Consider the following 54853-nt stretch of genomic DNA (forward strand, 5'->3'; position numbering starts at 1 on the left):
TCTTGGTAATACAACTTTTCAGTGCTACGCAGGACTTCGTTATTGAGCAATGTATTCATGGTTCCACTACCATTTGCAGGGAAGTTCTGACCTGCACCCGGGCGCGCGCAGGGACGTCTTTGCTAATGATGCAATTGGGGCCGATGAACACGTCATCGCCAATGTTCACTGGGCCTAGCACACTGGAAAACGCACCGATCTGAACACGGTTGCCGATGCGTGGATGCCTGGCGCCCGATGGGTTGTGGCCGATGCCGCGGGCGCCCAGAGTGACGCCGCCGAGGATGTAGCAATCGTCGCCGATGACGCTGGTTTCACCGATGACCGTGCCCACACCGTGGTCGATGATGAAGCGCTCGCCAATGCGGCTGCGAAAGTGGATTTCCGCACCCGAGAGCATCTTGCCGCGGCGCGACAGCATGCCGGCGAGGCACTGCGCATCTGTGATGCGCGCGCCAACGTGCAGATGCACTTGGTGCGCGAGGCGATAATGCAGGACGGCCGCGTAAGACGTGTAACTTCTAGCGATGAAAATCGGATCGAAGCCCGAGGCTGGATCTTTAGAGGCGAAGGCGAGCAAGTCTTCGTGGCATGTTTCGGCAACTTCCTGAATCAACGAAGTGTCGTTGAGTATGGAAAATTCCTGTGTCGAACAGCACTCCAGCAGCGCCGCGGTCAGTAAGTTTTTAATGGTGCAGAACGACGCCGATTCATAATGAACGGGCAGCCGAACGGGTGCATGAGGTTGCATGTCCATGTTGGCCATCGATGCGCTTTCCAGTTATCTGGTCTTGGGTATTGGCGTTGACAGGGCATTAATCGAGAGACGCCGCTGAAGTGATAGTCGCACTATTCGAACTGCCGCAAACGAACAGTCGACAACCTTTTCAGTTAACTGTTAGCATTTATTTCCTAACGGTTTGGCGATGGCCCATGAGCAACAGCGCGCTGTACGACGACTTGAAGCAGCGGCTGGCGAATGGCGAGTGGCTGGCCGGGCAACGCATGCCGTCGATCCGTAAGTTGGCGGGGGGCGGGCATAGCTACCACGATGCCGTTTCGGCCTACGCGCGGCTGGTCAGCGAAGGCGAGCTGACCGCGTTTCCGGGCCGCGGTTACTTCGTCACCAGCAGGGCTGCGCAGATCGCCGTCAGCCATGACCCGCTCAGCATGGACAGCGACCCGCTGTTCCGGCTCCTGCAAGGCGGCCAGCACTACATCAAACTGGGCTGCGGTTGGTTGCCGCCGCAATGGCGCGACACCGAATCGCTGGCCAAGGCGATTCGCCGCACTGCGCGCCTGGAGCAGAGTTCGTTGGCCGAATACGGCGATATCCTTGGGCACCTGCCCATGCGCAAGCAGCTGTGCGTGCACATGAAGCGTCAGACCCGCGTGGACGCCAGGCCCAACCAGGTCATCACCACCCTTGGTGCGACCCAGGCGCTGGACCTGCTGGCGCGCCTGCTGATCAAACCGGGCGACCATGTGTTCGTCGATGAGCCGGGCAACGGCAACCTGATCCGTCTGATCCAGCTCGCCGGCGGGCATGTAGTAGGCATTCCGAGGGCAGCGGACGGGCCGGACATCGCTGAGATGCAAGCCTACTTGAGTAACCACAAGGTGCGCGCCTTCTTCTGCAATAGCACCCTGCACAATCCCACCGGTGGCAACATCAGCCCGCACAATGCCTTCAAGGTGCTGCGCCTGGCCATCGAACACGAGTTCTATGTCGTGGAAGACGACGTCTACGGCGATTTCAGTCCAGGCGTGCGGCAGACTTTCGCCGAGCTCGACAACCTGGAACGGGTCATCTATATCGGCAGCTTTTCCAAATGCCTTTCGGCCTCGCTGAGGGTCGGTTACATCGCCTGTGCGCAGGAACTGATCGAGCCGTTGACTCGCCTGAAACTGCTGACCTGCGTGGCTGTGCCGGCGTTCTGCGAACGCTTCGTCAACACGATCCTGTCCGACGGCACCTATGCGCGGCACATGAAGGACGTACAGCAACGCCTGATCAGTCAGCAGGTGCAGACCCAGCAACTGCTGCTGGCACGGGGCTGGCGCTTCGATATCGAACCACAAGGCGGCATGTTCATCTGGGCCTATCACCCGGACTTACCGAACCTGCAACCGCTGATCACCACCCTCGAAGCGCAGAAGATCCTGCTGATGCCAGGCTCTGCGTTTGCCGTCACGCGCGACTACCAGCGCTATGCACGGATAAACTGCACGCATTTTTCCCAGGAGGTCGCGCGACATTTCACTGTGAAGGCGTTTTGAAGACGCCCATTGGCCCGGCCACCAAAGGGGTCGGAGCCGCCGTAGTAATGTGCTGTAGGTGCTGAACCCTCAGCAGACCCGCTGGACTAATCTGAATATCTTCATTCTCTTTTCATCTCATTAAGTAGGAGCACCGGCACATGCAATTAGGAATCGTCGGTCTTGGCCGCATGGGCGGCAACATTGCACGACGCTTGATGCGTGCGGGCCACCAGATCGTGGCCCATGACCGTGACCTTCAAGCCGTACAAACGCTGGCTGGCGAGGGCGCCACGGGCGTTCACGATCTGGCCGAAATGGTCAAGGCACTGCAAGCGCCGCGGGCCGTCTGGGTCATGCTGCCGGCTGGCGCCCCCACCGAGCAGACCATCGCGCAATTGGCCGATTTGCTCGAACCCGGCGACTCGATCATCGACGGTGGCAACACCTTCTACAAAGACGACATGCGCCGCGCCGTCGAGCTGGCGAGCCGGGGCATGCATTATCTGGATGTCGGCACGTCCGGCGGCGTATGGGGCCTGGACCGTGGCTACTGCATGATGATCGGCGGCGAGAAGGACGTCTTCGAGCGCCTCGAGCCCCTGTTCAGCGCCCTGGCCCCAGGTGTCGGCGAGATTCCTCGCACCCATGGCCTGCAAGGCGAGCACCAGCGTGCCGAACATGGCTATCTGCACGCCGGCCCACCCGGTGCCGGCCACTACGTGAAGATGGTACACAATGGCATCGAGTACGGCTTGATGCAGGCCTACGCCGAAGGCTTCGACCTGCTGCGCAGCAAAGGCAGCGACGAGTTGCCCGAGGCCCAGCGTTTCGACCTCAACCTGCCGGAGATCGCCGAAGTGTGGCGCCGTGGCAGCGTCATCACGTCCTGGCTGCTGGACCTGACCGCCGACGCCATGGTCGCCGACCCGCAGCTGTCGCAGTTCAGCGGCTCGGTGTCCGACAGTGGCGAAGGACGTTGGACCATCGATGCCGCCGTCGAGCAGGCCACGCCTGTGCCGGTGCTGTCCAGCGCGCTGTTCGCCCGCTTCCGTTCGCGCCAGCAGCAGGGCACCTTCGGTGACAAAGTGCTCTCGGCCATGCGTCTGGGCTTTGGTGGCCACGTCGAGAACAAACGCCCATGACCGCACAGAAGACGCCTGCCGCACCGCCCTGCACGCTGTTCCTCTTCGGCGCCAGCGGCGACCTGGTCAAGCGCCTGCTGATGCCGGCGCTGTACAACCTCAGCCGCGACGGTCTGCTGGACCGCAACCTGCGTATCGTCGGTGTGGACCACAACGCGTCCACGGCCGAAGCGTTCGGCGAGCGCCTGCATGACTTCCTCGCCGAGCGTGACGCCGGCGGCGAAGGTGCGCCCAAGAGCGTCGACGAGAAGCTCTGGGCAAGTCTTGCCAAACGCTTGGACTACCAGACCGGCGATTTCCTCGACATGGCCACCTACCAGGCCATCGGCGAGCGCATCGCCAAGACCGACCACGGCAACGCGATCTTCTACCTGGCTACTTCGCCGCGCTTCTTCCCGGAAGTGGCGCAGCGTCTGGGCGAGGCCGGCCTGCTGGACGAATCCGCGGGCGGCTTTCGCCGCGTCGTGATCGAAAAGCCGTTCGGCACCGACCTTGCCAGCGCCCAAGCGCTGAACGCTTGCCTGCTCAAGGTGATGAGCGAGCGGCAGATCTACCGCATCGACCATTACCTGGGTAAGGAAACGGTGCAGAACATTCTGGTCAGCCGCTTCTCCAACGGCCTGTTCGAGTCGTTCTGGAACAACCACTACATCGACCACGTGCAGATCACCGCAGCGGAAACCGTGGGGGTCGAAACCCGCGGTGCGTTCTACGACGGCACCGGCGCCTTGCGCGACATGGTGCCCAACCACCTGTTCCAGCTGCTGGCGATGGTTGCCATGGAGCCGCCCGCTGCCTTCGGCGCCGACGCCGTACGCGGCGAGAAGGCCAAGGTCATTGGCGCCATCCGCCCATGGTCGAGCAAGCTGGCGTTGAAGAACTCGGTACGCGGCCAGTACGCGGCGGGCAAGCGCGGTGACAATGACTTGCCTGGCTATCGCCAGGAAGGCAACGTCGACCCCGCCAGCCAGACCGAAACCTACGTGGCGTTGAAGGTGATGATCGACAACTGGCGCTGGGCCGGCGTGCCGTTCTACCTGCGTACGGGCAAGCGCATGAGCGTGCGCGACACCGAAATCGCCATCTGCTTCAAGCCGGCGCCCTACGCACAGTTCCGCGATTCGGCTCTGGCGCGGCCCAAACCCAACTATTTGAAGATCCAGATCCAGCCGAACGAAGGCATGTGGTTCGACCTGCAGGCCAAGCGCCCCGGCCCGGAACTGATCACGCAGAACGTCGAGCTGGGGTTCGCCTACAAGGACTTCTTCAACATGACCCCGGCTACGGGCTACGAAACGCTCATCTACGACTGCCTGACCGGTGACCAGACGCTGTTCCAGCGCGCGGACAACATCGAGAACGGCTGGCGCGCGGTGCAGCCGTTCCTCGATGCCTGGGTCAGCGGCGGCGAGGTACACGAGTACCCAGCCGGTGAGGACGGCCCCGAAGCGGGCAACGAACTGCTGACCCGTGACAAGCGCGAATGGCATGGGCTCGGCTGACGGCCGAGCCAAACCCTGGGTACCGGCCTGCAGCGACTTCCACCCGTATTGTTGAGGACACCCGATGCCCGCACTGATCGAAGACTACGCCTTGCTCGGTAACTGCCGCAGCGCCGCGCTGGTCAACCGCAACGGCTCGCTAGACTGGTTGTGCCTGCCGCGCTTCGATGCGCCGGCCGTGTTCGCCAGCCTGCTGGGCAACGAAGAGAACGGTCGCTGGCGCGTTGCGCCGACAGATACCGTCGAGCATAGCGAGCGTCGTTACCTGGAAGACACCCTGGTGCTGGAGACGCTCTACGTCACCGCCACAGGGCGCGCACGGGTCCTCGACCTGATGCCGCTCAACGATACCCATTCGGTGGTGCGCATCGTCGAAGGCCTCAGCGGCGAGGTCAATTTCGAGATGGACCTGGTGTTGCGCTTCGACTATGGCCGCAGCGTGCCTTGGGTCGAGAAACTCGACCCCTTGACCTTGAGCGCCGTGGCCGGACCGGACCGGGTGATCCTCAGCAGTACGGTCGCGACCCACGCCATGGACCATCACACGGTCGCACGCTTCCGGGTCGGCAAAGGCACGCGGGAAGTGTTCAGCTTGCGCCACCAGCGCTCGCACCTGCCGGTGCAGCCAGGGTTCGATGCCGACGAGGCGCTCAAGGACACCATCGATCAGTGGCAGGCCTTCGCGGGCCGTTGCCCGGAAGTGGGTGCCTACAGCGCGCAGGTTCGTCGTTCGCTGATCACCCTCAAGGCCATGACCTACGCCCCTACAGGCGGCATCGTCGCGGCCGTGACCACCTCGTTGCCCGAACGCATCGGTGGCGAACGCAATTGGGACTATCGCTTCTGCTGGCTGCGCGACGCCACCATGACGCTGCTCGCCTTCATGAACCTGGGCTACGTCGACGAAGCCCAGGCCTGGCGCGAATGGCTGATGCGCTCGGTGGCCGGCAACCCCGAGCAGATGCAGATCATGTACGGCCTGGCGGGCGAGCGTGACTTGCAGGAATACACGCTGCCATGGCTGGCCGGTTACGAGCACTCGCAGCCCGTACGGGTAGGCAACGCTGCGGCCGATCAGCGCCAGCTCGACATCTATGGCGAAGTGGCCGACGCCATGAGCCAGGCGCTCAAGGCCGGTTTGCCGCGTCATCCGCGCAGCGCAGCCATCGCGCGCTTGATCCTGCCGTACGTTGAGAGCATCTGGCGCGAGCCGGACGAGGGCATCTGGGAGGTGCGCGGTGGGCGTCAACACTTCGTGCATTCCAAGGTCATGGCCTGGGTGGCTTTCGACCGTGCTGCGAGCCTGGCCGAAACGCGCGAGGACAGCGGCCAGAGCCAGCATTACCGGCAGGTCGCCGAGCAGATACACCGTGAGGTGTGCGAGCAAGGGCTGGACCCAAGCGGGCAGTATTTCGTCCAGGCTTATGGATCCAGGGAGATGGACGCCAGTCTGTTGCAAATCGCTCTGACCGGGTTCCTGCCGGCCGATGATCCGCGCTTCCTGCGTACCCTCGAACAAATCGAGCAACGCTTGCTGCACGAAGGTCTGGTGCTGCGCTACGACAGCGACAACTGCACCGACGGCCTGACGGCGGGCGAGGGGACATTCCTGGTCTGCACGTTCTGGCTGTGCGACGTTTATGTGCTGGTCGGGCGCCAAGCCGAGGCCGAGGCGTTGTACCAGCGCTTGCTGGACTTGACCAACGACGTGGGCCTGTTGGCCGAGCAATACGATCCGCAAAGCCAGCGCATGTTGGGCAACTTCCCACAGGCGTTCAGCCACATCGGGGTGATCAACACTGCGCTGAACCTGTACCGGGCGCAATGCCCGGTGCGCGACCGCGCCAGCGGCGGCGAGTAGTCGCTCGCAGATGGGGAGGGATGGCTATAGTGAAGCCATTCCCTCCTTTGGAGCTTGCCGATGCGTTTGATCAGTCGCGAACCTTGGTGGCACGTGCCGCCCAAGCCCGGTCAGCAAGAACGGGACCTGCACTGGGGTTATCTGGAAATCTATGCCGATGGCAGCACGGTCTTCGTCGACCAGCGCCCGACCGCGCGTGAGCTGGCCGAGCGCAAGAGTTGCCGCCACTTTCCCGATGCCGACACGCCAGCGGGCTCAGTCTTCCAGCGCTGACAAGCGCGCTTCCAATGCGGCAATGCGTGCTTCCAAGGCTGCAAGGCGATCTTCGGAAGCGCTGCCGGCGTCACGCGGCTGATCGCTCGTGCCGTGCTGGCGGGCGGCGAGGGTGGCTTCGATGTGTGCGGGGTCGCCCAGCGCATGGGTGTAGCGGTCTTCACGCTGGCCCGACTGGCGCGGTAGGTGCAGAGCGAGTTCGCGGGTCACCAGGCGCTCGAGCTGATGCTGGACCTGGTCCAGGTCTTCGAAGGCGTGCAAACGCTGGCTGCGGGTCAGCAACTCGCTCAACGTCTGCGGGCCGCGCAGGAACAACAAACCGAGCAGCACACGCTGTGCTGGGACCAGTTCCAGCGCCTTGTCCAGACGATGCTCCCAGCGGTCGGCGCGGTTGCCCATCTGCAAGCGGGCCATGTCCTGCGCTTCCAGCGCGCGCAGCGCTTGCCCGACCTGACCGGCCGAGAGGTTCATCACCGGTTCTCGGCTGGTCTTCTGGTTGCAGGCGACGACCAGCGCGTTGAGCGTCAAGGGGTAGCTTTCCGGGCTGGTGGCCTGCTTTTCGATCAAGGCGCCGAGGATGCGCACCTCGACGTCGTTCAAACGTGCTTCGCCAGCGCTTTGCTGTTCTGACATGGCCTTGTCTCGATGCAATGAAAAGGCCATTAGCGTAGGGGGTGTGAGGGGCTGAGGCAATCGTTCCCCAGGGGCGGCCAACATGGGCTGGCCGCAATGGGTCAGGCGCTGCGTCGCTCCATGGCTTCGCATGCGGCGGCGGTGAACAGCACGTCGGTCGAGGAGTTCAGCGCGGTTTCCGCCGAATCCTGCACCACACCGATGATGAAGCCGACGGCAACCACCTGCATGGCGACTTCGCTGGGAATGCCGAACAGCCCGCAGGCCAGCGGAATCAACAGCAACGAACCGCCGGCCACGCCCGATGCGCCACAGGCGCAGATCGACGCCACCACGCTGAGCAGCAGCGCCGTGGGCAGGTCCACCGTGATGCCCAGGGTGTGTACGGCGGCCAAGGTCAACACGGTGATGGTGATCGCTGCGCCGGCCATGTTGATGGTCGCGCCCAGCGGGATCGACACCGAATAGGTGTCTTCATGCAGGCCGAGCTTTTCCGACAACGCCAGGTTGACCGGGATGTTCGCCGCCGAACTGCGGGTGAAGAACGCGGTGATGCCACTTTCGCGCAGGCACATCAATACCAGGGGGTAGGGGTTGCGGCGGATCATGCAGAACACGATCAGTGGGTTGATCACCAGCGCGATCGCGAGCATGCAGCCTATCAGTACCGCCAGCAGGTGCAGGTAGCCCAGCAAGGCTTGCAGACCAGCCTGGGCCAAGGTCGAGGCGACCAGGCCGAAGATCCCCAGGGGCGCAAAGCGGATGACCACGCGCACCAGGTCGGTCACCGCCGTGGCCAGGTCTTCGGTCAACCCCCGGGTCGCTTTGCCAGCCTTGCGCAGCAGCATGCCCAAGCCGATCGCCCAGGTGAGGATGCCGATGAAGTTGGCTTCGGCCAGCGCCTTGACCGGGTTCTGGACCGCGCTCAATACCAGCCCCTGCAGGACTTCGCCGATGCCACCGGGCGGGCTCATGTCGATTTGCGCGGTATCGAGCACCAACGTCGATGGGAACTGCATGCTCGCCACCACGGCCAGCGCGGCGGCAGCGAAGGTGCCGAACAAATAGAGCCAGAGGATCGGGCGGATGTGCGTCTGCTGCCCCTGCTGATGGTTGGCGATCGATGCGATCACCAGCACGAAGACCAGGATCGGCGCCACGGCCTTGAGCGCCGTCACGAACAGGCTACCCAGCAGCGTCAGGCTGGTCGCGACGCTGGGCGCCAGGACAGCCAGGAGAATACCGGCGACCAGGCCGATGACGATCTGGATGACCAGGCTGGTACGGGTGAGCAGGCGAAGAACGGCGGACATATACAGCGAAGCCTCGGAAAGTGAGCGGCGGACTCTACCATAGACGTTCTCGTCCCGGTCAGACCTCCGGGCACCCGTTGAACAGCTCGCGCCGCGCGCCTTGGGTGATCGCCACAATGCCCGGATGCTTGACCTTGCGCTCGACGGAAATGGCATAGAACGCCTCGGTCACCGCGTCGGTGTGGCCGATCTGCTCCACGGCGCATTGCCGGCAGACCTCTTCTGCGATCACGCTGGGCGCGACGAACAGGCCACTGCCGGACTGGCCGAAGGCCTGCATCAGGGCGCTGTCGTCGAACTCGCCGACGATCCTGGGGTGCACCCGTTGCTCGGCGAGCCAGCGCAGCAAGCGGCTGCGCAGCATGCTGTCCTGCCCGGGGATCAGCAACGGAGCGTTGTCCAGGCAGGCGGGGAAAGGCCAGGCAAGCTGGCCGGCGAGGGCTGGCGTCGCGAAGAAGCTCAGGCCCGACTCCCCTAGTTTCTGGCTGTGGCCCTTAATATCGAGATGGTTGGGCATGGGGCGGTCGGAAATCACCAAGTCCAGCCGTTGGACGGCAAGGTCGGCGAGCAAGCGTTCGAGCTTGTCTTCGCGGCAACTGATGCGCAGCGCCCGATCCCGTTCCATGGCTGGTGCCAGCAGGCGGTAGACGATGGACTTGGGCACCACGTCGGCCACGCCCACGCGAAACAGCACTTGTTGCCGGTCGGGCGCGGCTCGCAGCACACCTTCCAGTTCGCTGGCGATCTGAAACATCTGCTCGGCGTACTCGAGCGTGCGACGGCCGCTTTCGGTCAGTTCGAGTTGGCGACCCACACGCTGGAACAGTTCGATGCCATGGGTCTGCTCGAACAGGCCGATTTGTCCGCTGACGGTCTGGGGCGTGAGGTTCAGCTGTTCGCTGGCGCGAGCGATGCTGCCGGTCTTGGCAGTGACCCAGAAATAGTGCAATTGGCGATAGTTGAGCATCTGAAACATTTGGTTCGAGAAAAGCGAAGTATACCTGGTGAAAAAACGAATTTTCCTGATGTTTCGCCTTGTCTACTCTGTGCGCGATCCCGCGCCTAGCGCGCCTCAACGACCTTCGCAGAGATTCGACCCATGGACTACCTATTGCAACTCGCTTCGAACCCTACTGCCTGGGTGGCGCTGGCCACGCTGGTGGCGATGGAAGTCGTCCTGGGTATCGACAACCTGATCTTCATTTCGATTCTCACCAACAAGCTGCCGGAGCAGCACCGTTCCAAAGCCCGGCGCATCGGGATCAGCATGGCATTGGTCATGCGCTTGGCGCTGCTCAGCACCGTCGCCTGGATCGTGCAGTTGACCGAACCGGTGTTCGAAGTGTTCGGCCATGCGTTCTCCTGGAAGGACATGATCCTGATCGCCGGTGGCCTGTTCCTGTTGTGGAAGGCGACCAAGGAGATCCACGAAAGCGTCGATCCGCATGGCTCCAAGGAAGAGGCCAAGGCCGGCGCTACCGTGACGCTGGGCTTTTCGGCGGCGATCGTGCAGATCTTGATCCTCGACATCGTCTTTTCCATCGACAGCATCATCACTGCCGTGGGCATGACCGAGCACTTGCCGATCATGATCATCGCCGTGATCAGTGCCGTGGTGGTGATGCTGGTGGCGGCCGATCCGCTGGCCAAGTTCATCAACGACAACCCGACCGTGGTCATGCTGGCGCTGGGCTTCCTGATCATGATCGGCATGACCCTGATCGCCGAAGGCTTCGGTGCGCATGTGCCTAAAGGCTATGTGTATGCGGCGATGGCGTTCTCGACCTTGATCGAGGTGCTGAACATCCTCTCGCGTCGTGCCCGGACCAAGCGCAACGCGACTGGGGACTGACGGACAAGCCAAACCCTCGGGCCGAGAGGCTCTGGTGGTCAGTGCGGGGAAGCTTTGCGCAAGTTGCCGCGCGGTTTCCTGGGGGGTGGCAGGGAAGCGTGGCGGCGCAGAATGCGCATCACCCCCCATAACATTGCCAGGGCCACGCTGGCCCACATGGCTATCAGCATGAGTATCGCCATCGTCAGACTCATGATCGGCTCCTTCCCCAGGCACGCATGATTGGGTGGTGGATACGAACTCAAGTCTAGCTGCAAGTCGATAGGGCTCAATGCCCTTCGGTCCAGCTTCGACGACTCGCGCCGCGCTGTACCGCGTGCAATACGCGGCCTATGATCGTGGGTCATGCCAGGCGTCGTCCGCTTGGCCACGACAAGCGAGAACCCATGTCGCAGCATTCTTCCCCTTTGCGCAGTTCCATTGGACGCCGTTGGCTGGTCGCGGGTGCGTTGCTGATCGGTCTGAGCGGCTGCGCCGGAACGCCGGAGGCCCTGCCCAAAGACCTGGCGCAGCGGGTCGAAATCAGCAGCGTGCCGTTTTTTCGCGGCAATGCCCACCATGGCGGAGCGTTGGCGCTGGCGGCCATGCTTTCGCAACAAGGGGTGAACATCACCCCGGGCCTGCTCGACGGCCCGCTGCGCTTGCCCCAAGATGCGGATCGGTTGGAGACCTCGATTCCGCGTGTTGCCCATGAGTACGGCATGGTCGTGTACCCTCTGGACAAGCGCTTGGACGCTTTGCTGCGACAGGTGGCAGCGGGCGATCCGGTGCTGCTGCGCTACCAGGAGGGTTCGAGCTTCTGGGCCGAGCCGCGCTATGCGGTGCTGGTCGGCTACGATCGCTACAAACGACAGGTGCTGTTGCGCGCAGGCATGAGCCGGCGGCTGCCGATGGACTTCAAAGCGTTCGAGCAGGCTTGGGCGGAGCAGGGTAGTTGGGCCGTGCTGATTCAGCCGCCGCAGCGGTTGCCTGCCCAGGTCGACCGCGAGCGTTGGCTACGGGCGGCTGAAGCCTTGGCACGCGATGGCCAGGAAGTGGCGGCGCGTCAGGCGGTCGGCCGTTTGCAGGAATGAGGCGTGTGAAGGGGGGCGGGCGAGGGGCCCGCACCTGTCTCAGAAGCCGAGCTTGTCGCGCAGGCTGTAATACCAGGCGCCCAAGGCGCTGAACGGCACGCGCAGCAACTGCCCGCCAGGGAAGGGGTAGTGCGGCAGGCCGGCAAAGGCATCGAAACGCTCGGCCTGACCACGCAATGCCTCGGCCAGCACCTTGCCGGCCAGATGGGTATAGGTGACGCCGTGGCCGGAGCAGCCTTGCGAGTAATAGATGCTGTCGCCAATGCGGCCCACCTGCGGCAAGCGCGACAGCGTCAGCAGGAAATTGCCGGTCCAGGCGTAATCGATCTTCACATCCTTGAGTTGCGGAAATGCCTTGAGCAGCTTGGGACGGATGATCGCTTCGATATTCTCGGGGTCGCGGGCACCGTACACCACGCCACCGCCGAAGATCAGGCGCTTGTCTTCGGTAAGACGGTAGTAGTCGAGCAGGTAGTTGCAGTCTTCCACGCAGTAGTCTTGCGGCAGCAGGCTACGGGCCAGTTCGTCGCTCAGCGGCTCGGTGGCGATGACCTGAGTGCCGCATGGCATGGACTTGGCGGCAAGCTCCGGGACCAGGTTGCCCAGATAGGCGTTGCCGGCAACGATGATGAATTTGCTGCGAACCTTGCCTTGCGGGGTGTGCACCACCGGATTGGCACCGCGCTCGATGCGGATTGCTGGTGATTGCTCGTAAATGACGCCGCCGAGCGATTCCACGGCCGCCGCTTCGCCCAAAGCCAGATTGAGGGGATGGATATGGCCGCCGCTCATGTCGAGCAAACCGCCGATATAGTTTTCGCAGCCCACCACTTCGCGGATGCGCGTCTGGTCCAGCAATTCGAGCTGGGTATGGCCGTAACGTTCCCAGAGGCGCTTCTGTGACTCCAGGTGATCCATCTGCTTGGGCTTGAGGGCTGCGAACACGCCGCCGTCCTTGAGCGCACAGTCGATGCCATAAGTGGCCACGCGTTCACGAATGATACGGCCGCCTTCGAATGCCATCTGCCCCAGCAACTGTGCCTGTTGCTGGCCAACGCTGCGCTCGATCACGTCGATGTCGCGGCTATAGCTGTTGACGATTTGCCCACCGTTGCGCCCAGAAGCGCCGAAGCCTACTTTAGCAGCCTCGACGATACTGACCTTGAAACCGTTCTCGAGCAGGAACAGGGCACTGGAAAGCCCGGTGTAACCGGCTCCGATGATGCAGACGTCGGTTTCCACTTCACCCTGTAGCGCCGGACGCTGCGGTACCGCGTTGGCCGAGGCGGCATAGTAGGACTGCGGGTAGGGAGTGTTAGCCATGACGGGATAAACCTCGTGTTTTATATTTTTAACGGTTGGGCGCATGCTATCAATAATAATAAACACCCGCTAGCTGCAGCCGAAAAAACACTTGCCCGCGCACGCACCGTGCAAAGCCATAAACTGATTAGGATTCAGGAAGTTAGCGCAAAAAATAGTTGACAGTGGTTTGCGATCACGTAGAATGCGCCCCACACGACAGGCACATAGCTCAGTTGGTTAGAGCACCACCTTGACATGGTGGGGGTCGTTGGTTCGAATCCAATTGTGCCTACCAAATCGACGAAAAGGGCGACCCTCAGGGGTCGCCCTTTTTGCATTCAGGTTCTGCGCGAAAGCCTTTTGGGGCACACCCAAGGTATCGAAGGCGAGCCACGCAAATTTTTGATTAATTTGAAGAAAAGCGCTTTACAGGGGAGCAACTGCCCTCTATTATGCGCCCCACACGACAGGCACATAGCTCAGTTGGTTAGAGCACCACCTTGACATGGTGGGGGTCGTTGGTTCGAATCCAATTGTGCCTACCAAATAAAGTCCCGCTCTGCGGGCAGCAAGAAGGGCGACCCGCAAGGGTCGCCCTTTTTTCGTTCCAGCTATTCAACGTGTTCGAGCCGCGGCATTGTGTCGCGCGATGTCGCAAGCCGCGTCCCCGGCGGCTCCCCGACCCTGCCCATGTATCCGGCGGCCAAGGTTCCCCATGCTAGAATCGAACCCTTCGAAACGGGAGATAGACGCGTGCGCAAACTGGCAGTGGTAATGGCGGCGATGGCCTTGGTCGGCTGTGACAATGAAGTCGAAGGCGTGCACAAGCAAGTGGCCGAACACCTCAGCAATCCCAAGACGGCCAAATTCGCCAACGTGCGAATCGATACCCAAGGCACCATCTGCGGGCAGTTCCGCGGCAAGGACGACCAAGGCCAGTACGAGGCCTACCGCAGTTACGTCGCCATCAAGCAAGACGGACAGTACCGGATCATCGTCGACGACTCGGGTGACAACCTGCAAATCCGTGAAGTGTGTGGCGGTGCGCAACTGCAGCGGCGTGCCGAAGCCGTGGCCGACCAGCCGGCCCCCGATGGCTGGGATGTGGAGGTGGTGCAGGGCGCGAACATGGGCGCGGTCAGCGACATGACGGCGCGGCTGCTGGAAAAAAGCATTCCTTCATCCGTCGAGTACCGCGAGGGTAAGCCGGTGGTGCTGATGGGGCCGTTCCCGAGCAAGGCCGAGGCAGAGGCGCGCAAGGCAGACGTCATGGCGCGGCTGGGAACCGACTCGGTGGTCATCCAGCACGGTATCGACCGCTGAAAGATTGGCGAGGGGTGTGTGAGGCTCGCGCGCGGGCTGTCCTCCCGGCTATGCTTGAACATGCACAGCCACATGCAAGGGAGGCCTGATGTCTACAGTGGAAAAGGCCATCGTCATCGCGGCCATTGCCCACGCCGGGCAGGTCGACAAGGGCGGTGCCGCGTATATTCTGCATCCGCTACGGGTCATGATGAAGGTGCATACGCCCGAGGAGCGCATCGTCGCCGTGTTGCACGATGTGCTCGAGGATACGACAGTGAGCCTGGTCGATCTTGTCCGCGACGGTTTCAACCTCAAGACCTTGGCCGCGCTGCTCGCGCTCAGTCGGCGAATTGGCGAGCCCTACGAAGACTTTGTCGTGCGCCTGGGCAGTGATCCTCTGGCGCGGACGGTCAAGCTGGCCGATCTTGCCGACAACAGCGATATGACGCGCATTTCCGAGCCTACCCCAGCCGACTTGCAGCGGCTGCATCGCTACCATCGGGCCAGTGCCTATCTGCAAGCGCTGACGTAGCGCGAGCGCATTGGGATTCAGTCGTCCTTGGGTACCGTCCAGAATACCTGCACGCCACCGTCGTCGCGGTGGGCGAGGGTGACATTGTCGTTTTCCGCGATTTCCTCGAGCAGGGTTTCCCAGTCCTTTGACGATTCGTCGGGCAGCCGGTAGATCAAAGCCGCCTTGCTGCGCTGTGCGGTCGGGCCGTTGATGATCTTTTGAATGCGAGTGCCCAGTTGGACGTAGCTGCTGGGCGTCTGCGGCGCGGTGCTGGCCATGGAAGGCTTCCTAGGTGGCTGGATGTGCGTACAGTATTTGAGCCCACGAGGTTGCGCAAGCCTACAGATGGGCCGGTTCGCGGTTTTTCGCGTTGGTTGTGTTGAAAAACAAGACAGGTCTTTGCCGATGGGGCGGAATGTCGTCGCCGCCCTCAACGCATGAAATGCACTTTGCCGCTGTCGTCGTTACCCATGTACATGCCATACACCCCCGCTTGGCGCTCGAGAATGTAGCGTTCCAGAATCTGCCGGATAGCGGGGTAGTAGATCTCGTCCCAAGGAATTTCACTTGGCTCGAAGAAACGGTAATCGAGCGTTTCCGGCCCATACCGTCCAGTTTCCTCGGCGGCCATCGCACGGAAGATGATGTACACCTCGCTGATTTTCGGCACGCTGAAGATCGAATAGGGCGAGACGATCTCGGCCCGTACGCCCGTCTCTTCCCAGACCTCGCGCAAGGCAGCTTCTTCGGTGGTCTCACCCGCTTCCATGAACCCGGCCGGCAATGTCCAGGTGCCCGGTCGCGGCGGGATGGCGCGCTGGCAGAGCAGGTACTTGCCATCGCGCTCGATGATGCAGCCGGCGATGATCTTGGGGTTCACGTAATGGATGTAGCCGCAAGCGCAGTACAGCCGCTCGTGCGTGTCGCCGGGCGGCATGCCCTGGGTGAGCGCCTGGGTGCAAAGAGGGCAGAAACGCAGCGCGTTGGGCATGTCAGCGGCCTATGCGAGGGTCCTTGACGGTCAAGGGTTCGGCGATCGCGCGCAGTGGGGTTGCGTCGTCCTGTTTCTGCCGCAGGTAGTCCAGGGCGACCTTGGCGGCGGCGCGCACATGGTCGACCGACGCCTGGTGGGCGGCCTGCGGATCGCCGCTCTTGATCGCCTCGACGATTTTTTCCATCTCGTGGTTACTGGCGCCGCGGCGGTTCTTTTGCGAAACAGAGGTAGCGCGCAAGTAGCTGATGCGCGCCTGCAACTGACGCAGTTGCTGGGCGGCAACACGGTTGCCGGAGCCCTCCAGAAGTACGTCGTAGAAGCCTTGCACCGAGTCGAGCACCTGCTGCAGCTCGCCCTGTTCCAGCGATTCGCGGTTCTCTTCCAGGGCGCGCTCCAGCGCACGGATGTCCTTGCTCTTGGCGTTGAGGGTGAACAGCTGCACGATCAGCCCTTCGAGTACGCAGCGCAGCTCGTAGATGTCGCGCGCGTCTTCCAGGGTGATGATGGCAACGCGCGGCCCCTTGGCATCGGCGAACTCCACCAGCCCTTCGGACTCCAGGTGTCGCAGCGCCTCACGCACCGAAGTGCGGCTGACGCCAAGGCGGTCGCAGAGGTCGCGTTCGACCAGGCGGTCGCCGGGCAGCAGGTGGAAGTTCATGATCGCGCCGCGCAGCTTGTCGAGCACGATTTCGCGTAGGGTGACGGGATTGCGGTTGACCTTGAAGCTGTCGTCGAGGGGCTGGCGTTTCATCAGGTGCGCTCTAATAGAGGCTGTGCGCCAACATCGCGAGAGCACCCAGGCACCGAGTGCTTCCCGCAGTGGTTCAAACAGCCCGTTGTTATCGGGTTGACTCCGCGTCGGCTTCGGCGAACGCCTCACGGGCCAGGCGGAAGCTGTCTACCGCTGCCGGGACGCCACAGTAGATGCCGACCTGCAGCAGGATCTCGCGAATCTGTTCACGGCTCAGGCCGTTGCGCAGCGCGCCACGGATGTGCAGCTTGAGTTCGTGAGGGCGATTGAGCGCGGAAATCATGGCCAAGTTTATCATGCTGCGCTCTTTGAGCGACAAACCATCCCGGCCCCACACATGACCCCAGCAGTATTCGGTCACCAGTTCCTGCAAGGGCTTGGTGAACTCGTCGGCGTTCTGGATCGAGCGGTTGACGTAGTCTTCGCCCAAGACCTGGGTACGGATTTCCAAGCCTTTTTCGTACTTTTCGTTGCTCATGCAGCGCTCCGAAATAAAAACGGGGGCCACGACCGAGGGTGAGTCGCGTAGCCCCCTAAACAGTGTGCGGTCGGCCGAGCCACCGCGACCAGTCGATCAGCCCAGTGCCGGCAGCGCGCCGAGCTTGCCGCGGTGGTACACCATCGGCGTCAGCGGTTCGGCCGGCAGAATGAGGTTCTTCACCGCACCAACGATGATGGCGTGGTCGCCACCGTCGTATTCGCGCCACAACTCGCACTCGATCACTGCGGTGGCCCTGGGCAGCAATGGGTTGCCCAGTTCGCTCAGGTGCCATTCGATGTCTTTGGCTTTGTCCTTGCCCTTGCTGGCAAAAGCATAGGCCGCCGCAGTCTGCTCGGCCGACAGCAGATGGATCGCGAATTTCTTGCTGTCGCGCAGAATCGGATAGGTGTCCGACGCATAGTTGGGGCAGAACAGCACCAGCGCCGGATCGATCGACAGCGCGCTGAACGCGCTGGCGGTGATGCCGACGATGCCGCCTTCGGCATCCAGGGTGGTGACCACCGTGACACCGGACGGGAAGGAGCCCATCACCTCTTTATAGATGCCAGGTTCGATCATCTTGGCGTTACCTCTTAGCGCATCACGAAGGGATCGGGCATCGGCGCGGTGGACAAGTTGATCCACACGGTCTTCAGCTCGGTATAGGCCAGCACCGAATCGATGCCGCTTTCACGGCCGTAGCCGCTGTTCTTGAAGCCGCCGATCGGCGCCATGGCCGATACTGCCCGATAAGTGTTGACCCAGATGATGCCCGAGCGCACGTCGCGGGCCAAGCGGTGGGCACGGCCCAGGTCGCGGGTCCAGATGCCGGCGGCCAGGCCGAACTGCGAATCGTTGGCCATGGCCAGCGCCTCTTCCTCGGTTTTGAAGCGAATCACCGCAGCTACGGGGCCGAAGACTTCTTCTTGCATGATGGTCATCGAGTTGCTGTCGCATTCGAACAGGGTCGGCTCGTAGAACCAGCCTTCGCCTTCCACCTCGGCGCGTTTGCCGCCCAGGTGCAGCTTGGCGCCTTCGGCTTTGGCCGCCGCGACCAGGCCCTCGACCACGGCTAGCTGTTGCGCGGTGGCCATGGGGCCCATCTCGCTGGCGTCGTCTTGCGGGTTACCGATGCGGATGCGTTTGGCGCGCTCGATCAGGCGGCCGACGAATTCGTCGAAGATCTCGTCCTGCACCAGCAGGCGCGAGCCGGCTACGCAGCTCTGCCCGGACGCGGCGTAGATGCCGGCCACGGCGCCGTTGATGGCGCTGTCCAGATCGGCGTCGGCGAAGATGATGTTCGGCGACTTGCCGCCCAGCTCCAGCGACAGCTTGGCGAAGTTCTCGGCGCTGCTGCGCACCACGTGGCGGGCGGTCGCCGCACCGCCGGTGAAGGCGATCTTGCGCACCAGCGGGTGGCGGGTGAGGGCGGCCCCAGTGGTCGGGCCGTAGCCGGTGACCACGTTGACCACACCGGCCGGGAAGCCCGCCTCGAGGGCCAGGCGGGCCAGTTCGAGAATGGTCGCCGAGGCATGTTCAGAAGGCTTGAGCACGATGGTGTTACCGGCGGCCAAGGCAGGCGCCAGCTTGATCGCGGTCAGGTACAGCGGGCTGTTCCACGGAATGATGCCGGCCACGACGCCGATCGGCTCATGCACCGTGTAGGCGAACAGGTCGGGCTTGTCCAACGGCAGGGTGCCGCCTTCGAGCTTGTCGGCCAAGCCTGCGGTGTAGTGGAAGAACTCGGGCAGATAACCGACCTGGCCACGGGTTTCGCGGATCAGCTTGCCGTTGTCTCGGCTTTCCAGCTGCGCCAGGTGCTCTTTGTTTTCGGTGATCAGGTCGCCCAGACGGCGCAGCAGCTTGCCGCGCGCCGTAGCGGTCAGGCCGCGCCACGCGCTGCCGTCGAACGCACGCTGGGCGGCCTGTACGGCCAGTTCCACGTCGCTTTCATCGGCGTCGGGCAGTTGCGACCAGGCTTGCGCCGTGGCCGGGTTGAGGCTGTCGAAGGTCTTGCCGTTCTGCGCATCGACCCATTGGCCGTCGATGCACATCTGGAAACGTACGAGGGTCATGCCACTATCCCCTTGGCGGATTCGTTGAGGGTGCGCGCGTGCGTGAGGAAGTCCAGCAGCATCCTGTTGACTTCGCGTGGCGCTTCGACCGGCATCATGTGCCGCTGTTCGGCCAGCACCACGCTCTGCGCATTGGGGATGCGCGCGGCCAGTTGGCGCGCCATGGTCGGCGTGGAGCCTGCGTCCAGCTCGCCGGTGGCGATCAGCGTGGGCGCCTGGATGCTGCCCAGGTCGTCGGCACGGTACATGTCCTGGGTCGCGAACAGCGAATAGGTGGTGTGGTAGCCCGACGGGTCGTTCTGCGCCAGGGTCTGGCGGATGGCGGCGACCTGCGCCGGGTTGGCGGCCTTGTACTCGCGGCTGAACCAGCGGTCCAGCGCCGCATCGACGTTGGCGTCCGGGCCCAGTTCGGCGGCTTGGGCCGCGCGCGCGATCACGCCGGCACGCTGTTCGGTGGAGCGGTTGAAGACGCTGTTGAGCACCACCAGTGCCGACAGGCGCTGCGGGTAGTGCAGGGCGAAGGCGCGTGCCACCAGGCCGCCCATGGAGAAGCCGATGACGGTGGCCTGGGGAATTTGCAGGTGGTCGAGCAGCTCGGCCAACTGGTCGGCATAGGCTTGCAACGAGGTGTCGGCAGCGGGTAGGCGGCTTTGGCCGTGGCCAAGCATGTCGTAGCAGATGACGCGGTGGTCGTTGGCCAGGCCCACGACCTGCCCGCCCCACATTTCCTTGTTCAGGCCCACGCCGTGGATCAGCACCACGGGATGCCCCTGGCCTTGGCTCAGGTAGCTGGTCCCGGCCGGCGTACGTTCAGCGACAGGCTGAATCATGGATGACGCTCCTTGAAAGCCGGCACGCTGAAAAGTCGCCCCGGCTTGTCTGGTTATTGTTATTGAGCGTTGGCTTTCTCGGCAGCCAGTTCTTCCAGATCGATGTAGCGGTTGCCGATGCGCGGGTGCAGGCGGCCGCCGTCGGCTGCGCCGAGCACGATGACGATTTCATCGGCACGCGGCGCGTCTTCGATCTGCATTTCCAGGGTGATGTAGTGCGAGCGCAGGCCTTCGTCGTCCTTCTGCATCATCGGGATCTGGATCGAGGTGCCCGGGCCGCCGCGCTTGTTGGTGAAGCTCAAGTAGCTCTTGGCTTGCACCGCTTCGCGGTAGTGGTTGCCGAAGCGCAGGGTATGGATCACGGCCGAAGCGTGTTCGATCTCGCCATCGGCACCGACCACGGCGGCTTTGCCGTAGGCTTCGATCTTGTCCGCGCCACCGATGGCGGCGGTCAGACGCTCGACCATCAACGCACCCAGCTCGGAGCAATTGGCACGGATTTCCGGCTTCAGGTCTTCGACGAAACCACGGCCTGCCCATGGGTTCTTGATCACGACGGCCAGGCCGACCATGGTCACGGGCTTGTCGGCGGCCTTGAAACCTTCGATGCGGGTCTCTTCGGAGTAGGTGACGATCTTGCGGATTTCGAAACTCATGAGCGGCTCCAGGGGAGGTTATCGGGTCTTGTTGTCTGATGGTATACCATAATATTTGTTGTGCAAGTGCCTGCGGCAAATTTCCCGTGCGCCGTGCAGCCGAGGGGAGCTGGTCCGGTATTCATGACGCGTTCCGTGTCGCTCACCGAGCGAAGACTTAAAAAAAAGCCCGCGCCGGGACCGTCGGTCACCAGGGCGGGCGCGTCCTGCACTGAGTCAGGCAATGGGAATTCAGGCGAAGGCGGGCACCACTTCCTTGATGAACAGCTCGAGGGATTTCTTCTTCTCGGCATGCGGCAGGCTGTTGTCACACCAGAAGCTGAATTCGTCGACGCCCAGTTCCTGGTAGTACTTGATGCGCGCGATGATCTCTTCGGGGGTGCCGATCATGGTGTTCTTGCGGATGTTGTCCAGGGCGAAAGCCGGCACTTCGGCGAACTTGGATTCCGGGCTCGGCTCGAGGAAGCCATTCACCGGAGTGGTCTTGTTGCCGAACCAGGCATCGAAGGTGCGGTAGAAGCGCGAGATCGCCTCGGCACCGACCTTCCAGCCCTCGGGTTCTTCGGGGCTGTGCACGTGGGTGTGGCGCAGCACCATCAGTTGCGGGCGTGGCACATCCGGATTGTTGTCGAGCGCGGCCTGGAACTTGTTCTTCAGGTCCAGCACTTCTTCGTCGCCCTTCATCAATGGGGTGACCATGACGTTGCAGCCGTTGGCCACTGCGAAATTGTGCGAATCCGGGTCGCGCGCCGCGATCCACATCGGCGGCATGCCGGTCTGCACGGGCTTGGGCACGCTGGTGGAGGTCGGGAACTTGTACACCTCGCCTTCGAAGGCGTAGTCGCCTTCCCACAGCTTGCGTACCACCGGGACCATTTCGCGCAGTGCCTTGCCGCCGTCGGTGGCCGGCATGCCGTTGGCCATGCGGTCGAATTCGAACTGGTAGGCGCCGCGGGCCAGGCCCACTTCCATGCGGCCGTTGCTGATCACGTCGAGCAGGGCGCATTCGCCGGCCACGCGGATCGGGTTCCAGAACGGCGCGATGATGGTGCCGGCGCCCAGGTGGATGGTCTCGGTGCGCGCGGCCAGGTAGGCCAGCAGCGGCATGGGGCTGGGCGAGATGGTGTATTCCATGGCGTGGTGTTCGCCGATCCATACCGTGCTGAAACCGCCTTTTTCGGCCATCAGGGTCAGTTCGGTGAGGTCTTCGAACAGCTGGCGGTGGCTGACCTGGTCATCCCAACGTTCCATGTGCACGAACAGCGAAAATTTCATGGGGTATTCCTCGACGCGTGAAAGGTGTCGTCTGCCGGGCAGACGCCGTGTAGCTCGACGGGCGCGTCGGCGCCCGTGCGTTAATCAGGAAGTCAGGCCAGGGACGGCAGGCTGGCCATCTTGCCGCGGCAATACACCATCGGCTGGGCGGCCTGCTCGGGCACGATCAGGTTCAGCACCTTGCCGACCATGATGGCGTGGTCGCCACCTTCGTACTCCCGCCACAGTTCGCATTCGATGACGGCGGTGGCGCCGGCCAGGATCGGGTTGCCCAGGGCGCTCAAGGTCCACTCGATGCCGGCGGCCTTGTCCTTGCCCTTGCGGGCGAAGGCATAGGCTTCGGCCTGCTGCTCGCCGGAGAGCAGGTGGATGGCGAAGCGCTTCTGCTGGATCAGGACCGGGTAGGACTCGGAGGTGTAGTTGGGGCAGAACAGCACCAGCGGCGGCTCCATCGACAGGGAGGAGAACGCGCTGGCGGTCAGGCCGACGATCGCGCCTTCGTCATCGAGGGTAGTGATGACGGTGACGCCGGAGGGGAAGGAACCCATGACGTTTTTGTACAGGGTGGCGTCGATCATGACGGAGTCCTCAAAGGGGTAGCGGTGGGCCGCTTTTTATCGTTGATGTGTCTGATGGTATACCGTAATACCTAATTTGCAAGCATAAATTTCTTGGCTCGAAAAAATCATGATGGGCGGCTGGAGACCAGGTTTCATAAGGCCTCGGGCCAATCCAGTTCAAGCCAAGAGGCGGGCTGAAACGTATCAGTTGCGGAATTCATCAGCGGATCAGAGTTGTCAAAAAGTTGGAATACCATAATATGGTCTTCAGCTGAGAGGCCGCCCCGATGCGGTTTCCTACAACGATAAAAACGACCTCCGAGCTCAAATCCTATGTCCCAGCCGTCTTCGCAAAAGCAGTTTGTCGAAAACCACACGGTCGATTACGTTCCGCCCGCCGAACGCCATGGGAAGGCGCGCGATCTGTTCACACTCTGGTTCAGCACCAACATCGCGCCACTGCCCATCGTCACCGGGGCGATGGTCGTGCAGGTGTTCCACCTGAACCTGCTCTGGGGGCTGATCGCCATCGCCTTGGGCCACCTGCTCGGCGGGATCGTGATCGCTTTGGCCTCGGCCCAGGGGCCGCAGCTGGGCATTCCGCAGATGGTGCAAAGCCGCGGTCAGTTCGGACGCTACGGCGCGTTGCTGATCGTGTTCTTCACCGCCCTCATCTACATTGGCTTCTTCATTTCCAACATCGTGCTGGCCGGCAAGTCGATCCACGGCATCGCCCCGAGCGTGCCCATGCCGACCGCCATCGTCATCGGCGCCCTGAGCGCCACCGCCATCGGTGTCATCGGCTACCGCTTCATCCATAGCCTGAACCGCATCGGCACCTGGGTAATGGGTTCGGCGCTGTTGGCCGGCTTCATCATGATGTTCGTTCAGGACCTGCCTGCCGACTTCTTCAGCCGCGGTGCCTTCAACCTGTCGGGCTTCATCGCCACCGTGTCGCTGGGCACCATCTGGCAGATCAGCTTCTCGCCCTATACCTCCGACTATTCGCGCTACCTGCCGCGTGAAGTGGGTATCGCCAAACCATTCTGGGCCACTTACTTCGGCGCCACCCTCGGCACCATCCTGTGCTTCAGCTTCGGCGCGGTCGCCGTGCTGTGCGTGCCGGAAGGCACCGACGCCATGGACGCGGTGAAGCAGGCCACCGGCTGGCTGGGCCCGATCCTGATGGTGCTGTTCCTGCTCAACATCATCAGCCACAACGCCCTCAACCTGTACGGTGCTGTACTGTCGATCGTGACCGCGATCCAGACCTTCTTCGCCAACTGGACGCCGAGCGTGAAACTGCGCGTGGTCCTGGCCTCGGTGATCCTGCTGGGCTGCGGCACCGTGGCGCTGAATGCGTCGGCCGACTTCATCGGCCAGTTCATCGGCTTGATCCTGGCGCTGTTGCTGGTGCTGGTGCCCTGGGCCTCGATCAACCTGATCGACTTCTATCTGATCAAGAAGGGCCAGTACGACATCGCCTCGATCTTCAGCGCCGACGGCGGCATCTACGGCCGCTTCAACCACCATGCGATCATCGCCTACGCCTGCGGCATCCTCGTGCAGCTGCCGTTCGCCAACACCTCGCTGTATGTCGGCCCGTATTCGAACATCGTCGAGGGGGCCGACTTGTCGTGGGTCTTTGGCCTGCTGGTGACGGCGCCGCTGTACTACTGCCTGGCGACCCGCCGCAAGCATGGCAAAGGCGTCAAGACTGCCCGAGTGGTGCCGGCCAACCACTAAGTGAAGCGATGACGCCGTGCGAAGAAGGGCCGCTGATGCGGCCCTTCGTCGTTGTTGCAGCACCATTAGGAAGGTCGTTGTCGCCATGGATGACGCTTGCTTTCATCGCCGCACTCAGCGTTGCAATCGTTCGGCGAACGGTGTGTGTTCATGGCGATGTGGGCTTCAGAGCTTGAACTGCGCCACCAGACCGTTGAGGTCCACCGCCAGGCGCGACAAATCTTGGGCCGCCGCGCTGGTCTGATTGGCGCCGGCCGAGGTCTGCATGGCCAGATCGCGGATGTTGACCAGGTTGCGATCCACCTCGCGCGCCACCTGCGCCTGTTCCTCCGAGGCGCTGGCGATCACCAGGTTGCGCTGGTTGATCGAGGCGATGGCTTCAGCGATGACTTCCAATGCCTGGCCGGCGCCCTGGGCCACACTCAAGGTGCCGTTGGCGCGGCCCTGGCTGCTCTGCATGGCGCTGACCGCGCGGCCAGTGCCGGTCTGGATGCCGGCGATCATTTCTTCGATCTCTTCGGTCGACTGCTGGGTGCGGTGGGCCAGGGCCCGGACCTCGTCGGCCACCACGGCGAAACCGCGCCCGGCTTCCCCGGCACGCGCCGCTTCGATGGCAGCGTTGAGTGCTAGCAGATTGGTTTGCCCAGCGATCGCGCCGATCACGTCCAGTACCCGGCTGATGTCGTTGGCATGGCTGGCCAACTGCTCGATCTCCTGGGCAGTGCTGGCTACGTCGCTGACCAGATGCTCGATGGAAACCAGCGCCTGGTTGACCTGCTGGCGGCCGTCACGGGTGTTCTGGTCGGCACCCTTGGAGGCATCGGCGGTGCTCACGGCGTTGCTCGCCACTTCCTCGACCGCAGCGGTCATCTGATTCACCGCGGTGGCAGCCTGGTCGATCTCGGCGCTTTGCTGGTGCAGCCCGCGGCTGGTGTCCTCGGTGACCGTGTGCAGCTCTTCGGAGGCAGACGCCAGTTGGTCGGAAGAGGCAGCGATCCTGCGCAAGGTGTCGCGCAGGTTCTGCTGCATGCCTGCCAAGGCGCGCAGCAGCAAGGCCGGCTCGTCTCGGCCCTTGATGGCAATGGTGTGAGTCAGGTCGCCGGTCGCCACACGTTCGGCCACGGTCACGGCCTCGGCCAAGGGCACGACGATGCTGCGGGTGAGGAGGGTAGCGATGGCGGCCAGCGCCAGCATGATGACCACCAGGGCTGCGACGATCACTGTAAACGCTTCGTCGGCCACATCACTGGACGCTTGCGACGCGTCCCGCGCGCCGTTGTTGTTGAAGGTCATCAGTGCACCAAGTGCAGTCATCATCGCGTCGGCATCGGCCGCCAAGGGGCCGGTGACTCGGGCCCTTGCTTCGGCGACCTGACCCTGGGTCATTTGCTCGAACACCTGCGCCTGCCCTTCGCGATAGCGCTGCCAGGCGCTGTTGAACGCGGCGAAGAGTACCCGGTCCTGTTCTTCGACGATGGTTTGGCGATAGTCCTCGATACGCGTCAGCAGTTGCTTGTCGAGCGTTTGCGTCGTGGCCAGGTTGCGCTGGCGCAGCTCGGCATCCTCGTCGAGCAGTGTGCGCAAGGTCATGGCGCGGGCGCGGCCGATATCGGTGCCGACGTCGCTCAGGGCGGAAATCGCCGGTAGCCAGGTGATGCGAATGTCGTCGGTGGCGGTGTCCATCTGCCGGGTTTCGTACAGTGCGAGCAGGCCCATGGTCAGCACCAGCACGCCCAGTAGGGCGAACATGCTGGCGGCCCGTCTACCGATCTTCATATTACGAAACTGCATGGGTTGCTCCTGAACGTTGGCGGCACGTCGCCAAAGCGTGGTGTGAGCGGCTACCCAAGGGCCAGGCTCCGGAGACAATGCGCAGTGGGGCAAGGCGATCCTTACCTTCCGGGTGTTGCGGCAAAAATGATTACATAACGCCACTACCCTGAACAGCGCTAGACCGCGGGTTCCAGGGCTTTCGGCGGGTTTTGCAGAGTGGTTGGCAATTAACTTTCGCCGAGGCGCCAGGCAGGGTTGCGCCATGGCTTGTAGCGGATGCAAAGCCCGTCGTACCCATCCGTCCCGGGCTTAGGTAGGATGGGCCCCTTCATTTCAGCATTTCCGAGGACACCGTGGATTTTCTTGCCGAGTACGCAAGCTTTCTCGCTAAGACCGCGACCGTGGTCATTGCGCTGCTGGTCGTGTTGTCAGCCTTCGTGGGCCTGCGGGGCAAAGGCCGGCGCAGTGCCGGTGGGCAGTTGCAGGTCACACGCCTGAACGACTTCTACAAGGCGCTGCGCGAGCGGCTCGAATCCGGGCTGCTGGACAAAGCCCAGCTCAAGACGCTGCGCAAACAGCAGGCCAAGGCCAAGAAACGTTCGCGCAAGGACAAAGCCGCCGACAAGCAGCGCGTGTTCGTGCTGGATTTCGACGGCGACATCAAGGCCTCCGCCACGCAAAGCCTGCGCAACGAAATCACCGCCTTGCTCACCCTGGCCACGCCCCAGGACGAAGTGGTGCTGCGTCTGGAAAGCGGGGGCGGGCTGGTGCACAGCTACGGCTTGGCCGCCTCGCAGTTGGCGCGCATTCGCCAAGCCGGGATTCCCTTGACCGTGTGCATCGACAAAGTGGCCGCCAGCGGTGGTTACATGATGGCCTGCATTGGCGAGAAGATCGTCAGCGCGCCGTTCGCCGTGATCGGCTCGATCGGCGTGGTGGCGCAGGTGCCCAACGTCAACCGCCTGCTGAAGAAGCACGACATCGATGTCGAAGTGCTCACCGCCGGCGAATACAAGCGCACCTTGACGGTACTGGGCGAAAACACCGAGAAGGGCCGGGAGAAATTCCAGGAAGACCTCGACATCACCCATGAGCTGTTCAAGAACTTCGTGACCCAATACCGTCCGCAGCTGCACATCGACGAAGTGGCCACCGGCGAAGTGTGGCTGGGTGTGGCAGCGTTGAATCGGCAGTTGGTCGATGAACTGGGCACAAGTGACGAATACCTGAGTACCCGGGCGCGTCAGGCACAGCTGTTCCATCTGCACTTCGCCGAGCGCAAGAGCCTGTCCGAGCGCATCGGTATGACGGCGAGCGGAGCGGTCGAAAGCGGTTTCGTCAGCCTCTGGAGCAAGCTGGGCCGGTGGCGTTAACACCTTGAGTGGCTTGGAAATTTTTTCACGGGTGGGGTTGCAAGGTCTGGGGAATGCGGACATAATGGCCCCCATCGAAACGCAAACAGCTTGAAAAAGTCGTTTAGTTTCAAGGAGATAGCGAAGTTGGATGCTAACTCCGAACTTTGAGGCCGAGTAGCAAAGTGGTTATGCTCCGGATTGCAAATCCGTCTACGCCGGTTCGATTCCGACCTCGGCCTCCATATTCGAAAGCCCCGCAGATTCTGGTCTGCGGGGTTTTTCTTTGTCTGTAGGAAAGGCAAAATTTTCCGCAACTTCTGACATCGTTTCCGCAACCCAGGTCATTCCGTGGGCTGACTTCATCGGGATGGCGATAGGCTCCAAAGCCCTCAAAGAGTCCTATATACGGGCTTTTGTTCATAGACAAAAACTCTCGATCCTTACTCAACGCTCGTAATAGACCTTCACCGGCATCCGATAGCTTCGCCCTCGTTTGCAGCACCATTCGGTAAAACTGCCTTCAGGCGCTTGCACATAGGCTTTCCAATCCGCAACGAGACACTCGAAGTACCGGACCTCATCGTTCAGGTAGGCCAGCGCTTCGGGCTCGGGTGCCTGCGCTATCAAGGCTTTGGCCCGCTCCAGCGCCGAGGTCGCCTTTTCGGGGCTGCCCAAGAACACGGACTCGTCCAAATGATGGGTAGCGTGGTCAACCCACCCCAGTGAGAAATCGATCAGAATTTTGCGTACGGGCATATCTTCGGGGCAGGCGGCGAGCGCTCGGTTGAGCAGTTCGGCATCGCGTTCGAGCATCCCGAGCCAGCGTACCGGAAGGCTTGCCTCGGTATCCTCTTCCATCCAGGCCTTCAACGTGGGCACCAGAAAACGAGCGATCAGTGGCTGGGTCATGAACTGGTGTGCTCCCAAGGTGCGCATGTTGGCCTCGAGCACTTCGACGGCGGCGCTGCGTGCGGTTGCGCTATCGAAACGACGCGATGCAGCCAGGAAGGCCTCAAGTTCGGCGAAGGCCGCGCGGCGTAGCCCTCGTTCACGGTACCGGCAGTAGTTCGCCAGCGGTTTGAGTTCAGGGCGGGCCTCCAAACTGTCCGCGACCGCCAGCAGTCCTTGAAAGTTAGCTTTATTCCAGTAATGCATGCCTATCCGCCTCGCGAGCCCCAATGATCTGTATGGCGCCATCCCGCACTTGAACTTGCATGGGCTGGCGGGCCTTAGCGTGGCTTACGCAATGGTCAATGTCACCAGGTGACACCCACGGCATTCATCCACTATGGGCAAGAAGGGTTGTTCAATGCCTCAGGATCTTGGGGCGCCGGACGCATGTCTTGGCGGCCCTGCTTCCAACTGTACCCGGAGGCTTTTTGCGCCTGGACACACGCACCTCAAAGCACTACGCCAGACACCCCCGCGTCGAACTTGCCGCACCGCTCCCCAGTCACATCATTAACCTTATCGCGGAGGCACTTATGAGCAGCGAATTGAAGCTGGAGCCTCAGCGGCTGACACCAGCGCGTGATGAGGGGGGCTGGTTGCCCTTGGAGGAGTACGGTGCTTTGGGTGACGGGCGATCCGTCGCGTTGGTGGGCAGCGACGGTTCCATCGACTGGTGGTGCGTACCGCACATGGATTCGCCGCCTTTGTTCGACAAGCTGCTGGCGCCCGATACGGGCGGCTTTTTTGCGCTGAGGCCGACGAGCCCCTATTCGATCGAGCGGCGTTATCTCACCGACAGCAACGTACTGGAAACGCTGTTTCTCACCGAACAGGGTCAAGTGCGCCTGCTCGAGTCGCTCAACAGCGGCCCGGCCGGGCGCTTGCCTTGGGGAGAGCTGGCCAGGCGTCTGGAAGGGTTGAGCGGAGAGGTCACCTTCGAGCTGAGCATCGACTTCGGCACCCAGGCCGACACGGTCAGCAGCTACCTCACGCCCACCGGCAATGGTCACGTGTTCCACGCCGGCGACATCCTCGGCATGTTTCTGCACGACGAACACCTGCATATCGAGCGCGAAGACGACCTTGGCGTGCGCGCCACCCTGACCATCAAAGCCGGCGAGCGCAGCACGGTAGCCTTGATCGCCGGCCGCGACGAGCCTTTGATCGTGCCGCCCATGAAGCTGATCGACGCCCGTATCGATGGCTCGGACCGCGAATGGCGCCAGTGGACCGAGGGCCTGGACTACGACGGCCCGTACCAGTCGCTGGTGGTGCGCAGCGCGTTGGCGTTGAAGCTGCTGTTGTCGTCGCCCAGCGGCTCGATCATGGCCGCTGCCACGACTTCGCTCCCGGAGCGCATCGGCGGCGACAAGAACTACGACTACCGGTTCGCCTGGATCCGCGATGCCGGTTACACCATCGAGGCGTTTCTCGGCATCGGCGCGCAGTTGGAGGCCAAGGCAGGCTTCACATGGCTGCTCAACCGTCTGCAGGAGCATGGCGCCAAAGTGTTCTACACCCTCGATGGCGCAGTGGGGCAGGGCACGCGGCCTATCGACCTGCCTGGCTACAAGCATTCGCCGCCTCAGGTAGGCAACGATGCCACCGACCAACTGCAGCACGGTGTGTACGGCGACATTTTCGAAACGGCGCGCTGCTTCATCGACTGCGGCGGCGTGCTGGATTCGGGTAATGCCGTCATGCTGTCGAGGCTGGCCGACGAATGTGCGGACCTGTGGCGCCAAGCCGACTCCGGCATCTGGGAGTTACCGGAAACGCAGCACTACACGCAATCGAAGATCAGTTGCTGGCAGGCCCTGAGCCGTGCCATCGAGCTGGCCGACCGCGGCCATTTGCCGACCACGTGCCGCGACCGTTGGGACCGCGAGCGGCAACGCATCGAACAGTGGATCGAAACCCACTGCTGGAACGAGCAGAAGCAGGCATACAGCTTCTATGCCGGCAGTGACCGGCTGGACGCGTCGATCGCCTTGGCCGTGCGTTTCGGTTACCCCCATCAGGATCGCCTGGCCTCTACCCTGGCGGCGGTGCACCGCGAGCTGGGCTGCGGTGCGTTCCACTACCGCTACAGCGGTGCCGATCAGGAGGAGGGCTGTTTCCTGGCGTGTACCTTCTGGCTGGTCGAAGCTTGGGCGCTGCATGATGAGTGCACGCAAGCCGAGGAGACGTTCCGTGCCGCCGTCAGGGGCTTGGGGGCGGGCGTGGGGATCTACTCGGAGATGGTCGATCCGCACAGCGGCGCCTTCCTGGGCAACCTGCCGCAAGGGCTGACACATCTGGCCTTGCTGCGCGCAGCTCGCTCATTGGGGGGGGCCAAACCGGACCGCTGAAACGATCGGCAAGCGAATGCCCGCGCAGGAGGTGACGGCTCCTGCGCGGATCCTGATGGCTTGTAGGCAGCGGGTGGCCAGCGATCACTTGCGAGCCCAACGACTACACCCGGTCGAAACGTACAAGCCATGACCGTCGCATCGAGTTGGCAGCACGCAATCCATGGCGCTCTATTTACCTGCCTCAGCTCCCTACGGCTCTCAATCTTTCCCAAATGGTGTCGATAGCGTGATTACTCCTATTGAGTTTTCCGAGAAACGCTATGTTGCTAAAAAATGCTCGTCTTTCCACCAAGTTGCTGACGGCCTTCGGTGCTTGCGCCGTCATTACCTTGGGTGTGGGTCTGTTGGGCAGTCGTGGCGTAAGCCAGATGTCGCAAGGCCTGGGGTTGGTCTTTTCCAATAACCTGGTCTCTGTGGCCAAAACCGCTGAGGCGCGCTCGGAAGCGATTGCCCAGCAGCGCGATCTCTATGCGCTGATCACTGCCAACGCCGAAGGGGCTCCCCAGGCGACCAAGGACGGCATCCTCAAGAGCATGGCGGCCAACCAGGCCGCGAGCGAGCGGGCGTTCGCGCTCTATCGACAAACACCGTTGGCCGATGACGAAAGGGCCGCTGGCGACCAGCTCGAACGTGACTGGCCGCTCTACCAACAGCAGCTCCAAAACGTCATAGCTGCGACGAATGCCGGCGATCTGGCGACTGCGCGCAAGCTCATCAGCGGCGACTTGGCCGCGCTCTACGCCAAAATCATGGATGAGTTCTCGATCATGGTCGAGTCCAACAACCGGCAGATCAAGGAAGGCGGGGAAGACGCGGTCGAGCAGGAGCGGCAGGTGTCCTTCACCCTTTACATCGGTATTGCGCTGGCCTTCATCGCCGCCTTCGCCCTGGGCCTGCTCATAAGCCGCATGGTCGCGCGCCCCATAGGCTCGGCCGTGAAATCGGCGCAGCGCATCGCCGAGGGCGACCTGACCCAAACCATCTCCAGCGACTCGGGCGATGAGGTAGGCCAGTTGGTCAATGCTCTGGGCGACATGCAAAACAGCCTCAAACGCACCTTGAACCAGATCTCCGATGCATCCAATCAACTGGCCTCGGCCGCCGAAGAGTTGAACAGCGTCACCGAAGATGGCAGTCGCGGGCTGGTCAAACAGAACGACGAAATTCGCCAGGCCGCCACGGCGGTCAATCAGATGACTTCTTCGGTGGATGAGGTCGCCCGCAACGCCGTTTCCACCTCGGAAGCCTCGCGTACGGCCACCGACCAGGCCAACCGTGGGGTGACCCAGGCACGTGGCGCTGTGACGGCGGTCAACGATGCCACGGTGGAAATTCAGGGCTCTTCGAGCACGGTTGGCGAGTTGGCCGACCAGGTCAAGGAAATCGCCAAGGTGCTGGATGTGATCCGCGGCATCGCCGAACAGACCAATCTGCTGGCGCTCAACGCCGCCATCGAGGCCGCGCGGGCTGGTGAGCAAGGCCGCGGCTTCGCCGTGGTGGCCGACGAAGTCCGGGCATTGGCTGCGCGCACCCAGGCTTCGACCGTAGAGATCGAGCAAATGATCGGCTCGGTCCAGTCCCGCGCTGACTTGGCGGTGGTGGCCATGGACAGAAGCCACTCGCTGGTGGTCAATACGCAGCAACTGGCGATGGCGACAGGCGAAGCGCTCGAGCAGATCGCTGCCGGCATCGCCAGCATCAACGATCGCAACCTGGTGATCGCCAGCGCCTGTGAGGAGCAAGCGCAAGTGGCGCGGGAAGTGGACAAAAACCTGGTCAACATCCAGGACCTGTCGACTCAGACCGCCGCCGGGGCGCATCAGACCACCGCGTCGGCACAGGAGCTGTCACGCTTGGCGGTCTCGTTCAACGACTTGGTGGGGCGCTTCAAGTTGTGATTCGGCGCCAGGGTAGGCCGATCGGGCTACTCAGCAGCGAAAAAAACCCGCATACGTAAGTGTGCGGGTTTTTTGTATCAAAGGCAGGCAACGGCGGGGAAAGGTGGCGCGGCTCATGCCGTACGACGCAGCACGGTGCAGATCCAGCGATGGTTCACCCGGCAAGGGGCACGCAGGAAGATGATGTCGGCGACACGCTTGAGCCCTTGTTTACGCAGTTTGGCGGCCAGTTGTACCAGAGTAGCGGCTTCGATGGTCATGGCTGTTACCTCGTCGTTTCTTACTGGGTTCCTAGTTCTTGACTTGGCGGACAGCAAGGGAATTCCCGAATTTTCAGGCTGCCCGACCAACGGTGTAGGCGCTTGAAAAAACAGGGAAAAAAGAAAACCCGCCAGGGGAGGGCGGGTTAAATACTTAGAACGTACGAAGCAGTTTCAGGATGCCCGTGCAGTTGTCAGAAATTCGTGAAGGCTGTGTCGACAACGTGTGAGATAGGTAGATTCTTCAAAAAAAGCCCGCTCTACGTGAGCGGGCTAAGCGCTTGAAGGGAGCGTTGCCATAGTGTGTCGATCAGAATTATGTCGGCATTAAAACGTTCGGGATTGATTTGCGCGCCGACTCGATCTATACAAGCTCAATTTTTCTGGAGGTGGCCGCATGCGCGACGATGACGATATCCACGAGCCCGAACACGATCACTTGCTGGACCGGGAATTTTTCGACGACGAGCCCGAGTCTGAGCCCGAAGCGCAAACCCACGACTTCGATGTCGAGGACGGGGATGATCTGGATGACGAAGACTTCAGTCACCCTGCCTGGCAAGACTGCCCTGATGATTGAGCAGAGGGGAGGAAGCTGAACAAGCATCACGTTTCGAAAGCGAATCCGGATGTCTCGAAACGCTTCGAGATGGGGTGAATGCCAGACACAAAAAACGCCCGAAGGCGTTTTTTCAAAACATGGTGCGAGTGGCGGGACTCGAACCCGCAAGGCTCACGCCGGCAGATTTTAAGTCTGCTGTGTATACCAATTCCACCACACTCGCACAGTTGAAAGGGTCTAAGCGACCGGCGACGTTCCATAATGGAAGCGCCTTGCAATCAAGCGCGCTTTATAACCCAACGTTATAGTGCAGTCAACCCAAGCTGCTTCATGGACGTATACCGGCTGCAATCTGGCGGAGGTCTTCGGCAGCCATTTTCAGCTTGTCCACTTGGGTAGCCATGGCTGCCATCTCGTCGACCTGCCCCGTTCGCTGCAGATAGCGAGCATGACCATCGAGTGCCGTGCGCAGTGACTCCAATTCCTGGGCCGTAGTCACCAGATCGTTCTTAATCGAATCCATTCGCGAGTTGGCCAGTTCCAGGGTGCTCCGTTCGCAGTGGCGAGTAAACAGCTGCTCCGCGCAAGGCATACCCCTGCAGACACCGTCTTGCGAGGCAAAAGAATGCCGGATGCTGTCAGTGATCTTCAGGCTTGCCAGCCGTTCTGGCCGCTTCGATGCGGTTTTGGATTTCTTCGCGATGCACCTGAATGTCCTTAGGTGCGTCGATGCCGATTCTCACCTGTGAGCCGTTGACACCCAATACGGTGACTCTGATGTTGTCGTTGATGACGATCACTTCGCCAGCCTTTCGCGTGAGTATCAGCATGTACTTCTCCTTGGTGATGTCTATAGCCACTGCGCCTCAGGCCCAATGGTGAGGGCTTGGCCCTCGTCCGTCTTAATGAAGACGCTTTCTATTGGCGGTAATTCCAAACCGAACCCTGCGCGACGGGAGTTGCACAAGGTTCGGTCGTAGCCCAAGGCTCATGTCAATCGTCCTAGGCTGGTATGGAGCAAGAATAAGGCGATCGGCCTCGTCTGTGAAATGACCTCGCACCATGGCCTGCATAGAGCTACTCAATCAGCCACAGGTACGGTGTTCAGCTGTTGAAGAAAATGCAGCAGAGCGACCTCTTCCTGTTCCATGCCCTTGCGCTTACGGACTTTAGGCAATGCTTCCAGATGGCCCAGAACGAAGTGTTCAAGCACGGCAGGATGGATGTAGGACTTGCGACATACCGCAGGGGTGTTGCCCAGCCGGGAAGCGACTTGACGCAGGATATCGGCCAAGTGCCGTTTTGCATGGGTTTCCGGTTGCCAAGGCAAGGGTTTGAGCAGACTTAACGCCAGACTGCTGCCAGCCCAGGTGCGGTAGTCCTTGGCCGTGAAGTCGGCACCTGTGATGGTTTGCAGGTACTGGTTGACGTCGCTCGAACCGATTCGATGCCGATCGCCGTCGGCATCGACGTACTGGAACAGCTCTTGACCAGGCAGCTCCTGGCAGCGCTTGACCAGGCCGGCCAGGCGCCGGTCGCGCACGGTGATGCTGTGCTCCACGCCACGCTTGCCGCGAAACTCGAAGCGGATCGTCGTGCCTTTGACTTTCACATGACGGTTGCGCAGGGTCGTCAGCCCGTAGGATTGGTTGTCCTTCAGGTAGCGTTGGTTGCCAATCCGGATCAGTGTGTGGTCGATCAGGCTCACCACGAGCGCCAGCAGCTTGGTGCGGTCCAGGCCAGGGCGCGACAGGTCGCGCTCTACGGTGCGACGAAGCGCCGGCAGTGCCTCGGCGAACGCCAGCATGCGTCCGAATTTGTGGGCATCGCGCAGTTCGCGCCATTCGGGATGGTAGCGGTATTGCTTGCGTCCGCGCGCGTCCAGGCCCGTGGCCTGCAAATGGCCTTGCGGATCGACGCAGATCCACACTTGTGTGTAGGCCGGCGGAATGGCCAGCGCGGCGATCCGTTTCAAGGTCGGTTCGTCGTCGATGCGCTTGCCGTCGGCGTCGTGGTAGATGAAGCGGTCGCGCCAACGCTTGCGCGTCAGGCCCGCATGGGTGTCGTCGACGTAGTGCAGTGACGCGGGCAGAGGGCAGTCGAGCATGGCAGCGTCCAATGAGGGGTTATCCGGTGGACAACGCCAGTGGCGCGGATGCTCAGCCGAGAATCGCCACCGATTTGATTTGCGCCCATAGTTGCTGACCGGGCGCCACTTGCAAATGGTCGGCCGAGTAACGGGTGATGCGTGCCAGCAACGCGTGGCGCCCGGCATCCAGCCCTACCAGCAGATGGGCGGGGTTGTCCGCTGCCTGGCATTGGCGTACCTGCACGGGAAGACGGTTGAGGATGCTCGACGCCTGATCGGCGGCCAGTGCCAGGCTCACATCGCGGGCCTGCACCTTGATGCGCACTGCTGTGCCCAGGGCCTGCTCGGTGTGCGCGATGCGCAGCGTGGTGTCGTGCAGGCCGGGCAGCCGCAGTTCGAGCAAGCCATAGCGTTCGTCGAAGCCGACCACCTCGGCTTGCAGCACCACCCCCGCATCTTCCGCCTGGCTCAACGGCAGGTCGAGCCTGTTGAGCAGCGCAGACAAGGGCCCGCTGGCTTGGGCCCGACCCTGCTCGAGCAGCACCAGGTGGTCGGCCAGGCGTACGACTTCGTCCTGACTGTGGCTGACGTACACCACCGGAATGTCCAGCTCGGCGTGCAGGCGTTCCAGGTAGGGCAGGATTTCACGCTTGCGGGCGCCATCGAGCGCGGCCAGCGGTTCGTCCATCAACAGCAATCGCGGGCTGGTCAGCAGCGCCCGAGCGATACCCACGCGTTGCGCCTCGCCACCAGACAGCGTGGCGGGTGCGCGCGCCAGCAAATGACCGATGCCCAACAGTTCGCAAGCCTGCTCCAGGCCCACCCGGCGCTGCCCTGGGACAACACGACGCCAACCGAACTCGAGGTTGTCGCGCACGGTCAGGTGGGCGAACAGGCTGGCCTCCTGAAAGACGTAGCCGATGGGGCGCTTGTGGGGTGGGACGAACAGATGTCGTGCGCTGTCTTGCCAGACGTCGCCATTGACCTCTACAAGGCCCTCACTGGTCGGCTCCAGACCCGCCAGGCACCGCAGGCAAGACGTCTTGCCGGAGCCCGAATGGCCGAACAGCGCACTGACGCCGCGACCAGGCAGGTGTAGATCGACGTCCAGGGCGAAGTCGCCGCGCTCAAGGCGCTGGCGTACGTGGATGCCACTATTCATTTCAACCCCATCCTGCTTTGTCTCGGCGCGGGCCGTAGAGCATCAGCAGCACCAAAAAGGAAAACACCAGCATGGCGCCGGCCAGCCAATGGGCCTGGGCATATTCCATGGCCTCGACGTGGTCGAAGATCTGCACCGACACCACGCGCGTCTTGTCCGGAATGTTGCCGCCGATCATCAGCACCACGCCGAATTCGCCGACAGTGTGGGCAAAACCCAGAATGCTGGCCGTAATGAAGCCAGGCTTGGCGAGCGGTAGCACCACGTGCACGAACGTGTCCCACGGGCTGGCGCGCAAGGTCGCTGCAACTTCCAGCGGCCTGTGGCCGATGGCGGTGAAGGCGTTTTGCAACGGCTGCACCACGAACGGCAGCGAATACACCACCGAGCCGATCACCAGCCCTGTGAAGCTGAATACCACGGTACCCAGACCAAAGGCGGTCGTGGCCTGGCCGATCCAGCCATGCGGGCCGAGCGCCAACAGCAGATAGAAACCGATGACCGTGGGCGGCAGTACCAGCGGCAGGGCCACCAGCGCGCCGACCGGGCCACCCAGCCACGAGCGGGTGCGCGTCAGCCACCAGGCCAGCGGCGTGCCCAGCACCAGCAGGATCAGGGTCGTGAGGCTGGCCAGTTTCAAGGTCAGCCAAATCGCACCCAGGTCACTGGCGTCGAGCATCAGATTGCATAGCCATAGGACTTGATCACCGCCGCGGCCTTAGGGGTCTTGAGGTAATCGACCAAGGCCTTGGCCGCCGGGTTGTCCTGGCCTTTGCTGAGGACCACCGCATCCTGGCGAATCGGTTCGTGCAGGTTGGCCGGGACGATCCAGGCCGATCCTTCGTTGACCTTGCCGTCTTTGTAGATCTGCGACAGCGCCACGAAACCCAATTCGGCATTGCCGGTGGAAACGAACTGATAGGCCTGGGTGATGTTCTGCCCTTCGACCAGCTTGGCGCGCGTGGCATCGGTGAGCTTGAGCTGCTCCAGCACTTGCGTGGCGGCCAGCCCGTAGGGTGCGGCTTTGGGATTGGCGATGGACAAGTGCTTGAAGTCGTTCTTGCGCAACACCTCGCCCTTGTCGTCGACGTAACCGGGTTTGGGCGACCACAGTGCCAAGGTGCCGATGGCGTAGGTGAAGCGCGACCCAGGCACGATGGCCTTTTCCTGCTCCAGTTTTGCCGGTGTGCTGTCGTCGGCCGCCAGGAAGACATCGAACGGCGCGCCGTTGTTGATCTGTGCATAGAACTGGCCGGTTGAGCCATAAGAAGCGACCAGGGTATGGCCGGTGTCTTTTTCGAAATCCTTGGCCAGTGCCTGGATGGGCGCGGTGAAATTGGCGGCAACCGCCACTTGGACTTGATCGGCCCAGGCGCTGTTGAGCATGAACAAGGCGGTGAGGGCGACGAAGGTTGGGTGCAAGCGCATCGAACAGGCTCCAGCGGGCAGGTTGGCGTTATGGCGCCGACTATATAGCGACCGGCCCGCCCGCGGGAAGTGGGACATCAGGTAACGGAGTCTGCCGTGCTCAGCGCCGCAGTTGGTCCAAGGCGGCTTGGGCGATGTCGCGGGTCAAGGTTTCGGCCGGTACGCTGCGCCCGAGGCGCAGCCCCTGACCAGCCCACTGATTGCTGAAATCGCCGCTACCCTGGGCTTCGCTCAAGGCACGCAAAGGCATCAAGGCGCCGCCGGCCAACGGAAATGCAGGTGTCAGTTCGCTCATGGGGCCCAGCTCGCGCATCAACCGGTTATTGATGCCGCGCGCCGGGCGCCCGGTGAACAGGTTGGTGAGCGCCGTGTCGGCTGCCGGCGCGGTGAGCAGGGCGTGCCGATGGGCTACGGAAACCTTTGCCTCGGGGCAGAACAGGTAGGCAGTGCCCATTTGCACGGCACTGGCGCCCAACGCAAGCGCGGCAACCAGCCCGCGGTGGTCGCCGATACCGCCCGCAGCGATCACCGGAACGCCAACGGCATCGGCGACCTGCGGTACCAAAGCCAGGGTGCCGATCTGCGTGGTGATGTCTTCGCTCAGGAACATGCCGCGGTGGCCACCTGCCTCGTAACCCATGGCGATGATGGCGTCGCAGCCGTGCTCCTCGAGCCACACGGCCTCGGCGACCGTGGTTGCGCTGCCGAGCACCTTGGCACCGGTGGCTTTGACCCGTTGCAGCAAAGGCTCTGGCGGCAGGCCGAAATGGAAGCTGACCACCTCGGGCCGCAAGGTTTCCACCCACTGGCAGCCCTGTTCGTCGAAAGGCTGGCGGTTCGACACCGGTGTCGGTACCTGCACGTCCGCACCCAGCTCGGCGTAATAACCCGCCAGCGCTTCCTTCCAGCGCGCGGCGCGCTCAGGGTCGGGAGAGGGTGGCCGATGGCAGAAGAAGTTCAGGTTCAGCGGCCCGTTGCAGGCTTGGCGGAACGCCGTCACTTCGGCTTGCACCTGGGCGGCATCGAGCATGGCGCAAGGCAGCGCGCCCAGCCCACCGGCACGGCCCACGGCAATCGCCAGGGGTGAGCCGCCGGCGCCAGCCATCGGGGCTTGCAGAATGGGCAACTCGATATCGAGCAGGTCAAGGATTCGCCGATCGGGCCAAGCGTACATGCACCACCTCCAGACTTTGCGTTATGTAGGTAAAGCTACAGCGCCTTGCTGACCTGTACCTCACTGATCTTGCTGACATCGTCGCCATGGATCTTGCGCAGGGCATCCATCGCCTGCTCGTGCGAGGCGTCGCTCAATACCGCGAAGTCCCAGCGACGTTGGCCGTCGAGTTTGTATTTGATGACGTATTTGAGGTTCTGGGTCATGGCGGTTTATCTCAGCTGGGACGTGGAGCGTCGAATGATCTTGATCTTGTGGGTGAAGGTCGGCTTGCGTGTGACCGAAATCGCCCGGGTGGTGACGGTGTCGAGGGTGATGTTCCAATACCCGGAGCTGGGTACGGTGATCTTGGCGGGGAACTTGTCGAAGGCACCGCCATGGTAGGTATGGCGACCGCCATTCTTGAAGCTGCGGAAGTTGGCGTCGTTCATCAGACGGATGTTGCAGGGCTGAGAAGACTCGATGACGACGATGTCGTCTTCATTCAAGTGCTCGCGTTGGTGGATGAATTTCATGCGTTGCTCCGCAGGTACGGTCTGAAAAGCCGCAACTTTATCACGATGCCGGGGGATTTCCGCCGCGCGGCGGCGTTGAGCGAACGACAGCGTGATTCATCGGAGCTAAATGCGCTGGCGATGGTCAACAAGGGTTTGGAATTGCAGGAGACATTGGGATGAAATGGGTTTTGGCTGCGCTTTCGCTGGCGCTCGCAGGTTGTGCCAGCGTGTCCGAGCTCGAGCAATCGCACGAGACCATGGACGTGATATCGGGCAAGTCGCCACGTGAATATGCCGACTGCATCAAGCAAACCTTGGCCAGTAGCCGCGATCCCTTGACCGAGGAAGTACAGGGCGAAGGGCTGCGCTTGATCGTGCCGCAAAAGCTCGGTGCCGGTGCGGGCCCCGCAGCGTTGGTCGAGATTCAGAAGCGCAGCAATGGCAGTGCGATCAAACTGCGTGAACGCCTGAGCAACTTTCCGCTGCGCCCCGGCGATGTGCGCGATGCAACGACGGCGTGCATTTCAGGTTCGTGAGTGCGGCCTCGACGCCGTTCCGTCATGGCCGGCCGCTATTAGAAATTGTTTTCGGCTTGCATCTTTCGGAACCTTCACGCTCCTGCGGGAACTATCGGCGTGAATATAGGCCGAACCCCTTTGAGTCGTGGCATGAAGCCCCGCTTGGGCGGGCATTGTAAGGTACGTGCCGCCTGATTAGACTGCGCCAGAGCCACATGGCCATACCCCCCTTTAAGGACGTTTATGATCAAGAAATGCTTGTTCCCGGCAGCCGGTTACGGCACCCGCTTCCTGCCTGCTACCAAAGCCATGCCCAAGGAAATGCTGCCGGTGGTCAACAAGCCGTTGATCCAATACGGCGTCGAGGAAGCACTGGATGCGGGTCTGAGCCAGATCTCCATCGTTACCGGTCGTGGCAAACGCGCACTGGAAGACCACTTCGACATCAGCTACGAGCTGGAAAACCAGATCAAGGGCACCGACAAGGAAAAGTACCTGGTCGGTATCCGCCGTCTGCTTGACGAGTGTTCGTTCTCCTACACCCGCCAGACCGAAATGAAAGGCTTGGGCCATGCCATTCTCACCGGCCAACCGCTGATCGGTGACGAACCCTTTGCCGTGGTGCTGGCCGACGACCTGTGCGTCAACCCCGACGGTGACGGCGTACTGACCCAGATGGTCAAACTGTACAACCAGTTCCGCTGCTCGATCGTGGCCATCCAGGAAGTCGATCCCCAGGAAACCAACAAGTACGGTGTGATCGCCGGCGACATGATTCGTGACGACATCTATCGCGTCACCAACATGGTCGAGAAGCCCAAGCCCGAAGATGCGCCGTCGAACTTGGCCATCATCGGTCGCTACATCCTGACACCCGATATCTTCGACATCATCAAGAACACCGAGCCGGGCAAGGGCGGTGAAGTACAGATCACCGACGCACTGATGCAGCAGGCCAAAGATGGCTGCGTGCTCGCTTACAAGTTCAAGGGCAAGCGTTTCGACTGCGGTGGCGCCGAAGGTTATATCGACGCGACCAACTTCTGCTTCGAGAACTACTACAAGTCCGGCAAAGCCTACTGATCGACCTGCAGCAGCGCGTGGCACATGCCGCGTGCTGCTGGCAGTCGCCAGATTTAACCGCCAGACTGCACGTACCCGGCCGATTCGATCGGCAACAACCACCTCGGGGTGGTTTTTTTTGGAGTTTGAATCATGGCCTACGATTTCGACCTGTTCGTCATTGGCGCAGGTTCCGGTGGTGTACGCGCCGCGCGCTTCGCTGCGGGTTTTGGCGCCAAGGTGGCCGTTGCGGAAAGCCGCTACCTGGGCGGCACCTGCGTCAACGTCGGCTGCGTGCCGAAGAAATTGCTGGTGTACGGCGCGCACGTCGCCGACGAACTCGAGCAGGCTGCCGGTTATGGTTGGAGCCTGGAAGAAGGGCATTTCGACTGGGGCACCCTGATCAGCAACAAGAACCGCGAAATCGAGCGGCTCAACGGTATCTACCACAAGCTGCTGGTCGACAGCGGCGTGACCCTGCTGCAAGGCCATGCGCGCCTGACGGGCGCCCATGAAGTGGAAGTCGAGGGTCAGCGCTACAGCGCCGAGCGCATCCTGATCGCCGTGGGCGGTTGGCCACAGGTGCCGGACATTCCTGGCAAAGAACTGGCCATCACTTCGAACGAGGCGTTCTACCTCAAGCAATTGCCCAAGCGCATGCTCGTGGTGGGCGGCGGTTACATCGCCGTCGAATTCGCCGGCATTTTCCAAGGACTGGGCAGCGCCACCACCTTGCTGTACCGCGGTGACCTGTTCCTGCGCGGCTTCGACGGTTCGGTGCGCGACCACCTCAAGGAGGAACTGGAAAAACGCGGCCTCGACCTGCAATTCAATAGCGACATCGAGCGTATCGACAAACTCGACGACGGCAGCCTGAAAGCGACCTTGAAAGATGGTCGCGAGTTGATCGCCGATTGCGTGTTCTATGCCACTGGCCGCCGACCCATGCTCGATGGCCTGGGGCTGGAAAACACGGGTGTGGAATTGGACGAACGCGGTTACGTGCGCGTCGACGAACACTACCAGACCACCGAGCCGTCGATCCTGGCGATCGGCGATGTCATCGGCCGCGTGCAACTGACGCCCGTGGCGCTGGCCGAAGGCATGGCCGTCGCCCGTCGACTGTTCAAGCCCGAGCAGTTCCGCCCGGTCGACTACCAGAACATTCCCACCGCTGTCTTCAGCCAGCCGCCCATTGGCACGGTCGGCCTGACCGAAGAACAAGCATTGGAAGCAGGGCACAAGGTGCAGATATTCGAAAGCCGGTTCAAACCGATGAAGCTGACCCTAACCCAAAGCCAGGAAAAGACCTTGATGAAGCTGGTGGTGGATGTCGATACCGACCGGGTACTGGGTTGCCACATGGTCGGGCCGGATGCCGGCGAAATCGTTCAGGGTCTGGGCATCGCGCTCAAGGCCGGCGCAACCAAACAACAGTTCGACGAAACCATCGGCGTGCATCCGACTTCGGCGGAAGAGTTCGTCACGATGCGCACTGTTACGCGCTGATCGCGCGTCCCATGCGGGCCTGAACACGTCGCTGCAGAGCGCCGGTACAGGCCCGTGCGTGAGCGCCGCTCCCGGCGCTCAGCACGATCGCTTCTATTGATATCCCACCTTTATAGCCAAAACCAATCACCAGCATCAGGTTTGCCAATGAGCCTTTATCGCGTTCGTTGGTTAGGATTTCCTCCGTCAACTGATTTCAACCCATCCGAGGAAACGTCTGATGCCTATCATCAACAGCCAAGTCAAACCGTTCAACGCAACCGCTTACCACAACGGCGAGTTCGTTCCAGTGAGCGAAGCCGACCTGAAAGGCAAGTGGTCCGTCGTGTTCTTCTACCCGGCCGACTTCACTTTCGTCTGCCCGACCGAACTGGGTGACCTCGCTGACAACTACGCCGAATTCCAGAAGCTGGGCGTAGAGATCTACGGCGTATCGACCGACACCCACTTCACCCACAAAGCCTGGCACGACACGTCGGACACCATCGGCAAGATCAAATACCCACTGATCGGTGACCCGACCCAAGTCATCTCGCGCAACTTCGACGTGCTGATCGAAGAAGCCGGCCTGGCCGACCGCGGTACCTTCGTGATCAACCCCGAAGGCCAGATCAAGATCGTCGAAATCAACGACGGTGGCGTAGGCCGCGATGCCAGCGAACTGCTGCGCAAAGTCAAGGCTGCCCAGTACATCGCCGCCCACCCCGGCGAAGTCTGCCCGGCCAAGTGGAAAGAAGGCGAAGCCACCCTGGCGCCATCGCTGGATCTGGTCGGCAAGATCTAAGTCCAGTCGATGCGTACCCCGCGGGCGGTCGCTAGCCGCCACAGCTGATCTGTCTACCGCCCCGTAAAAGCGCCCGGGCGACACCGCCTGGGCGTTTTTGTATCCGAGTTTTGTAAGAAGGAAATCGCCCGTATGTTGGACGCCACGCTTAAATCGCAACTGAAAACCTACCTGGAGCGGGTCACCCAGCCGATCGAGATCGTTGCTTCCCTCGACGACGGCGCGAAGTCCCGCGAAATGCACGACCTGCTGGTGGAGATCGCCGGCCTGTCGAACCTCATTGCCTTGCGCGTGGATGGAGACGACGCACGTCGTCCATCGTTCTCGCTCAACCGACCCAACGGCCAGATCAACCTGCGCTTTGCCGGCATCCCCATGGGTCACGAATTCACCTCGTTGGTGCTGGCCCTGTTGCAAGTCGGCGGCCACCCTTCGAAAGCCAGTGCCGAGCTGATCGAGCAGATCCAAGGGCTGGATGGTGAATTCCACTTCGAAACCTACTTCTCGCTGTCCTGCCAGAACTGCCCGGACGTGGTCCAGGCGCTGAACCTGATGGCCGTGCTCAACCCCAAAGTGCGCCATGTCGCCATCGACGGCGCACTGTTCCAGGCCGAAGTCGAGTCGCGGCAGATCATGGCCGTGCCGAGCCTTTATCTGAACGGCGAGCCCTTCGGCCAAGGGCGCATGGGTCTCGAGGAAATCGTCAACAAGCTCGACAGCAATGCCGGCAGCCGCCAAGCCAAGCAGCTCGACGCCAAGCAGGCCTTCGACATGCTGGTGGTCGGCGGCGGCCCTGCGGGCGCCACGGCGGCCATCTATGCAGCCCGTAAAGGCATCCGCACCGGTGTCGCAGCCGAACGTTTCGGCGGGCAGGTGCTCGACACCATGGCCATCGAGAACTTCATCTCCGTCCAGGAAACCGAAGGCCCGAAACTGGCCGCGGCGCTGGAAGAACACGTCAAGCAATACGACGTCGACATCATGAACCTGCAGCGCGGCGAAGCCTTGCTGCCGGCCACCGACGGCGGTCTGCACCAGGTGCGTCTGGCCAGTGGCGCCACTTTGCGCGCCAAGACCGTGGTGTTGGCGACCGGTGCGCGTTGGCGCGAAATGAACGTGCCGGGTGAGCAGCAATACCGTAACCGTGGCGTGGCCTACTGCCCGCATTGCGACGGTCCGCTGTTCAAAGGCAAGCGCGTCGCGGTGATCGGCGGTGGCAACTCCGGTGTGGAAGCGGCCATCGACCTGGCCGGCATCGTGGCCCACGTCACGCTGATCGAGTTCGACAGCCAGTTGCGCGCCGATGCCGTCTTGCAGCGCAAGCTGCACAGCCTGCCCAACGTCAAGGTGATCACCAGCGCGCTGACCCGTGAAGTGCTGGGCGACGGGCACAAGGTCACCGGTCTGCGCTACCAGGACCGCACCAGCGATGCCGAGCATGCGTTGGAACTCGAAGGCATCTTCGTGCAGATCGGCCTGCTGCCCAACACCGATTGGCTCAAAGGTACCGTCGAGCTGTCGCCGCGCGGCGAGATCATCGTCGATGCCAAGGGCCAGACCAACATCCCGGGCGTCTTCGCTGCCGGGGACGTGACCACCGTGCCATACAAGCAGATCGTCATCGCCGTAGGCGAGGGCGCCAAAGCTTCGCTGGCCGCGTTCGACCACCTGATCCGCACCACCGCGCCAGCCTGATTAGGTCGCGTCTGCCACGCGCCGCCCCTTTGCCGGGGCGGCGCGCTGCTGTCCGGGGTTTGCCCGATACGCGGCAGCGGCGCTGCGCTATATTCGGCCTTTGTCCTGCCTGATGGAGCATCGCCGGTGACCGAATACAGCGCTTTCAACGTCGAACTGACCGAGCACGTCGTCCACGTCCAGATCGATCGCCCGGAGAAAGCCAATGCCATGGACGCGGCGTTCTGGTCCGAGATCGTCGACATCTTCCAATGGATCGACGACACCGATGCGATACGCGCCGTGGTCATCAGTGGCGCGGGCAAGCATTTCTCCGCTGGTATCGACCTGGCGCTGCTGGCTTCGGTCGCCAGCCAATTGGGCCAGGACGTGGGGCGCAATGCCCGGCAACTGCGCCGTACCATCCTGCGCATGCAGGCCTCGTTCAATGCCGTGGACCAATGCCGCAAGCCGGTGCTGGCCGCCATTCATGGGCAGTGCATCGGCGGCGCCATCGACCTGATCGCCGCCTGCGACATGCGTTATTGCAGCAGCGACGCGCAATTCTCCATCAAGGAAATCGACATGGGCATGGCTGCCGACGTCGGTACCCTGCAGCGCTTGCCGCGTATCGTCGGCGACGGCGTTTTGCGTGAGTTGGCCTACACCGGGCGCCGCGTGCAGGCCGATGAAGCACTGCGCATCGGGTTGGTCAATCGTGTGTATGCCGATCCCGAAGCCTTGCTGGCCGAGGTGCTGGACATCGCTCGGCAGATCGCGGCAAAGTCGCCGATCGCAGTGGCCGGGACCAAGGCCATGCTCGGCTACATGCGCGACCACCGCATCGACGATGGGCTGGACTATATCGCCACTTGGAACGCCGCCATGTTGCAGTCCGAAGACTTGCGCATCGCCATGGCCGCGCATTTGGGCAAGCAGCGGCCGACCTTCCGCGACTAGTGCGGGTCTCAAGCCCTGTGGCTGGCGCGATGGCCAACTAGCCATTGCGACTCAAGTCCACCTCGCCAGATCCATTTTTCAAGCGACCGCGCCCCATCACGTCGGTCGCTCGCCCAGGAAGACCGTCATGTCAGCACGTTGGACCACAGCAGTACTCGACCCCCTTACCACCACCGGAGGGCTGGCCGTGGCGCGTAGTCCCGAGGGCTTTCTGCTCAAGGACGAACAGGCGCTGTTTCCCCGCCAATGGCTGGCCGATCGAGGCCTGAACGTGGCGAGCGAGCATGGCATTGGCTACCTGGACGGCGAGCCGGTCTTTCTCCTCGAACTGCGTGAAGTGGCCGCAGTGCCGGGCTGTCGCTGGCAGGGCCTGCGCCAATTCATGCTCGAAGGCGATTTTCTGCTGTACAAGGTGCTCGGCTATGCCGCGCAGATCGGCACCTGGGCGCGCGAGCACCGTTTCTGCGGCAGTTGTGGCCGGCCGACCGTGCAGGTGAGGGGTGAGCGTGCCATGCATTGCGAAGCCTGCGGCCTGCGCCATTACCCGCGGATTTCGCCGAGCATGATCGTGCTGATCACCCGCGGCGACGAAATCTTGCTGGCGCGCTCGCCACGTTTCGTCGCGGGTGTGTACAGCACGTTGGCGGGGTTCGCCGAGCCGGGGGAATCGGCCGAAGACTGCCTGGAGCGCGAGGTGTTCGAGGAGGTGGCGTTGCAAGTGCGCAATATCCAGTACGTAGGCAGCCAATGCTGGCCGTTTCCGCATTCGATGATGCTCGGCTTTCACGCTGAATATGCGGGTGGTGAAATCGTCATGCAGCCCGATGAGATCGAGGACGCACGCTGGTTCGACATCCGCGATCTACCGCCCTTGCCGGCCGGTCGGTCGATCGCGCGCTACCTTATCGACCTGTACGTGGCCCGGCGCTTAGGCCTGCCCGAACCAGTGCTGCCACGCTAGGCGCACGGTCAACGCCAGCACCACGCTGATGAACACCGGGCGGATGAATTTGTTGCCGCCCTTGATGGCGGTGCGTGCGCCGAAGTAGGCACCGACCATGACCGACAAGCCCATGGCCAGGCCCACCAGGTAGTCGACCTGTCCCGACACCATGAATACCGTCAGCGCCGCCACGTTGCTGACGAAGTTCATGCTGCGGGCCACGCCGCTGGCGCGCACCAGGTCGATGGGGTAGAGCAGTAGGGTACTGACCGTCCAGAATGCCCCGGTGCCCGGGCCGGCCACGCCGTCGTAGAACCCCAGGGTAAAGCCCTGCGGCGCCTGCCAGGTCTTCTTGATCGGCGCGTCGGCATCCAGCGGCGCCTTGGGCGTGCCGCCGAACAACAGGTACAAGCCGCAGGCGAACACCACCACCGGGAGCATCTTGTTCAGCCATTCGGCGGGCAGGTAGTGGGCCACCACCGCCCCCAGCAAAGCCCCGGCCAGCGTGCCGGCCAAGGCAGGGCGCCACTGCGCGGGATGGAACAGCTTGCGCCGGTAGTAGGTGAAGCTGGCGGTGGCCGAGCCGAAGGTGGAACTGAGCTTGTTGGTGCCCAGCACCAGGTGCGGTGGCATGCCGGCCGTCAGCAGGGCTGGCGTGGTCAGCAGGCCGCCGCCACCGGCGATGGCGTCGATGAAGCCTGCGACGAAAGCGACCAGCGTCAGGATCAGCAGCGTGAGAGGTTCTACGGAGAGTTCGAAGGGCATCGGCTCGGTCTTGTCTGGCACAGGCGCGACAAAAGGTCGCGCTCGGGGAAGGACGCATGGTAAAGCCTGTGGGGCACGGCTTCCAGTGCGATGGGCGAGGGCGTGCCCTGTTGCTGCTACCTATCGACAGTTCTCCAATCCCCCAATGATGGTTCGACGATTCATTGGGCAGCGCCTAGGCTGATGGTTCCCCCCCTTTATCCTCGCAAGGCCGTTCATGCGCTATCGACCATCGACCCCAGATTCCTGTCATGTGCGCTGCTTCGTGACATTGGTGAGCGCGCCATGAGCGATGAAGCCCACGCAATCCACGGGCTTCGCCTTTCGCCTGCCAGCGACCTCGATCTGCCGTTCGCGCGTGACCTCACCCGCTGCGCGATGCTGCCGTATTTCCAACAGTTCGCACTGCTGTGGACGGACGCGGCGTTCGACAAATCCTGGAGCTGGCGCGAGCAATGGCTGATCAAGGCCGGTGAGCGGACCCTGGGTTTTTGCAGCCTGAGCCAGGACCGCCAAGCGTTGTTCGTCCGTGAGCTGCACTTGCTGCCCGAGCATCGTCAACAGGGGGTAGGGCGCTGGGTGCTCGAAGAACTGAAGCGTTGGGCGCAGCAACGGCGTTTGCCGTTGCTGCGTCTCATGGCCTTCAGCAGCAATCCGGCACGACGCTTGTATCGGCGAGTCGGTTTCGACGAAGTCGGTCAGGACGGTTGCTTCGTGCTCATGCAATGCGCGGTGCAAAAAGACGCCGATGTGGTTTAGCGCAATGCGCAAGGTGCTCGGGAGAGGCGCGAGCCAGGGCTTGCCTGGCCCCCTGGCAATGGGCATAGTGCCGAAAGCTTAGGAATAGTCCTCCACGGATGTGGGATATCTCCTAGATCGATAACGCAAAGTGAAAAGGAAAGAGGGCATGAACGGATTCGGCGCGCGACTCAGGGAAGAACGAGAGCGCTTGGGCCTTACGCAACGGGTATTCGGCGATATTGGTGGCGTCGAACCCAACGCCCAGGGCAAGTATGAAAACGGCGACCGTACCCCGCGTCTGGATTACCTGGCGGCCGTGGCTGCCAAAGGCGTCGACCCGCTGTACGTGTTGACCGGGCTGCCGACGCCGCTGCCGCTCGACAGCCTAAGCGGCGATGAAGACCGGCTGCTGACAGCTTTCCGCCGCCTCCCCGACAAAGACCGCGCCGCTCTGTGGCATGTCCTGCACCGCTTGGCAGATTGAGCGCCACTAGGGTCAGAGGCCGCATGGGATCATCCATCGCGTCAGCATTCTCTAGCGTTTAGTCGATATGTTGCGGCTGAAAAATTTTGTTAAGGTGGCAACTTACAAATCGCCCCATTGACGAGGTGTCTGGCTTGATTAGGGTCCTTGTGGTCGACGATCACGATCTGGTACGCACCGGCATCACCCGCATGCTCAGTGACATCGAGGGGCTGCATGTAGTGGGCGAGGCAGACTCTGGCGAGTCGGCCCTCAAGCTGGCCCGTGAACTCAAACCGGACGTGGTGCTGATGGACGTCAAGATGCCTGGCATCGGCGGTCTCGAAGCCACGCGCAAGTTGCTGCGCAGCCATCCCGACAGCAAGGTCGTGGCCGTCACCGCCTGCGAAGAAGACCCTTTTCCCACGCGCCTGTTACAAGCCGGCGCTTCTGGCTATCTGACCAAAGGCGCTGCCCTCGATGAAATGGTGCACGCCATTCGCCTGGCGTTCGCGGGGCAGCGCTACATTAGCCCGCAAATTGCCCAGCAACTGGCGCTCAAGCCATTCCAACCCGAAGGGTCGCCGTTCGACAGTCTCTCCGAACGGGAAATCCAGATCGCTCTGATGATCGTCGGCTGCCAGAAAGTGCAGATCATCTCTGACAAGCTATGCCTGTCGCCCAAAACGGTGAATACCTACCGTTACCGCATTTTCGAAAAACTTTCCGTGACCAGCGACGTCGAATTAACGTTGCTGGCCGTCCGCCACGGAATGGTCGACGCAAGTCTCTAGCCTTAGAAGTGGTCCATGTCTCAAACCTTTGATGCCAGCGCGTTTCTGGCGACCTGCAGTGGTCGTCCGGGCGTGTACCGAATGTTCGATGCCGAATCGCGGCTGCTCTACGTCGGTAAAGCCAAGAACCTCAAGAAGCGCTTGGCCAGTTATTTCCGCAAAACCGGCCTGGCCTCGAAGACGATGGCGCTGGTGGGGCGCATCGCGCATATCGAGACCACCATCACCGGTAACGAAACCGAGGCCTTGCTGCTCGAGCAGAACCTGATCAAGGAATGGCGACCGCCGTACAACATTCTGTTGCGTGACGATAAGTCCTATCCTTACGTGTTTTTGTCGGATGGTCCTTTCCCACGGCTCGGCATCCATCGCGGCGCCAAGCGCGCCAAGGGTCGTTACTTCGGCCCTTACCCCAGTGCCGGTGCGATTCGCGAAAGCCTGAGCGTATTGCAGAAGACGTTCGCCGTTCGCCAATGCGAAGACAGTTATTACGCCAACCGCACCCGCCCGTGCCTGCAATACCAGATCAAGCGCTGCAAAGGGCCGTGTACCGATTTGGTCAGCCAGGAGGAATACGCCGAGGACGTGCGTCATTCGGTGATGTTTCTGGAGGGGCGCAGCCAGCAGTTGGGCAACGAGCTCAATGTGGAAATGGAACAGGCCGCCATGGCCCTGGACTTCGAAAAGGCCGCCGCGCTGCGCGACCAGATCGGTCTGCTCAGGCGCGTACAGGACCAGCAGCACATCGAAGGCGGCTCGGGCGAGGTCGACGTCATCGCCGCCTTCGTCAACCCGGGCGGCGCGTGCGTACACCTGATCAGCGTGCGTGGCGGCCGGGTGCTGGGCAGCAAAAATTTCTTTCCTCAAGTCGGCATCGAGGAAGAGGTCTCGGAAGTACTGGTCGCGTTCCTGTCGCAATACTACGTCGGCAATCCGGAGCGTGAGCTGCCCAGGGAGTTGATCGTCAACGTGGTCCATGAAGACTTCCAGACCATCATCGAGGCCCTGCACACGCTGCGCGGTCGCGAGGTGGACATCACCCACCGGGTGCGTGGTACCCGGGCGCGCTGGCAGCAGATGGCGGTGACCAATGCCGAGCAGGCGCTGAACGCTCGTTTGGCCAACCGCCAGCACATGGCCGCGCGCTTCGAAGCGCTGGCCCAAGTGCTCGACCTCGACGAGGTGCCGCAGCGCCTGGAATGCTACGACATCAGCCACTCCAGCGGCGAGGCGACGGTGGCCTCGTGCGTGGTGTTCGGGCCGGAAGGGCCGATCAAGGCCGACTACCGCCGCTTCAACATCGAAGGCATCACTGCCGGTGACGACTATGCCGCCATGCAGCAGGCCCTGACCCGGCGCTACAGTCGCATCAAGAACGGCGAAGGCAAGCTGCCCGACGTGCTGTTGGTCGATGGTGGCAAGGGCCAGCTGAACATGGCGCGCGAAGTCATGCAGGAGCTGGCCTTTACGGATCTGACCTTGCTCGGAGTGGCAAAGGGCGTTACGCGTAAAGCGGGCTTCGAAACGCTGTACCTCAACGACGCTGCCCATGAGTTCACGCTCAAGGGCGACTCGCCGGCGCTGCATTTGATTCAGCAGATCCGTGACGAGGCGCACCGTTTCGCCATTACCGGTCACCGTGCGCGTCGCGGCAAGGCACGGCGGACGTCCAGCCTGGAAGACGTAGCCGGCGTAGGGCCTAAACGCCGTCGCGAGTTGCTCAAGCACTTTGGCGGGCTGCAGGAGCTCAACCGCGCCAGCATCGATGAAATAGCCAAAGCGCCGGGTATCAGTAAAAAGCTCGCCGAGTCGATTTATGCCAGCTTGCATAGCGAGTAGTATGTCGAGCTCAACTCGCAGCCAGTCGTACTGATGAATATTCCAAACTTGCTCACCGTTCTACGGGTTCTGCTGATCCCCATCTTCATCTTGCTGTTCTATATGCCGTTCCATTGGAGCTACATGGCAGCAAGTACGGTGTTCGCCATCGCCGCCGCCACCGACTGGCTGGACGGTTACTTGGCCCGCAGGCTGCAGCAAAGTACTCCATTCGGTGCGTTTCTCGATCCGGTGGCCGACAAACTCATGGTGGCGGTCGCCCTGGTGCTGCTGGTGCAGGTGCATGCCAACTTCTGGCTGACGCTCCCCGCAGCGATCATCATCTGCCGCGAGATCGTGGTGTCGGCGCTGCGCGAGTGGATGGCGGAAATCGGTGCTCGGGCGCACGTAGCAGTGTCCAACTGGGGTAAATGGAAGACCGCCGCGCAAATGCTGGCGCTGGTGATCCTGTTGGGCAATCCGCCGGTGGCGAGCGTCTGGGTGGTTTTGGGCTACGGGTTGCTGCTGGTATCGGCAGGGCTGACGTTGATCTCTATGGTGCACTACCTGATCGCGGCCTGGCCGCACCTGCGCGAAGGCACCGAGCAGCGTTAAAAGTTTTTTTGAATCAAGGGGTTGACGCCATTTGGCGATGCGTTAGAATGGCACCCATCACGACGCGGGAATAGCTCAGTTGGTAGAGCACGACCTTGCCAAGGTCGGGGTCGCGAGTTCGAGTCTCGTTTCCCGCTCCAAATATCGATCTACAAGTTGCATCGTAATTTTTAGATCATTGAAAAAAGACGCTTCGGCGTCTTTTTTCGTTTCAGCGCATTGTGCATCTGTTGGCGATCCGGTGCGTTGGTGTAGCAGACTCGAGGCAGAACTGGGGCTCAGGCATTCTTACAGAGCTCGGTGTGGCAAAAAGATAGGCTAGGCTTCGCAGCGTTGGCGGCGCACCGCTGCTCTATGGAAGTAAATAGGCAGCGGTAACGGTTCAGGGTTTGACCGAAGTGGTCGAGCAAAGCGACATCGTGGGGGCAGTCTCAGACACGAGACTCTGCTGCGTATCCTCGGCGAATGTCACCAGCATGGGCATCGCGCCTTTTTCCTCCGATGCCACATACGGCACATGGTCAACGCGCTGGACCACAAGCGAGGTGACACTGGCCTGTTCGCGGTGGTGCTCCATTATTTTTTCGATAAGCGCTTGGGTTGAGGGGGTCTCTGTCTGGTCAATCACCGTCAGTATGCCGCCTGGACGAAGAATTCGATCCGCCACTTCATAAACGTTGTTCTGCACGTAGATGCGGTGTTCGCGGGACGTCGGCATCATCGCCAGATCGATAGCGATGTTATGCCCGCGCGCGTCGTGCGTACCGAGCAACCAGCAGGCGATCGAGTCGAACTTGGGCTGGCGTTCAAGCCATGCCTCAAGCTTTGGATCGCTCAGGGCATCGCCCTCGATGAGTAGGCAGACCACCTGAGGGGCGTTTTCAACATCGCTGTAACGCAGTCGATAGGCATTATCACCCAAGCTTTCCGGCTTCTCGCGCGAGACGACCGCGACGGAATAACCGTGGCTGGCCACCCGCTTCTGGGTAGCGGCGATACAGTAGGGATTCTCTTCAATACAGACAACGGTGTGCCCTTGTGCCAACAAGGCCAGTGTGGAGTGACCGACCCCACAGCCTATTTCCAGGGTTCGCTGAAAGCCATCGACCCTGGCGGCCATCCATTCGTAATGGCCTTGGGCGAGATGGCCATCGGAATTGATGCCCCAGCTTTTGATGTAGTCTTTACGCAAGCGATCGAGCTGGTAAAGCGCAGGAGGCTTTGGTGGCAAGCCACTGCGCTTGACTTTGGCTTTGGCTTTCTTACCGTCACGCCGCTTTTTGCTACTGATGCTCATAGACGTTCCCTGTGTCCGATGGGTGGCCCATGAGCTTAAGTGCTGTATGCCGGTGAGGGCGTTAAACGGTCCGTTTAGTAATCTGACATGTGTAAGTAGGCATGCTATTTCCACGCATCTAGAAATAACTCGTCACCCCCACAAAATAGGCCCGGCCCGGTACATAAAATCGGGTCGCGCTCTGTCGTGGCTGCTCGTCGAACAGATTCTGCACATCGGCATTGACCTTCAACCACTTGGTTGCGGCCCATTGGGCAGTGAGGTCATAGGTGGTGTAAGGCGCCACAAAGTGACTGGCGGCACCGCGCTGTTTGCCCACATGTTGTGCTGACAACTCGGTAGTCAGGGCAGGGTCGATCTGCCACTCCACAGCGCTGAACAGCGACAGCTTAGGTGAGTTGATCAGCGCTTCGCCGGTGGCAAGGTTGCGGTTTTCCAACATATAGGTGGCATTGCTCCGCCATGTGACGCGGTCTGCTATGAGTGGTACTCGCAATGTGCCTTCCAAGCCACGCGTGCGTGCCTGTTCGACGTTGGTCAATTGAGTCCACCAGTAACCTTGGTGCCAGCCCAGCGGTTTGTATTCGATCTTGTCTTTGAAATCGGTGTGGAAGTAGGTCAGGCCCGCTTCCCAGCCATCGTTGTCGTAAGCGATACCAACTTCCTTGCTGAGACTGGTTTCAGGCCGCAGATCGGGATTGCCTGCCATCCAGCAGCCACCGGACACGTAACCCAGCGGCCGCAACGAAGTACAGCCATTGCCGCCTGAGCGGGTGGCCGCGCCTGCGCTGGTTTCCTTGATGCTCGGCGCACGATAGCCCTTGGCGATGCCGCCGCGCAGGGTCCAGTCGGGGTGGGGATGATAGACCAGGTAGGCGCGCGGGCTGTTGTGGTTGCCATCGCGCTGGCTGTGGTCGAAGCGGTTGCCCAGGGTCAAGGACAGGTTATCGAGCACGAACAGCTCGTCTTCGACAAAGGCCGACCAGTATCTGCCTTGCGATTGC

58 protein-coding genes and 5 tRNA genes (2 of these 63 running past the window's edge) are annotated in these 54853 nt (G+C 61.9%); 31 read left to right on the forward strand and 32 right to left on the reverse strand.

The genetic code is table 11. From position 1 onward, the window contains the following. On the reverse strand, window positions 1-59 hold the beginning of the coding sequence (locus ACSMEV_RS12145; protein ID WP_459205374.1) for an alanyl-tRNA editing protein. Its footprint begins 733 nt before the window's first position; the window shows 59 of its 792 coding nt (coding positions 1-59); it begins with the start codon at window positions 57-59; the stop codon falls past the left edge of the window. Further along, a complete protein-coding gene (locus ACSMEV_RS12150; RefSeq protein ID WP_459205375.1) occupies window positions 56-766 on the reverse strand; it encodes a serine O-acetyltransferase in 711 nt (236 codons plus the stop codon). The genes ACSMEV_RS12145 and ACSMEV_RS12150 overlap by 4 nt, the downstream gene beginning before the upstream one ends. A gap of 167 nt (window positions 767-933) precedes the next feature. Here ACSMEV_RS12150 and ACSMEV_RS12155 point away from each other — a divergent pair, with 167 nt between their 5' ends. The 5 genes from ACSMEV_RS12155 to ACSMEV_RS12175 all read left to right on the forward strand — a co-directional run bounded on the left by ACSMEV_RS12155 (window position 934) and on the right by ACSMEV_RS12175 (window position 7040). Next, window positions 934-2280 (forward strand): aminotransferase-like domain-containing protein, encoded by a 1347-nt coding sequence (locus tag ACSMEV_RS12155; RefSeq protein WP_459205376.1) that lies wholly within the window; start codon window positions 934-936, stop codon window positions 2278-2280. Window positions 2281-2420: 140 nt separating this feature from the next. Next, window positions 2421-3404 carry a phosphogluconate dehydrogenase (NAD(+)-dependent, decarboxylating) gene (gene gnd, locus ACSMEV_RS12160; RefSeq protein ID WP_459205377.1) on the forward strand — a complete coding sequence of 328 codons (984 nt, stop codon included), beginning with the start codon at window positions 2421-2423 and terminating at the stop codon, window positions 3402-3404. Next, a complete protein-coding gene (gene zwf, locus ACSMEV_RS12165; RefSeq protein ID WP_459205378.1) occupies window positions 3401-4906 on the forward strand; it encodes a glucose-6-phosphate dehydrogenase in 1506 nt (501 codons plus the stop codon). Before gnd ends, zwf begins: the two co-directional genes overlap by 4 nt. Before the next feature lie 64 nt (window positions 4907-4970). Further along, entirely contained in the window at window positions 4971-6767 is a 1797-nt protein-coding gene (locus ACSMEV_RS12170; protein WP_459205379.1) for a glycoside hydrolase family 15 protein, read from the forward strand. Window positions 6768-6827: 60 nt separating this feature from the next. Next, entirely contained in the window at window positions 6828-7040 is a 213-nt protein-coding gene (locus ACSMEV_RS12175) for a hypothetical protein (protein ID WP_296267519.1), read from the forward strand. Here the strand turns inward: ACSMEV_RS12175 and ACSMEV_RS12180 are convergent. The 3 genes from ACSMEV_RS12180 to nhaR form a co-directional block, all read right to left on the reverse strand. Beyond that, window positions 7023-7673, reverse strand: a complete 651-nt coding sequence (locus ACSMEV_RS12180) for a YceH family protein (protein WP_459205380.1) — start codon at window positions 7671-7673, stop codon at window positions 7023-7025. The genes ACSMEV_RS12175 and ACSMEV_RS12180 overlap by 18 nt on opposite strands. A 101-nt stretch (window positions 7674-7774) precedes the next feature. Continuing rightward, a complete protein-coding gene (gene sstT, locus ACSMEV_RS12185; RefSeq protein ID WP_459205381.1) occupies window positions 7775-8986 on the reverse strand; it encodes a serine/threonine transporter SstT in 1212 nt (403 codons plus the stop codon). Between the two features lie 58 nt (window positions 8987-9044). Next, the gene (nhaR, locus tag ACSMEV_RS12190; protein ID WP_459208334.1) at window positions 9045-9953 is read right to left on the reverse strand and encodes a transcriptional activator NhaR; all 909 of its coding nucleotides are present in this window, start codon (window positions 9951-9953) and stop codon (window positions 9045-9047) included. Between the two features lie 132 nt (window positions 9954-10085). On the opposite strand from nhaR, the gene ACSMEV_RS12195 reads away from it, so the two are divergent. Together ACSMEV_RS12195 and ACSMEV_RS12200 are read left to right on the forward strand one after the other, a co-directional pair. Then, window positions 10086-10838 (forward strand): TerC family protein, encoded by a 753-nt coding sequence (locus tag ACSMEV_RS12195; protein ID WP_459205382.1) that lies wholly within the window; start codon window positions 10086-10088, stop codon window positions 10836-10838. A gap of 332 nt (window positions 10839-11170) precedes the next feature. Next, entirely contained in the window at window positions 11171-11911 is a 741-nt protein-coding gene (locus tag ACSMEV_RS12200; RefSeq protein WP_459205383.1) for a peptidase C39 family protein, read from the forward strand. Between the two features lie 39 nt (window positions 11912-11950). Here ACSMEV_RS12200 and ACSMEV_RS12205 read toward each other — a convergent pair whose 3' ends face one another. Beyond that, window positions 11951-13234: an NAD(P)/FAD-dependent oxidoreductase gene (locus ACSMEV_RS12205; protein ID WP_459205384.1), complete on the reverse strand. Its 1284-nt coding sequence runs from the start codon at window positions 13232-13234 to the stop codon at window positions 11951-11953. A 200-nt stretch (window positions 13235-13434) separates the two neighbouring features. Between ACSMEV_RS12205 and ACSMEV_RS12210 the strand changes: the two genes are divergently transcribed. From ACSMEV_RS12210 to ACSMEV_RS12225, 4 genes are all read left to right on the forward strand, one after another. Beyond that, window positions 13435-13511 (forward strand) — tRNA-Val (locus ACSMEV_RS12210). 173 nt (window positions 13512-13684) lie between these two features. Beyond that, window positions 13685-13761 (forward strand) — tRNA-Val (locus ACSMEV_RS12215). Window positions 13762-13969: 208 nt separating this feature from the next. Beyond that, on the forward strand, window positions 13970-14539 hold the full coding sequence (locus ACSMEV_RS12220) for an SPOR domain-containing protein (protein WP_459205385.1): 570 nt from the start codon (window positions 13970-13972) through the stop codon (window positions 14537-14539). Between the two features lie 88 nt (window positions 14540-14627). Then, window positions 14628-15053: a GTP pyrophosphokinase gene (locus ACSMEV_RS12225; protein WP_459205386.1), complete on the forward strand. Its 426-nt coding sequence runs from the start codon at window positions 14628-14630 to the stop codon at window positions 15051-15053. Window positions 15054-15070: 17 nt separating this feature from the next. On the opposite strand, the gene ACSMEV_RS12230 is transcribed toward ACSMEV_RS12225, so the two are convergent. The 10 genes from ACSMEV_RS12230 to ACSMEV_RS12275 form a co-directional block, all read right to left on the reverse strand. After that, window positions 15071-15313, reverse strand: a complete 243-nt coding sequence (locus tag ACSMEV_RS12230; RefSeq protein WP_459205387.1) for a DUF1654 domain-containing protein — start codon at window positions 15311-15313, stop codon at window positions 15071-15073. 152 nt (window positions 15314-15465) lie between these two features. Further along, window positions 15466-16026, reverse strand: a complete 561-nt coding sequence (locus ACSMEV_RS12235; RefSeq protein ID WP_459205388.1) for an NUDIX hydrolase — start codon at window positions 16024-16026, stop codon at window positions 15466-15468. Between the two features lies 1 nt (window position 16027). Continuing rightward, on the reverse strand, window positions 16028-16780 hold the full coding sequence (locus ACSMEV_RS12240; RefSeq protein ID WP_459205389.1) for a GntR family transcriptional regulator: 753 nt from the start codon (window positions 16778-16780) through the stop codon (window positions 16028-16030). A gap of 88 nt (window positions 16781-16868) precedes the next feature. Beyond that, a complete protein-coding gene (locus ACSMEV_RS12245; protein WP_459205390.1) occupies window positions 16869-17258 on the reverse strand; it encodes a carboxymuconolactone decarboxylase family protein in 390 nt (129 codons plus the stop codon). 96 nt (window positions 17259-17354) lie between these two features. Beyond that, window positions 17355-17840: a flavin reductase family protein gene (locus ACSMEV_RS12250; protein WP_296267543.1), complete on the reverse strand. Its 486-nt coding sequence runs from the start codon at window positions 17838-17840 to the stop codon at window positions 17355-17357. Window positions 17841-17854: 14 nt separating this feature from the next. Next, window positions 17855-19336, reverse strand: a complete 1482-nt coding sequence (locus ACSMEV_RS12255; RefSeq protein ID WP_459205391.1) for an aldehyde dehydrogenase — start codon at window positions 19334-19336, stop codon at window positions 17855-17857. After that, the gene (locus tag ACSMEV_RS12260) at window positions 19333-20166 is read right to left on the reverse strand and encodes an alpha/beta fold hydrolase (RefSeq protein ID WP_459205392.1); all 834 of its coding nucleotides are present in this window, start codon (window positions 20164-20166) and stop codon (window positions 19333-19335) included. Before ACSMEV_RS12260 ends, ACSMEV_RS12255 begins: the two co-directional genes overlap by 4 nt. A 59-nt stretch (window positions 20167-20225) precedes the next feature. Next, window positions 20226-20822 (reverse strand): amino acid synthesis family protein, encoded by a 597-nt coding sequence (locus ACSMEV_RS12265; RefSeq protein ID WP_296267549.1) that lies wholly within the window; start codon window positions 20820-20822, stop codon window positions 20226-20228. Between the two features lie 231 nt (window positions 20823-21053). Then, on the reverse strand, window positions 21054-22097 hold the full coding sequence (locus ACSMEV_RS12270) for an LLM class flavin-dependent oxidoreductase (protein ID WP_459205393.1): 1044 nt from the start codon (window positions 22095-22097) through the stop codon (window positions 21054-21056). A gap of 92 nt (window positions 22098-22189) precedes the next feature. Beyond that, entirely contained in the window at window positions 22190-22675 is a 486-nt protein-coding gene (locus tag ACSMEV_RS12275; protein WP_459205394.1) for a flavin reductase family protein, read from the reverse strand. 315 nt (window positions 22676-22990) lie between these two features. On the opposite strand from ACSMEV_RS12275, the gene ACSMEV_RS12280 reads away from it, so the two are divergent. Then, entirely contained in the window at window positions 22991-24403 is a 1413-nt protein-coding gene (locus ACSMEV_RS12280) for a purine-cytosine permease family protein (protein ID WP_459205395.1), read from the forward strand. A gap of 165 nt (window positions 24404-24568) precedes the next feature. Here ACSMEV_RS12280 and ACSMEV_RS12285 read toward each other — a convergent pair whose 3' ends face one another. After that, complete coding sequence (locus ACSMEV_RS12285) at window positions 24569-26440, reverse strand: methyl-accepting chemotaxis protein (protein WP_459208335.1); 1872 nt, start codon at window positions 26438-26440, stop codon at window positions 24569-24571. Window positions 26441-26529: 89 nt separating this feature from the next. On the opposite strand from ACSMEV_RS12285, the gene sohB reads away from it, so the two are divergent. Both sohB and ACSMEV_RS12295 read left to right on the forward strand, forming a co-directional pair. After that, window positions 26530-27549 carry a protease SohB gene (sohB, locus tag ACSMEV_RS12290; RefSeq protein ID WP_459205396.1) on the forward strand — a complete coding sequence of 340 codons (1020 nt, stop codon included), beginning with the start codon at window positions 26530-26532 and terminating at the stop codon, window positions 27547-27549. Window positions 27550-27699: 150 nt separating this feature from the next. Beyond that, window positions 27700-27773: transfer RNA gene (locus tag ACSMEV_RS12295), tRNA-Cys, on the forward strand. 202 nt (window positions 27774-27975) lie between these two features. Here ACSMEV_RS12295 and ACSMEV_RS12300 read toward each other — a convergent pair. After that, window positions 27976-28686 carry a hypothetical protein gene (locus ACSMEV_RS12300; RefSeq protein ID WP_459205397.1) on the reverse strand — a complete coding sequence of 237 codons (711 nt, stop codon included), beginning with the start codon at window positions 28684-28686 and terminating at the stop codon, window positions 27976-27978. 392 nt (window positions 28687-29078) lie between these two features. Between ACSMEV_RS12300 and ACSMEV_RS12305 the strand changes: the two genes are divergently transcribed. After that, on the forward strand, window positions 29079-30833 hold the full coding sequence (locus ACSMEV_RS12305) for a glycoside hydrolase family 15 protein (protein ID WP_459208336.1): 1755 nt from the start codon (window positions 29079-29081) through the stop codon (window positions 30831-30833). Between the two features lie 263 nt (window positions 30834-31096). After that, complete coding sequence (locus ACSMEV_RS12310) at window positions 31097-32734, forward strand: methyl-accepting chemotaxis protein (RefSeq protein WP_459205398.1); 1638 nt, start codon at window positions 31097-31099, stop codon at window positions 32732-32734. Window positions 32735-32847: 113 nt separating this feature from the next. Here the strand turns inward: ACSMEV_RS12310 and ACSMEV_RS12315 are convergent, their stop codons facing one another. After that, on the reverse strand, window positions 32848-32994 hold the full coding sequence (locus ACSMEV_RS12315; RefSeq protein WP_296267565.1) for a hypothetical protein: 147 nt from the start codon (window positions 32992-32994) through the stop codon (window positions 32848-32850). 397 nt (window positions 32995-33391) lie between these two features. Here ACSMEV_RS12315 and ACSMEV_RS12320 point away from each other — a divergent pair, with 397 nt between their 5' ends. Beyond that, entirely contained in the window at window positions 33392-33574 is a 183-nt protein-coding gene (locus ACSMEV_RS12320; protein WP_459205399.1) for a hypothetical protein, read from the forward strand. Between the two features lie 120 nt (window positions 33575-33694). On the opposite strand, the gene ACSMEV_RS12325 is transcribed toward ACSMEV_RS12320, so the two are convergent. The 10 genes from ACSMEV_RS12325 to ACSMEV_RS12370 form a co-directional block, all read right to left on the reverse strand. Continuing rightward, window positions 33695-33779 (reverse strand) — tRNA-Leu (locus tag ACSMEV_RS12325). A gap of 105 nt (window positions 33780-33884) precedes the next feature. After that, window positions 33885-34079, reverse strand: a complete 195-nt coding sequence (locus tag ACSMEV_RS12330) for a hypothetical protein (protein WP_459205400.1) — start codon at window positions 34077-34079, stop codon at window positions 33885-33887. 115 nt (window positions 34080-34194) lie between these two features. Further along, the gene (csrA, locus tag ACSMEV_RS12335) at window positions 34195-34386 is read right to left on the reverse strand and encodes a carbon storage regulator CsrA (protein ID WP_296267571.1); all 192 of its coding nucleotides are present in this window, start codon (window positions 34384-34386) and stop codon (window positions 34195-34197) included. A 251-nt stretch (window positions 34387-34637) separates the two neighbouring features. Next, the gene (locus ACSMEV_RS12340; RefSeq protein WP_459205401.1) at window positions 34638-35663 is read right to left on the reverse strand and encodes a DNA topoisomerase IB; all 1026 of its coding nucleotides are present in this window, start codon (window positions 35661-35663) and stop codon (window positions 34638-34640) included. 52 nt (window positions 35664-35715) lie between these two features. Further along, window positions 35716-36807 carry a molybdenum ABC transporter ATP-binding protein gene (modC, locus tag ACSMEV_RS12345; RefSeq protein ID WP_459205402.1) on the reverse strand — a complete coding sequence of 364 codons (1092 nt, stop codon included), beginning with the start codon at window positions 36805-36807 and terminating at the stop codon, window positions 35716-35718. A 1-nt stretch (window position 36808) separates the two neighbouring features. Next, window positions 36809-37486, reverse strand: a complete 678-nt coding sequence (gene modB / locus ACSMEV_RS12350) for a molybdate ABC transporter permease subunit (protein WP_459205403.1) — start codon at window positions 37484-37486, stop codon at window positions 36809-36811. After that, complete coding sequence (gene modA / locus ACSMEV_RS12355; protein ID WP_459205404.1) at window positions 37486-38235, reverse strand: molybdate ABC transporter substrate-binding protein; 750 nt, start codon at window positions 38233-38235, stop codon at window positions 37486-37488. Before modA ends, modB begins: the two co-directional genes overlap by 1 nt. 100 nt (window positions 38236-38335) lie before the next feature. After that, on the reverse strand, window positions 38336-39409 hold the full coding sequence (locus tag ACSMEV_RS12360; RefSeq protein ID WP_459205405.1) for an NAD(P)H-dependent flavin oxidoreductase: 1074 nt from the start codon (window positions 39407-39409) through the stop codon (window positions 38336-38338). Between the two features lie 35 nt (window positions 39410-39444). Continuing rightward, window positions 39445-39615, reverse strand: coding sequence for a hypothetical protein (locus tag ACSMEV_RS12365; RefSeq protein WP_459205406.1), 171 nt, complete (start codon window positions 39613-39615; stop codon window positions 39445-39447). A gap of 6 nt (window positions 39616-39621) precedes the next feature. Next, the gene (locus ACSMEV_RS12370; protein WP_313739711.1) at window positions 39622-39924 is read right to left on the reverse strand and encodes a DUF1883 domain-containing protein; all 303 of its coding nucleotides are present in this window, start codon (window positions 39922-39924) and stop codon (window positions 39622-39624) included. Between ACSMEV_RS12370 and ACSMEV_RS12375 the strand changes: the two genes are divergently transcribed. From ACSMEV_RS12375 to nudC, 8 genes are all read left to right on the forward strand, one after another. After that, on the forward strand, window positions 39910-40086 hold the full coding sequence (locus tag ACSMEV_RS12375) for a hypothetical protein (RefSeq protein WP_459205407.1): 177 nt from the start codon (window positions 39910-39912) through the stop codon (window positions 40084-40086). The two genes, ACSMEV_RS12370 and ACSMEV_RS12375, sit on opposite strands and share 15 nt — an antisense overlap. Continuing rightward, entirely contained in the window at window positions 40083-40442 is a 360-nt protein-coding gene (locus ACSMEV_RS12380) for a hypothetical protein (RefSeq protein WP_459205408.1), read from the forward strand. The genes ACSMEV_RS12375 and ACSMEV_RS12380 overlap by 4 nt, the downstream gene beginning before the upstream one ends. A gap of 225 nt (window positions 40443-40667) precedes the next feature. After that, window positions 40668-41507: a UTP--glucose-1-phosphate uridylyltransferase GalU gene (galU, locus tag ACSMEV_RS12385; protein ID WP_313739709.1), complete on the forward strand. Its 840-nt coding sequence runs from the start codon at window positions 40668-40670 to the stop codon at window positions 41505-41507. Between the two features lie 132 nt (window positions 41508-41639). Next, window positions 41640-42995 (forward strand): glutathione-disulfide reductase, encoded by a 1356-nt coding sequence (gorA, locus tag ACSMEV_RS12390; RefSeq protein ID WP_459205409.1) that lies wholly within the window; start codon window positions 41640-41642, stop codon window positions 42993-42995. Between the two features lie 220 nt (window positions 42996-43215). Then, window positions 43216-43779 carry an alkyl hydroperoxide reductase subunit C gene (ahpC, locus tag ACSMEV_RS12395; protein WP_459205410.1) on the forward strand — a complete coding sequence of 188 codons (564 nt, stop codon included), beginning with the start codon at window positions 43216-43218 and terminating at the stop codon, window positions 43777-43779. 132 nt (window positions 43780-43911) lie between these two features. Beyond that, window positions 43912-45474 carry an alkyl hydroperoxide reductase subunit F gene (gene ahpF / locus ACSMEV_RS12400; protein WP_459205411.1) on the forward strand — a complete coding sequence of 521 codons (1563 nt, stop codon included), beginning with the start codon at window positions 43912-43914 and terminating at the stop codon, window positions 45472-45474. Window positions 45475-45600: 126 nt separating this feature from the next. After that, window positions 45601-46413 (forward strand): crotonase/enoyl-CoA hydratase family protein, encoded by an 813-nt coding sequence (locus tag ACSMEV_RS12405; RefSeq protein ID WP_459205412.1) that lies wholly within the window; start codon window positions 45601-45603, stop codon window positions 46411-46413. A gap of 127 nt (window positions 46414-46540) precedes the next feature. Next, a complete protein-coding gene (nudC, locus tag ACSMEV_RS12410) occupies window positions 46541-47374 on the forward strand; it encodes an NAD(+) diphosphatase (RefSeq protein WP_459205413.1) in 834 nt (277 codons plus the stop codon). On the opposite strand, the gene ACSMEV_RS12415 is transcribed toward nudC, so the two are convergent. Next, window positions 47342-48121 (reverse strand): sulfite exporter TauE/SafE family protein, encoded by a 780-nt coding sequence (locus tag ACSMEV_RS12415; protein ID WP_314494431.1) that lies wholly within the window; start codon window positions 48119-48121, stop codon window positions 47342-47344. The two genes, nudC and ACSMEV_RS12415, sit on opposite strands and share 33 nt — an antisense overlap. A 285-nt stretch (window positions 48122-48406) precedes the next feature. On the opposite strand from ACSMEV_RS12415, the gene ACSMEV_RS12420 reads away from it, so the two are divergent. The 6 genes from ACSMEV_RS12420 (at window position 48407) to ACSMEV_RS12445 (ending at window position 52692) form a co-directional block, all read left to right on the forward strand. Then, window positions 48407-48880: a GNAT family N-acetyltransferase gene (locus tag ACSMEV_RS12420; protein ID WP_459205414.1), complete on the forward strand. Its 474-nt coding sequence runs from the start codon at window positions 48407-48409 to the stop codon at window positions 48878-48880. A 148-nt stretch (window positions 48881-49028) separates the two neighbouring features. After that, complete coding sequence (locus ACSMEV_RS12425; RefSeq protein WP_314494429.1) at window positions 49029-49346, forward strand: helix-turn-helix domain-containing protein; 318 nt, start codon at window positions 49029-49031, stop codon at window positions 49344-49346. A 134-nt stretch (window positions 49347-49480) separates the two neighbouring features. Further along, a complete protein-coding gene (gene gacA, locus ACSMEV_RS12430; RefSeq protein WP_296267605.1) occupies window positions 49481-50119 on the forward strand; it encodes a response regulator transcription factor GacA in 639 nt (212 codons plus the stop codon). Window positions 50120-50134: 15 nt separating this feature from the next. Continuing rightward, window positions 50135-51958, forward strand: coding sequence for an excinuclease ABC subunit UvrC (gene uvrC / locus ACSMEV_RS12435; protein ID WP_459205415.1), 1824 nt, complete (start codon window positions 50135-50137; stop codon window positions 51956-51958). Window positions 51959-51991: 33 nt separating this feature from the next. Next, window positions 51992-52552, forward strand: coding sequence for a CDP-diacylglycerol--glycerol-3-phosphate 3-phosphatidyltransferase (gene pgsA, locus ACSMEV_RS12440; protein ID WP_459205416.1), 561 nt, complete (start codon window positions 51992-51994; stop codon window positions 52550-52552). Between the two features lie 64 nt (window positions 52553-52616). Further along, window positions 52617-52692: transfer RNA gene (locus ACSMEV_RS12445), tRNA-Gly, on the forward strand. Between the two features lie 242 nt (window positions 52693-52934). On the opposite strand, the gene ACSMEV_RS12450 is transcribed toward ACSMEV_RS12445, so the two are convergent. Then, window positions 52935-53849, reverse strand: coding sequence for a hypothetical protein (locus ACSMEV_RS12450; protein WP_459205417.1), 915 nt, complete (start codon window positions 53847-53849; stop codon window positions 52935-52937). 118 nt (window positions 53850-53967) lie between these two features. Then, window positions 53968-54853 carry the 3' end of a TonB-dependent receptor domain-containing protein gene (locus ACSMEV_RS12455; protein ID WP_459205418.1) on the reverse strand. Its footprint extends 1337 nt past the window's final position, so 886 of the gene's 2223 nt are visible here — the last part of the coding sequence; its start codon lies off the right edge, out of view; the stop codon is at window positions 53968-53970.

The sequence above is a fragment of the Pseudomonas sp. MLB6B genome, assembly GCF_054508135.1.

Excerpts from the sequence above, each read along its gene's own strand:
- ACSMEV_RS12150 (WP_459205375.1), bottom strand. The coding sequence starts at position 766 with ATGGCCAACATGGACATGCAACCTCATGCACCCGTTCGGCTGCCCGTT.
- ACSMEV_RS12155 (WP_459205376.1), top strand. The coding sequence starts at position 934 with ATGAGCAACAGCGCGCTGTACGACGACTTGAAGCAGCGGCTGGCGAAT.
- gnd (WP_459205377.1), top strand. The coding sequence starts at position 2,421 with ATGCAATTAGGAATCGTCGGTCTTGGCCGCATGGGCGGCAACATTGCA.
- zwf (WP_459205378.1), top strand. The coding sequence starts at position 3,401 with ATGACCGCACAGAAGACGCCTGCCGCACCGCCCTGCACGCTGTTCCTC.
- ACSMEV_RS12170 (WP_459205379.1), top strand. The coding sequence starts at position 4,971 with ATGCCCGCACTGATCGAAGACTACGCCTTGCTCGGTAACTGCCGCAGC.
- ACSMEV_RS12175 (WP_296267519.1), top strand. The coding sequence starts at position 6,828 with ATGCGTTTGATCAGTCGCGAACCTTGGTGGCACGTGCCGCCCAAGCCC.
- ACSMEV_RS12180 (WP_459205380.1), bottom strand. The coding sequence starts at position 7,673 with ATGTCAGAACAGCAAAGCGCTGGCGAAGCACGTTTGAACGACGTCGAG.
- sstT (WP_459205381.1), bottom strand. The coding sequence starts at position 8,986 with ATGTCCGCCGTTCTTCGCCTGCTCACCCGTACCAGCCTGGTCATCCAG.
- nhaR (WP_459208334.1), bottom strand. The coding sequence starts at position 9,953 with ATGCTCAACTATCGCCAATTGCACTATTTCTGGGTCACTGCCAAGACC.
- ACSMEV_RS12195 (WP_459205382.1), top strand. The coding sequence starts at position 10,086 with ATGGACTACCTATTGCAACTCGCTTCGAACCCTACTGCCTGGGTGGCG.
- ACSMEV_RS12200 (WP_459205383.1), top strand. The coding sequence starts at position 11,171 with ATGATCGTGGGTCATGCCAGGCGTCGTCCGCTTGGCCACGACAAGCGA.
- ACSMEV_RS12205 (WP_459205384.1), bottom strand. The coding sequence starts at position 13,234 with ATGGCTAACACTCCCTACCCGCAGTCCTACTATGCCGCCTCGGCCAAC.
- ACSMEV_RS12225 (WP_459205386.1), top strand. The coding sequence starts at position 14,628 with ATGTCTACAGTGGAAAAGGCCATCGTCATCGCGGCCATTGCCCACGCC.
- ACSMEV_RS12230 (WP_459205387.1), bottom strand. The coding sequence starts at position 15,313 with ATGGCCAGCACCGCGCCGCAGACGCCCAGCAGCTACGTCCAACTGGGC.
- ACSMEV_RS12235 (WP_459205388.1), bottom strand. The coding sequence starts at position 16,026 with ATGCCCAACGCGCTGCGTTTCTGCCCTCTTTGCACCCAGGCGCTCACC.
- ACSMEV_RS12240 (WP_459205389.1), bottom strand. The coding sequence starts at position 16,780 with ATGAAACGCCAGCCCCTCGACGACAGCTTCAAGGTCAACCGCAATCCC.
- ACSMEV_RS12245 (WP_459205390.1), bottom strand. The coding sequence starts at position 17,258 with ATGAGCAACGAAAAGTACGAAAAAGGCTTGGAAATCCGTACCCAGGTC.
- ACSMEV_RS12250 (WP_296267543.1), bottom strand. The coding sequence starts at position 17,840 with ATGATCGAACCTGGCATCTATAAAGAGGTGATGGGCTCCTTCCCGTCC.
- ACSMEV_RS12255 (WP_459205391.1), bottom strand. The coding sequence starts at position 19,336 with ATGACCCTCGTACGTTTCCAGATGTGCATCGACGGCCAATGGGTCGAT.
- ACSMEV_RS12260 (WP_459205392.1), bottom strand. The coding sequence starts at position 20,166 with ATGATTCAGCCTGTCGCTGAACGTACGCCGGCCGGGACCAGCTACCTG.
- ACSMEV_RS12265 (WP_296267549.1), bottom strand. The coding sequence starts at position 20,822 with ATGAGTTTCGAAATCCGCAAGATCGTCACCTACTCCGAAGAGACCCGC.
- ACSMEV_RS12270 (WP_459205393.1), bottom strand. The coding sequence starts at position 22,097 with ATGAAATTTTCGCTGTTCGTGCACATGGAACGTTGGGATGACCAGGTC.
- ACSMEV_RS12275 (WP_459205394.1), bottom strand. The coding sequence starts at position 22,675 with ATGATCGACGCCACCCTGTACAAAAACGTCATGGGTTCCTTCCCCTCC.
- ACSMEV_RS12280 (WP_459205395.1), top strand. The coding sequence starts at position 22,991 with ATGTCCCAGCCGTCTTCGCAAAAGCAGTTTGTCGAAAACCACACGGTC.
- ACSMEV_RS12285 (WP_459208335.1), bottom strand. The coding sequence starts at position 26,440 with ATGGCGCAACCCTGCCTGGCGCCTCGGCGAAAGTTAATTGCCAACCAC.
- ACSMEV_RS12300 (WP_459205397.1), bottom strand. The coding sequence starts at position 28,686 with ATGCATTACTGGAATAAAGCTAACTTTCAAGGACTGCTGGCGGTCGCG.
- ACSMEV_RS12310 (WP_459205398.1), top strand. The coding sequence starts at position 31,097 with ATGTTGCTAAAAAATGCTCGTCTTTCCACCAAGTTGCTGACGGCCTTC.
- ACSMEV_RS12315 (WP_296267565.1), bottom strand. The coding sequence starts at position 32,994 with ATGACCATCGAAGCCGCTACTCTGGTACAACTGGCCGCCAAACTGCGT.
- ACSMEV_RS12320 (WP_459205399.1), top strand. The coding sequence starts at position 33,392 with ATGCGCGACGATGACGATATCCACGAGCCCGAACACGATCACTTGCTG.
- ACSMEV_RS12330 (WP_459205400.1), bottom strand. The coding sequence starts at position 34,079 with ATGGATTCGATTAAGAACGATCTGGTGACTACGGCCCAGGAATTGGAG.
- csrA (WP_296267571.1), bottom strand. The coding sequence starts at position 34,386 with ATGCTGATACTCACGCGAAAGGCTGGCGAAGTGATCGTCATCAACGAC.
- ACSMEV_RS12340 (WP_459205401.1), bottom strand. The coding sequence starts at position 35,663 with ATGCTCGACTGCCCTCTGCCCGCGTCACTGCACTACGTCGACGACACC.
- modC (WP_459205402.1), bottom strand. The coding sequence starts at position 36,807 with ATGAATAGTGGCATCCACGTACGCCAGCGCCTTGAGCGCGGCGACTTC.
- modB (WP_459205403.1), bottom strand. The coding sequence starts at position 37,486 with ATGCTCGACGCCAGTGACCTGGGTGCGATTTGGCTGACCTTGAAACTG.
- modA (WP_459205404.1), bottom strand. The coding sequence starts at position 38,235 with ATGCGCTTGCACCCAACCTTCGTCGCCCTCACCGCCTTGTTCATGCTC.
- ACSMEV_RS12360 (WP_459205405.1), bottom strand. The coding sequence starts at position 39,409 with ATGTACGCTTGGCCCGATCGGCGAATCCTTGACCTGCTCGATATCGAG.
- ACSMEV_RS12365 (WP_459205406.1), bottom strand. The coding sequence starts at position 39,615 with ATGACCCAGAACCTCAAATACGTCATCAAATACAAACTCGACGGCCAA.
- ACSMEV_RS12370 (WP_313739711.1), bottom strand. The coding sequence starts at position 39,924 with ATGAAATTCATCCACCAACGCGAGCACTTGAATGAAGACGACATCGTC.
- ACSMEV_RS12380 (WP_459205408.1), top strand. The coding sequence starts at position 40,083 with ATGAAATGGGTTTTGGCTGCGCTTTCGCTGGCGCTCGCAGGTTGTGCC.
- galU (WP_313739709.1), top strand. The coding sequence starts at position 40,668 with ATGATCAAGAAATGCTTGTTCCCGGCAGCCGGTTACGGCACCCGCTTC.
- gorA (WP_459205409.1), top strand. The coding sequence starts at position 41,640 with ATGGCCTACGATTTCGACCTGTTCGTCATTGGCGCAGGTTCCGGTGGT.
- ahpC (WP_459205410.1), top strand. The coding sequence starts at position 43,216 with ATGCCTATCATCAACAGCCAAGTCAAACCGTTCAACGCAACCGCTTAC.
- ahpF (WP_459205411.1), top strand. The coding sequence starts at position 43,912 with ATGTTGGACGCCACGCTTAAATCGCAACTGAAAACCTACCTGGAGCGG.
- nudC (WP_459205413.1), top strand. The coding sequence starts at position 46,541 with ATGTCAGCACGTTGGACCACAGCAGTACTCGACCCCCTTACCACCACC.
- ACSMEV_RS12415 (WP_314494431.1), bottom strand. The coding sequence starts at position 48,121 with ATGCCCTTCGAACTCTCCGTAGAACCTCTCACGCTGCTGATCCTGACG.
- ACSMEV_RS12420 (WP_459205414.1), top strand. The coding sequence starts at position 48,407 with ATGAGCGATGAAGCCCACGCAATCCACGGGCTTCGCCTTTCGCCTGCC.
- ACSMEV_RS12425 (WP_314494429.1), top strand. The coding sequence starts at position 49,029 with ATGAACGGATTCGGCGCGCGACTCAGGGAAGAACGAGAGCGCTTGGGC.
- uvrC (WP_459205415.1), top strand. The coding sequence starts at position 50,135 with ATGTCTCAAACCTTTGATGCCAGCGCGTTTCTGGCGACCTGCAGTGGT.
- pgsA (WP_459205416.1), top strand. The coding sequence starts at position 51,992 with ATGAATATTCCAAACTTGCTCACCGTTCTACGGGTTCTGCTGATCCCC.
- ACSMEV_RS12450 (WP_459205417.1), bottom strand. The coding sequence starts at position 53,849 with ATGAGCATCAGTAGCAAAAAGCGGCGTGACGGTAAGAAAGCCAAAGCC.